Origin of the sequence: Thermoanaerobacter uzonensis DSM 18761, from assembly GCF_900129115.1 — a bacterium.
In the GTDB taxonomy this organism is placed as follows: Bacteria; Bacillota; Thermoanaerobacteria; order Thermoanaerobacterales; family Thermoanaerobacteraceae; genus Thermoanaerobacter; species Thermoanaerobacter uzonensis.
Map to the genome: position 1 here is coordinate 1 of NZ_FQUR01000008.1, position 57,671 is coordinate 57,671.

Below are 57,671 nucleotides of genomic sequence, written 5' to 3' on the forward strand. Positions count from 1 at the left end.
AGGTGCACAGCTGGGTAGCCAAGTTCGGAGTGGATAAACGCTGAAAGCATCTAAGCGTGAAGCCCGCCTCAAGATTAGGTTTCCCACCCGAAAGGGGTAAGACACCTCGAAGACCACGAGGTAGATAGGCCGGGGGTGTAAGAGTGGAAACACTTTTAGCTGACCGGTACTAATCAGTCGAGGACTTGACCTTTGGCTTTGTGCAGTTTTGAAGGTCTAGATTTCCGGTGGCGATAGCGGAGGGGAAACACCCGTTCCCATTCCGAACACGGAAGTTAAGCCCTCCAGCGCCGATGGTACTGCTTTCGCGGAAGAGTAGGTCGCTGCCGGTAAAATTTTATACATTATTTAAAAAGAGGTAGTCTGTTTTTAAAATGGACTATCTCTTTTCTGTTTTTTCATGCTATAATAAATTAAAAATTTCTTTGGAGGGTTTTGGCCGTGTTAAAAAGTAATAGAATTGAACTTGTTCCATTTGAGAGTAAATATTTTGAAAAATTTGTAGAGTTTCGGAATAGTGATGATAGTAGAAATTTAATGATGCCTGGTATACCATATCCTGTCACAGTAGAAACTGTTGCAGAAAGGTGGAAAACAAAAAAAGATCCAAAAGAAAATGGAGAATTTGCTATAATACTTAGGAGCACAGGTGAATATATAGGAAATGTTTCATATAATAATGTGGACTGGAAAAATAGAAATTGTGAGATTGCGATAATGATTGGGGAAGAAAAACACAGAAATAAAGGCTATGGGACGGAAGCTTTAAATTTACTACTGGATTTTATTTTTAATGAATTAAATTTACATCGAGTAGAGTTAAGGGTTTATGATTTTAATGAGAGGGCAATAAAAAGTTACGAAAAATGCGGTTTTAAAAAAGAAGGACTATTGAGAGAAGTAGTATATAAACATGGTAAGTACATAAATGAATATGTAATGGGAATTTTAAAAGAGGAGTTTATTAATACAAACAATTATTACCAGGGAAATAATAACAATAATAAGTGAACAAGGAGGATAACTGTGAGAGCTTTCGTTGGAATTGATATAGGCGAAAAAACTATAGAGCAGATAGTGAGATTTCAGGAAACATTAAAAAATTATACTGTAAAAGGGAGATGGACTTATAAAGATAACTTCCACATCACATTAAAATTCTTAGGGGAAATAGAAATAGAGGCTATTTCTAAAATAGAAGATGCGGTAAAAGTTGCAGTAGAAGGCATCAGCCCCTTTTACATACGACTTTCAGAAGTAGGATTTTTTAAAGGTAATAAGGAGATGAGAGTTCTGTGGATAGGAACAGAAGAAAGTGAATTTCTAAATAAATTGCATCACAATATAGATAAAGAATTATATAAAATAGGATTTGCAAAAGATGAAAGGAAATTTACTTCACACATTACTATTGCCAGAGACATACGTTTAAGCATTGACATAGAAGAAGTAAATAATATTTTTGAAAAACAAGAGAAAGAGGCTATTTTAGTAGATACAATTTTTTTATATGAGAGCGTTATACAAGAAAATAGAAGAAAATATATTCCTATATTTAGTGTGCCTTTAAAATAAGAAATAAGATGCCTAAAAAGTATTTCAGACTGTAGACAAACTTTCGTAAAGGAGATATTTTGCATAAGGAGCGACTTGTTACAAAGCGGTAACAAAACTTAGCAAGACCGAGGGTGGAGGCAGGGTCGAAGCCATGGATGGCGAAGACGGGCACCTGAGGCAAGGAGGCCGATTGTGCCCGGTACCCTGCCGGAGCCCGAAGGCCGAGCTTTAGTTTTGTCGCTTTGGAACATCGGAGCGACGATGCAAAATATCTCCTTTGAATATTTTTTAACTTTGTCAACAAACTGTAAGATGCCTAAAAAGCATCTTACTCTGGATTTACATAAAGGGTCTTTTGGTTTGTATATATTACAAAACCTGGTTTTGCGCCAGAAGGTTTTTTTACATATTTTTTTAAGGTATAATCAACAGGTACATTTGAAGAATTTTTCGCTTTGCTATATTTGGCGGCTAATTTTGCAGCTTCAATAAGAGTTGTTTCAGGCACAGATTTGTTATTTGTCTTTATTATGACGTGGGACCCTGGTATGTCTTTTGTGTGAAGCCATATATCGTTAGGATTTGCGAATTTTAACGTTAGATAATCGTTTTGAGTGTTGTTTTTTCCTATATATATGTCGAAACCGTCTGAAGATACTACATGCAATGGTTGAGAAAGAGTTTGCCGTGATATTTTTTTCTTTTGCTGCTTATGTATATACCCTTGTTCAGATAGTTCATTTTTTATTTCCTCTATTTCTGATGGTAATGTACAATTTTCCAAGTTCACTAGTTGACCTTCTAAATAAGTTATTTCCTCAAGAGTATCGGATATTTGTTTTTCTATTATTTTATTGGCATTTTTTAACTTGCTGTATTTTTTAAAGTATCTTTGGGCATTTTCTGAAGGGGAATATTTTTTGTCAATGGGTATTTCAATTTCTTCGCCAGTGTAATAGTTTATAGTTTTGAAGCTTTCCATTCCTTTTTTTAGAAGGTGCATATTTGCTGTTATAAGTTCACCGTAAAGTCTAAAAGTGTCAGCATTTTTTGCTTCGTTTAATTCTTGTTGAAGCTTATCTAGTTTGTTATAAAGTTTTTCTAAATTGTTGTTGATGATTTTTCTTAAATCCGAGGACCTTGCTTGCAAATTTATTATATTTGCTTTTTCACTGAAAAATTTACAAGCAGCTTGGTTTACTGTAGGGAAAAAAGTTTTTGTAATATATTGAGTCAAATCAATACAAGAAAAGTCAATTACTTCATTTTCCTGAAAAGCAATGCAGGGTTTTAAATTTAAGATTAAAACATCTTCATATATTTTTTTTATGTGTTGATATAGATTTTCAATTTGCTCATCTTCTATTGATTCTACAAATCTGTCAGATACATTACATCTAAAAGCAACTTCTCTTGCTAAAGTGGGGCTAAATCCTTGTAGAATATCTACTAGAGTTTTTTCAATTTTTTTTGATTTGTAGTTGTTAACAGCTTCTTTAAAAGAAGGTAGCGAGAGATTATTTATATTTAACTTTTCCTGCAGTGGTGGGTAGACATATTGCCTCCCAGGTAGTACTTCTCTTACTTTACTCATATCGGAATATACTCTTTTTATGCTATCTATTATCGTTTGAGTAGCTTTGTCAATTAATATGATATTGCTGTGTCTTCCCATTATTTCAATAATTAGAGTTTTAATTGTTTGATTTTCTAATTCGTCTTTTGTTTCTATATCGATTTTTATTATTCTGTCAAATTCTACTTGTTTTATATCTATTATCCTGCCGTTTTGAAGAAATTTTCTTAAAAGCATGCAAAACATTGGAGGCTCAGCAGGATTTTCTTTATTTTCTTCTGTAAGATATATTCTTGGATAATTTGCATTAGCAGACAATAACAGTTTATAGTTTTTACCTTTATTTCGTATTATAAAGATTAATTCTTCTTTTTCAGGTTGATATATTTTATCAATTCTTCCACCAATAATTTCTTCTTTTAATTCTTTTGTTATTGCATGTAAAGTTATGCCGTCCAAAGCCATAGTTATAACCTCCAGATTCTATTGTATATAAAAAGTATACCATGAAATCGAAGGGTTTAATAGTGAAAAATTGATTGTATTGATTTTAGTTGTAACATTTGTTACAATAAAACAAGATGTAAAAATAGGAATTAAAGTTTAATTGCCATAAGTAGAAAATTGAAAAGCAAGAGAAAGAGATAGAGGAGGTGAAAAATTGAAGTGGTTACTTTTTGTGTATAAGGTCCCGAGTGATTCTTCTACAGCTAGAGTTACTATATGGAGAAGAATAAAAAAAATCGGTGCTTTGTATTTACAACAGTCTGTATGTATTGTACCTTACGTGGAAAGGTTTTTAAAAGAAATAGAGAAGCTAAAGGATGAAATTAAAGGCTTTGGAGGAGATTTTAAAGCCTTTGAAGTAGTGGCCCTTGATGAAGAAATAGAGAAAGATGTGATAGAACAATTTAATCATCAAAGGAGGGAAGAATATAGTGAAATAAAGGAACAATGTGAAGAGTTTTTTAAAGAGATTGAAAAAGAGATAGCAAGAAAAAATTTTACTTTTGCAGAATTAGAGGAAAATGAAGATGAGTTGAATAAGTTATATAAGTGGTTTGAAAAAGTAGCCCAAAGAGATGTGTTTGAGTGTGAAATAAAAAAAGAGGTTGAGAAATTATTAGAAAAAGCCAGTCGAGACTTTGAATATTTTGCTTCATTGGTTTATGAAAATAATAAAGAGTGAAGGGAGGCATTTTAATTGTTAAATGTAATTATTTTGGGGTTGACAAGTCTTCTTACAGATATATCTACTGAAATGGTATATCCTCTGATTCCACTTTTTCTCACTTCTCAACTTGGGGCAAGTCCGGCAATAGTAGGGATTATTGAAGGGTTTGCAGAAAGTCTAGCTAGTATACTTAAGGTTTTTTCAGGGTACATATCTGATAAAGTAGGTAAAAGAAAACCTTTAGCTATAGCTGGATATTCTTTTTCTACTATAGGAAAAATGTTTTTGTATTTTGCTACTTCATGGGGATGGGTTTTTTTAGGTAGAACCAGTGACAGATTTGGAAAAGGAATACGAACAGCTCCAAGAGATGCTTTGATTGCTGAAGCTGTAGATAAAGAAAACATTGGGAGAGCATATGGACTTCATAGGGCATTGGATACTTTAGGCGCAACGATTGGAATTACTTTAGCGTATTATTTTTTGACTTCTTATAAAGGGGATTATAAAGCAGTTTTTATGTATTCTCTGATACCAGCTTTTTTAGGAGTTATTGTGCTGTTTTTTGCTAAGGAAAGCACGGTAAAACATGAACTTTCAAAAAAACTTTCATTTTCTTGGAAAAGTCTTGATAGACGTCTTCAAATGTTTTTAATAGTTATTTTAATTTTTGCCTTAGGCAATTCTTCTAATCAATTTTTACTTTTGAGAGCAAAAAATGTGGGCTTTAGCGATTCGGATGTTATACTTTTGTACTTGGTGTATAATATTGTTTACATGATATTTTCATATCCAATGGGAAGATTATCTGATAAGATAGGGAGAAAAAAGCTTCTCATTATGGGTTATTTCTTTTATGGAATAGTGTATTTAGGATTTGCAATTTTGGGTTTTAAAACTGCTATGTGGGTGTTATTCTCTGTCTATGGTTTATACATCGCTTTGACTGAGGGTGTTGAAAAAGCTTTAGTTGCGGAAATTTCTCCACCTCATTTAAAAGGTACAGTTATAGGGCTTCATGCTACTTTTACAGGCATTGGCCTTTTACCGGCTTCTTTTATAGCAGGGGTACTTTGGGATACATTGGGAGTAACTGCACCTTTTTATTTTGGTGGAATTATGGGAGTTTTGGCTGCTATTGGCCTTATGATCGTTTTATGATTGTTTTCCTCACATTTTCTTAAAATATCTAACCAAATTAGCCTTTTTTGTGTTATAATATCCTTGAAGATTAGAAAATGGAGTGATATGGGTGAAATTTACTAAAATGCATGGATTGGGAAATGACTTTATAGTAATTGAGGCTCTAGAAAATGTAGATTATAGTGAATTAGCTATTAAACTTTGTGATAGGCATTTTGGTATAGGTGCGGATGGTCTTTTAGTTGTTGAGCCTTCAGGAATTGCAGATATTAGGATGAGGATTTTTAATGCAGATGGTAGCGAAGCAGAAATGTGCGGTAATGGTTCTAGATGTTTTGCAAAATATATTTATGAAAGAGGGATAGTAAAAAAAGAGAAAATGGCAGTGGAAACCTTAGCGGGAGTGATTATGCCAGAAGTTTTTGAAGAAAATGGGAAAGTAGAAAGTGTAAAAGTTTATATGGGCAATCCCATTTTTGAAGCTAGCAAAATACCTGTAAAAAGTGACAAGCAAAAATTTATAAATGAGCCAGTAAAAATAGAGGGGAAAGTTTATAAATTAACTTCTCTAAGGGTAGGAGTGCCTCATACTATTGTTTTTGTAGAATCATTAGATGAAAATATGATTAAAGAATTAGGTCCTAAAATTGAAAAATCTTCCCTTTTCCCTCAAGGCACAAATGTAGATTTTGTAAAAGTAGAAGATAAAGAAAATATTTCTGTGAGGACTTGGGAAAGAGGTGTGGGGCTTACTCTTGCTTGTGGAAGCGGCGCCTGTGCGTCTGCGGTAGCTTCAGCAATTTTAGGTAAGACGGAGCGAAATGTCAATGTCCATTTTAAAGCTGGAAAGCTTTTGGTAGAATGGTTGGAGGACAATAGTATTTATTTATCAGGAAGTGTGGAAGAAGTCTTTAGAGGTGAGATAGACTTTAGTTTAATACAGAGAGAATTTGACTATAATAAGAAAAAGGTGATATGATGATAAAAAGCATGACCGGTTATGGAAGAGGTGAGATTAAGGAGAAAGGCTATTATATAACTGTGGAAATTAAATCTTTAAACCACAGATTTTTAGATATAAATTGCAGAATGAATAAACTTTTAAGTGGACTTGAAGAAAAAGTGAGAGAATTTGTTTCAAAGCAGATTGCGAGAGGGAGAATAGAATTAAATATTGGCTTTGAAGTATATGAAAGAAGCATTAATGTTATAGAAATTGATGAGAGTCTTTTGTCAGAGTATCTTAGAGTTTTTACTGATATAAAGTCTAAATTTGAATTAGAAGGATTTATAAAGGTAAGTGATTTGGTGTATTTGCCAGAGGTTATCAAAGTAAAGAATGATGATTTGGATTTAGAAGAAATATGGAAGCTATTAAAACTGCCATTGAGTGAAGCTATTAATAACCTCATTGACATGAGAAACAAAGAAGGTATAAAATTATACGATGATGTAGTTAATAGGATAGACAAAATTTCAAATATAGTAAAAGAGATTGAAGATTTGAGTTTTGTAATGGTAGAAGATTATAGAAAAAGATTGGAACAGCGTATAAAAGAATTGGGGGTAGATATAGATCATAATAGGATGGCAATGGAAATAGCAATTATTGCTGACAAGTCATGTATTGCTGAAGAAATAACAAGGCTTAAAAGTCACATTATCCAATTTAAAGATTCTTTAGAAGAAGAAGGGTCTATAGGTAAAAAATTAGACTTTATAGTTCAAGAGATGAATCGTGAAGCTAATACCATTGCTTCAAAGTCGATAGACTATAGAATTTCTAGTAAAGTCATTGACTTGAAAAATGAAATTGAAAAAATTAGAGAACAAGTTCAAAATATTGAGTAGGGAGGAAAAAGTATGTCGATTAAATTAATAAATATTGGTTTTGGCAATATAATTTCGGCTAATAGATTGGTGGCAATAGTTAGTCCAGAATCTGCACCTATAAAAAGAATAATTCAAGAGGCAAAAAATAGAGGTATGCTTATCGATGCTACATATGGTAGAAGAACAAGAGCCGTTATAATTACTGATAGTGACCACATAATACTTTCTGCTGTTCAACCAGAGACCGTAGCTAATCGTCTCAATTCTAACAAGGAGATATTAGAAGATACTTTAGAAGAAGAGGAAGAAGAGGGAGAGTAGGGGGAATTTGTGTTGTCGAAAAAGAAAAAAGGGTTACTTATTGTACTTTCTGGGCCGTCAGGTGCAGGGAAAGGGACGATATGCAAAGCTTTGATGGAAAAAGAGAAAGATTTAAAATTGAGTATATCTGCCACTACCCGTCAGCCAAGAAGCGGAGAAATAGAAGGGAAAAACTATTTTTTCAAATCGGAAGAAGAATTTGAGAAAATGATAGAAAATGATTCTTTTTTAGAATGGGCAAAGGTATACGACCACTACTATGGAACACCAAAGGATTTCGTATTAAAAAATTTAGAAGAAGGAAATGATGTGGTTTTAGAGATAGATATTCAAGGAGCTTTAAAGATAAAAGAGAAGTTTCCAGAAGGAGTGTTTATTTTCATATTGCCTCCTTCAATGGAAGAATTAAAAAATAGGATTAAAAAACGGGGGACAGAGACAGAAGAGGAGATAATAAAAAGATTTAAAAGTGCTTATGAAGAATTAAATTATGTTTCCAAGTACAATTATGTAGTTATAAATGATAGTGTAGAAGAAGCGGTTGAAAAAATTAGAGCTATAATTATTGCAGAAAAATGCAGAGTTGATAGAAATAAGGATTTGTACTTAGAAATCAAGGAGGGATTGACATGATTTTATATCCATCAATTGTAGATTTAATGGAAAAAGTGGATAGCAAATATACTTTGTGTTCTTTAGTTGCAAAAAGAGCAAGACAGCTTATTGCTGGTGACACTAAATTATTAGACATAGATTCTGATAAACCTGTAACAATTGCTACAGAAGAAGTAAATAAAGGACTTATTACTTATCAAAGACCGCAAAAATATGGAATAAAATAGAGGGTGTTGAAATGAATACAAGCAAAAAAAATGTAGTATTAGGGGTTACAGGGGGTATAGCAGCTTATAAAGCTGCTGACCTTACATCTCGATTAGTAAAAAAAGACATAAATGTGGATGTCATAATGACAAAGGAAGCTACAAATTTCATAAGCCCTCTCACTTTTGAGGCTTTAACTAACAATAAAGTAGTTGTTGATATGTTTGCAGATAGGAAATATTGGGAGATTGAACATATTTCTTTAGCAAAAAAAGCAGATGTATTTGCAATAGTTCCAGCAACTGCAAATATTATTGCTAAAATTGCTCATGGGATTGCAGACGATATGTTAACTACTACTATTCTTGCTACAAAGAGTCCTGTATTAATTGCTCCCGCCATGAATACAAACATGTATACCAATCCTGTAACTCAAAAGAATATTAAAATTCTAAAAGAATATGGTTTTTTATTTGTGGAGCCAGCTGCCGGAAGGCTTGCTTGTGGGACTTATGGCGCAGGAAGATTGGCTGATGTAGAGGAGATTGAAAAAGCTATTTTAGAGTTATTGGACAATGAGAAGAAAAGAGACTTTGAAGGGAAAAAGGTATTAGTAACAGCAGGGCCTACTCGAGAGCCTCTTGACCCTGTAAGATACATTACAAATCGCTCTTCGGGTAAAATGGGCTATGAGATTGCAAAAGCTTTAGTAGAAAGAGGGGCACAAGTGATTTTAATTTCTGGCCCTACTTATATAGAGGTACCTAAAGATGTGACTTTTATTCCTGTAGAAACAGCGGTAGATATGTACAATGCTGTCATGATGCACCTTAATGAAGTAGACATTGTCATAGGGGCTGCAGCTGTTTCTGACTACAAACCTAAAGAGATAAAAAAAGAAAAGATAAAAAAAGATGATGAGAAATTAACTATTGAATTGGTTAAAAATCCAGACATAATGTATGAAGTAGGACAGAAAAAAGGAAACAAGATTTTGATAGGCTTTGCTGCTGAAACTACTAATTTAGTAGAATATGCACAAAGAAAGTTAAAGGAGAAAAATATGGATTTAATAGTTGCAAATGACGTAACTCAAAAAGGAGCAGGTTTTGAAGTGGACACTAATATAATAAAAATCATAGATAGAAATTTAAACGTAAAAGAATATCCATTGATGACAAAGATTGAAGCTTCTCATGTGATATTAGATGAAATAGCTAAATTGTTGTAGGGCCTTTTGGCTTTTTTTATTTGGTAAATATTTAACAGGCGGAGGTTGCCATGTTTGCCGAGGTCATTGTAGATATTAAATCTTCTAATACGGACAGGGTATACACTTATCGTATTCCTGAAGGAATGGATATAAAAGTTGGTATGAGGGTATCTGTTCCTTTTAATAATAGGTTTATAGATGGTTATGTAATAAGTATTACTGACAAGGCGTCTTATTCAGTGAATAAAATAAAGGATATCCATAGGATTTTAGACAGCTATAGCATATTTGATGAAAAAATGATTGAATTGGCTAAGTGGATAAAGGAATATTATAAATGTTATTTTTCCGAAGCTCTCCAGACTATAATGCCTGTAGGGATAAAGCAAGGGGAAAAGAAAGTAAAGGTTGTGAAAACAAATATTGATGAGATACCTTTCCAACTTTCTAAAAGAGCCCCTAAGCAATATGAGATTTTACAATATTTAAAAAATAGAAGTCCTATTAGGCTTTCTGAGCTTGTCAAGGTACTCAATATAGACTATGGAGTTATAAGAAGTTTACAAAATAAAGGGTATATAGAAATTTATGAGGAAGAAGTATTGAGATTTAGTGTAAAAGATATTGAAAGAACCAAGCCTCTATTATTGACAGAAGAACAACAAAGAGCTGTAGAAGAGGTTAAAAGTTCTATCTTGACAGGCACTTTTGATAAATATTTGCTTTTTGGTGTAACAGGAAGTGGCAAAACTGAAGTTTATCTTCAATTAATAGATGAAGCTATAAAAATAGGCAAAAGCGCTATAGTTTTAGTACCAGAAATCTCATTGACGCCTCAGACTATTGAAAGATTTGTGAGTCGATTTGGCAATAGAGTGGCTGTAATTCACAGTGGCCTTTCACCGGGAGAGCGTTTTGATGAATGGCGAAAAGTAAAAAATGGTTTAGTGGACGTAGTAGTTGGTGTGAGAAATGCAGTTTTTGCCCCTTTTAATAATCTTGGCCTTATTATAATTGACGAGGAACATGAGACTACCTACAAACAATCAGACTTAAGACCTAAATATAATGCTAAAGAAGTGGCAGAAAAGCGGTGTGAAATAGAAAAAGCAGTTCTGGTTATGGCCAGTGCTACTCCTTCTTTAGAGACCTATTATAAAGCTAATAAAGGAGAATATAAACTTATAAGACTTACAAAAAGGATTAATGTTTCTATGCCGCAGATAGAAGTTGTCAATATGAGTGAGGAATTGGCAAGCGGAAATACTTCAATATTCAGTCGTAAATTATTTTCCTATATAAAAGAAAATCTTAAAAGGAAAGAGCAAACTATTCTTTTTTTAAACAGAAGAGGATACTCTTCATTTGTTTCCTGCAGAGATTGCGGTTATGTGCCTAAATGTCCTAATTGTGATATTTCTTTAACTTATCATTTTGAAGATAAAAAATTGGTTTGCCATTATTGCGGTTATGAGGAGACTATGAAAGATACATGTCCTAAATGTGGAAGTAAAAGGATTAGGTATTTAGGTATAGGGACCGAAAGAGTAGAAAACGACATAAAAAAGTTTTTTCCTAATGCAAGAGTTTTGAGGATGGATGTAGATACCACAAGAAAAAAAGGGTCTCATGAGAAAATTTTTTATGACTTTAGAAATGGTAAGGCAGACATTCTAATCGGTACGCAAATGATATCTAAAGGCTTTGACATTCCAAATGTTACGTTGGTGGGAGTAATACTTGCAGATATAACTTTAAATCTTCCTGATTTTAGGTCCAGTGAGAGGACTTTTCAGCTACTTACTCAGGTAGCTGGAAGGGCAGGAAGAGGTGAAAAGCCTGGAAGAGTAGTAATACAGACCTATGAAGATGACCACTATAGTATAGTTACTGCAAAACAGCAAAATTATGTGAAGTTTTACAACGAAGAGATAAAATACAGAGAAATTTTTATATATCCTCCCTTTTCACATCTAATGAATATAGTGATATCAGGAGAAGAGGAAGAAGAGGTTAAAAACACTGCTGCAAACACTTATTTAACTTGTCAAAAGCTTATTAACAAACTTCAAAATAAGAGTTATAATAAAATACTAGGACCTGCTCCAGCTCCTATAAGTAAAATAAACAACCGATATAGATGGCAGGTCATTTTAAAAAGTGAAGATAGAAATATCTTGACAGAGATAGCAGAAGAAATTCAAAAGATGAAATATCCTAAGGATATAAGGATAGCTGTAGACATTGACCCTTTGAATATCATGTAAATTTAAGGAGGTATTTATTTTGGCAATAAGGTATATTAGAAAAAATGGAGATGAGGTCTTAAGGAAAAAAGCAAAACCTGTTACAGAGATAAATCCTCATATTCTCACTATATTAGAGGATATGGCACAAACTATGTATCTCAATGATGGAGTTGGATTAGCTGCTAATCAAATAGGAGTTTTGAGAAGGTTAGTTGTCATAGATGTGGGGGAAGGACTTTTAGAGCTTATAAACCCTGAGATTGTGTATGAAGAAGGAGAACAGGTGGGGGCCGAAGGCTGTTTAAGTATTCCTGGAGTAGTAGGAGAAGTTAAAAGGCCTAAAAAAGTAAAAGTAAAATATTTGGATAGAGAAGGTAAAGAGAGGGAAATTGAAGGAGAGGATTTACTGGCAAGAGCTTTATGCCATGAAATAGATCATTTAAACGGGGTTCTGTTTATAGATAAGGCTATAAGATTTTTAGATGAAGAAGAAAAAGAAAATGTCAAGGAGGTATGACTTGTTGAAAATTGTCTTTATGGGGACGCCTGACTTTGCCGTCCCCTCTTTGCAAAAACTTTTTGAAGAAGGGTATGATGTGGCTGCAGTGGTTACGCAGCCAGATAAACAGAAAGGAAGAGGAATGAAACTTAGTTTTTCTCCTGTCAAAGAAGTGGCATTGCAAAAAGGAGTAGAAATTTTACAGCCGGAGAAAATAAAAAACAATCCAGAGTTTTTAAACAGGTTAAAAGAGATAAATCCCGATGTCATAGTTGTTGCAGCTTATGGAAAGATTTTGCCTGAAGAGGTTTTGACACTGCCCAAATACGGCTGCATAAATGTCCATGCTTCTCTTTTGCCCAAATACAGAGGAGCTGCTCCGATTAATTGGGCTATAATCAATGGTGAAAGAGAAACGGGTATTACTACAATGCTTATGGATAAGGGATTGGATACAGGAGATATGCTTATCAAAAAATCTATTCCTATTTTAGAGGAAGATGATGCGGGAACACTTCATGATAAGCTTTCTCGATTAGGAGCAGAGGTTTTGATAGAAACCTTAAAGGCGTTAGAAAAAGGTACTTTGATTCCTGTGAAACAGCGGGAAGAGGAGGCTTCTTATTCACCAATACTTACTAAAGAAATGGGACATATAGATTGGAATAAAACGGCAGAAGAAATACGAAATTTGATAAGGGGAATGAAGCCTTGGCCTGGTTGTTATACTTTTTATGGGGATAAAATGCTAAAAATTTGGAAAGGCGAGATAGTTGAATACAATGGGAATGAAGAAAATGGAACAGTTTTAAAGTCAAAAGGGGATTTAATCGTGAAATGCGGTAAAGATGCCTTAAAGATAGTAGAAATTCAACAAGAAGGTTCTAAAAAAATGGGTATTAGGGAATATTTAATAGGTCACAATATACCTGAAGGGACAATCTTTAGATAATTTAAAAAGGAGAATTACTTTTGAAGGGGAAAAAAAGAGTTTTTTTGGGGATATTGGCAGTTACCTTTTTGGTTTTGAATTTAATTGTTTTGGGAATTTTATACGTAATAAATAGAGGTAGAATTGAACTTTATAAATATCTACTTATGACGTTAATGATTTTTGTTCTTTTTTTGATGGCTTTAATTGTAGCTGTTATTGGAGCAACTTTTTACGTGGTGGTCAGTAAAAAATCTAACAAATTTTTAAGTTCTTTCATAGCAAATTTTTTAGACCTTTTTTATCCTCTAGTGGTGTTTGTAGCAAGAGTTTTGGATTTAAAGATTGAAAAGGTAGAGCAGTCTTACATTGAAATAAAGAATTTTTTGTTTAATAAAAATATAAAGAGATATGCTTCACAAGACATATTGATATTGGCACCTCATTGCATACAATACAGCGGATGTAAATTTAAAGTGACTTATGATATAGATAATTGTAGACGATGTGGAAAGTGCCAAATCAATGATTTGGTAAACTTTAAAGAAAAATATGGTGTAAATGTGGCAGTTGCTACTGGAGGTACTCTTGCAAGAAAAGTAGTAAGGGATACAAAGCCAAAGGTAATAATAGCAATTGCTTGTGAAAGAGATTTGACAAGTGGCATGCAAGACGTGAAGCAAATCCCTGTTTATGGTATAATAAATGAGAGACCTAATGGCCCTTGCTTTAACACTCGGGTAGATGTGCAAAAAATTGAAGAGACTATAAAAAAATTGTTAAACGGAGGGTGAATAGTATGTTTTGGGATACTACAATAATACTTTTAATACCTGCTTTAATATTTGCTATGTATGCACAAGCTAAGGTGCAGAGCACTTTTAGCAAGTATGCTCGCGTCAGAAATAGATATGGATATACCTCCGAGGAAGTAGCGAGAAAGATATTGGATAGTATGGGGCTTTATGATGTTAGAATTGAAAGGATACCGGGCAATTTGACTGACCATTATGATCCAAGAACAAAAGTTTTAAGACTTTCTGAATCTGTTTATGGGAGTGAATCTATAGCTGCAATAGGAGTAGCTGCCCATGAAGCAGGGCATGCGATACAACACGCAAAAGGCTATGTGCCTTTGACTGTAAGAAACAGTCTTGTTCCTGTAGCTAATTTAGGGGCTAATTTAGCTTGGCCGTTAGTAATTTTGGGATTTTTCATGGGTGCTCCTGGATTACATTTGATAAATATAGGTATACTTCTTTTTAGTGCAGCAGTGCTTTTTCAAGTTATTACTTTGCCTGTAGAATTTGATGCAAGCAATAGGGCAATAGCGCTTCTTCAATCAAATGCGCTTTTTACAAGAGAAGATATTGAACCCGCTCGGAAGGTTTTACAAGCTGCTGCTTTGACTTATGTAGCTGCAGCATTAGTTTCTATTATGCAACTATTGAGATTGATTATTATAAGAAATAGCAGAGAGTAAAGGAGAAAAATACAATAAATGAAACCAAGAGAAATAGCGTATAAAATACTTCAAGAAGTGTTGTCAAAAGAAGCTTATGCGAATATTACCTTTAATAAGTATTTAAAAGGACAAGAATTAAAAGAAATAGATAGAGGTTTTACTAAAGAGTTGGTATTTGGTGTTATTGAAAGAAAGTACACATTAGATTTTATACTTTCTTTTTTTGTAAAGAAGGCTCCGGATTTAAAAACCATGATTTTTCTTGAAATGGGATTATACCAGCTTTTGTACATGGACAAAGTTCCTTCTTATGCAGCTATAAATGAGACAGTTAATATAGCTAAAAAAGTATTAGGGACAAAGAGAGCAAATTTTATAAATGCAGTTTTAAGAAACTATGAGAGAGAAAAAGAAAGAGTAATTTTCCCTGATAAAGAGAGGGATTTAAAGCAATATTTGAAGGTAACATATTCTTATCCTGAGTGGATTGTGGAAAGATTACTAAATAATTATGATGAAGAGAAAGCAGAGGAGCTTTTAAAAAGTTTAAATGAAAGGCCTGAAATTTGCTACAGGGTTAATACTCTAAAGATTGATATTGAAGATTTCAAAAGGCTATTAGATTCTTACGGTATAGCTTATAAAAAAGGCTATTATCTAGAAGAAGCATTGTATATAGATATTAAAAATCCTGAAAGTCATCAATTGTACAAAGAAGGGCTTATTTACATTCAGGATGAGGCTTCTATGTTGGTTTCTAAAACTTTAAATCCTAAAGAAGGAGATACAGTGATAGATGTATGTGCTGCTCCTGGTGGTAAAACGACTCATATAGCACAATTGATGAAAAATAGTGGTGAAGTTATCGCTTTTGATTTGCATCCTCATAGATTAGAGTTGATAAAAGAAAATTGTAAAAGATTAGGAATTACAAACGTAAAAACCGAGGTCTTTGACTCTACTTTTGTTAATGAAAAGTATCTGGAAAAGGCTGATAAAGTCTTAGCGGATGTTCCTTGTACGGGTATCGGTATAATCAGAAAAAAACCCGATATTAAGTTAAAGAATTATACGAGAAAAGAAATTTCAGAATTAATTGAAACTCAATATAAAATATTAGATTCCAGTTCAAAATATGTAAAAAAAGGTGGATTTTTAGTGTATAGTACCTGCACTATAGGAAAAGAAGAAAATCAAAATATAATAATGAAATTTTTAAAAGAACACCCTAATTTTAAATTGGTTGATATAAAAGTTGAGATGCCAAGTGGATTAAGCATTGAAACTGATTCTAGATATGTGCAAACTACGCCATTAGAACATGAAATTGATGGTTTTTTTATAAGTAAGTTAAGAAGGATAAAATAGGGGAGTTAGCTTGTGCAGAATGTCAGCTAAATAAGTTACCTATTGATCCTTGACAGGGACAAATTTTAATCTTAAATGAACACGGAGGTAATTTGAGTTGTACAATTTAAAGGATATGACCTTGGAAGAAATGGAAGAATTCTTTGTAAATATTGGAGAGAGTAGATATAGAGCTAAGCAGATTTACAAGTGGATTTACGATAAAAAAATTACAGATTTTGACGAAATGACAGATATCTCTAAGAATTTGCGCTCAAAATTAAAAGAAATCGCTTATATTTCACAACTAAAAATTGAAGCGAGAAGGGTTTCTGAAGTAGATGATACGGTAAAATACCTTTTTTTGTTGGAAGACAACAATATTATTGAAGGAGTTGCTATAAGATACAGGTTTGGAAATACTGCTTGTGTTTCTACTCAAGTAGGGTGCAATATGAGATGTAGCTTTTGTGCTTCTGCTATTGGAGGTAAAGTTAGAGATTTAAAAGCCTCAGAGATGGTGGACCAAGTTATGGCTATAGATAGCGACTATGGCAAGATTTCTAATATTGTTTTGATGGGAAGTGGGGAACCTTTTGATAATTATGATGAAGTGATGAAATTTATAAAAATAGTGAATAACCCCTATGGTTTAGGAATAGGCGGCAGGCATATAACTATATCTACTTGTGGAATAGTTCCTAAAATTTATCAATTTGCAGATGAAAAACTACAGGTTAATTTATCTATTTCATTACATGCTCCTAATGATGAATTGAGAACTCAACTAATGCCAATAAATAAGGCTTATCCATTAGAGGAATTGATGAAAGCTTGTAAGTATTATGTAGAAAAAACAAGGCGCAGGATAACTTTTGAGTATTCTTTAATTGAAGGAGTAAATGATAAAAAAGAACATGCGTATCAATTGGTTGATTTATTAAAAGGGATGTTGTGCCATGTCAATTTGATACCTATTAATTATGTAAAAGAAATAGGCTTTAAAAAGGCAAACAATGAAAAAGTTATGATGTTTAAAAAAATTATTGAAGATGCAGGGATATCTTGCACGGTGAGAAGGGAATTGGGAAGCGATATTGAAGCTGCCTGTGGACAGCTGAGGAGAAAGTATTTAAAGGAAAGGTAGGGTTTTTATGATTGTAGCTGTCCTAACTGATATTGGAAATGTGAGAGAAAAAAATGAAGATTATTATTATGCCTCAGAGGAAAAAGATTTGCCACTGTTTATTGTAGCAGATGGAATGGGAGGCCATAATGGGGGTGAAGTTGCAAGTAAGTCTGCAGTTGAGGCCATTGTTGATTATTTTAAAAAGAATTATTTTAAACTACAGGATAAAGAAATTTTTTCTATAGAAGGTTTTATAGAGAAATCAATTAAATATGCTAATAAAGTGGTTTATTCTCAAGCCTGTTCAGAATGTGAATTGACAGGGATGGGTACTACCCTTACTTTGTTATTTTTTGAAAAAAATCATTTTTTTATAGGACATATTGGAGATAGTAGGGCTTATTTAATAAGAGATAACCATATAAAACAAATTACAGAAGACCATTCATTTGTAGAAGAACTTGTAAAAATGGGTAAAATAACTCATGAAGAAGCCCGAGTGCATCCTCAAAAAAATATAATAACCAGGGCTTTGGGAGTTGATGAGGATGTAAAAGTAGATATATTTCATGACACTGTTATGCCAGAAGATATTTTGCTTTTATGCACAGATGGACTTACTAATTTGGTGACAGACCAACAAATTTTAGATGAATTTACTAAGAATGAAGATATAAATACCTCTTGTGCTAATTTGGTAAATCTTGCAAAGGCTAACGGTGGATATGATAACATAACTCTTATTGCTGTTAAGGAGGTGACATCATGATTGGACGTATATTAGGTAACCGCTATGAAATATTAGAGAAAATTGGCGAAGGCGGAATGGCTAAGGTTTACAAAGCAAAGTGTCATCTCCTTAACAGAATAGTGGCAATCAAGATTTTGAGGCCTGAATTTGCAGCAGATGAGGATTTTGTAAAAAAATTTAGAAGAGAATCTCAGGCAGCGGCAAGTCTTTCTCACCCTAATATAGTGAGTATATACGATGTTGGGCAAGAAGGGGATATTTACTACATTGTGATGGAATATGTAAAGGGACGTACTTTAAAAAAGCTTATAAGTGAAAATGGTGGGCCATTAGAGGTAGGTAGAGCGATAGAAATAGCACGACAAGTTTGCAAGGCATTGGACCATGCCCATAGGAATCGCATTATTCACAGAGATATAAAACCTCAAAATATTCTTGTTACTGATGACGATGTGGTGAAAGTTACTGATTTTGGAATTGCACGAGCTGCTAATGGTTCTACTATAACTTACACTGGAGATGTAGTAGGTACTGCTTATTATTTTTCGCCTGAACAGGCAAGGGGTGGAATAGTAGATGAAAGGACGGATATTTACTCTTTAGGAATCGTCCTTTATGAAATGTTAACGGGAAAAGTGCCTTTTGAGGGCGATAGTCCTATTTCTGTTGCTTTAAAACACATTCAAGAAGATATAATCCCCCCTTCAAAGCTAAATGACAAAGTGCCGAAAGAATTAGATCAAATAGTTTTAAAAGCTACCCAAAAGGATGTAAATCTAAGGTATCAAACTGCAGCAGATTTTCTTAAGGACTTAGACACTTTTTTGCGAAACCCTAAAGAACTAAATTTCAAAGAAGAAGAAATCACAAAAACACGAGTGATTCCTTCTAAAGATGTAGAGGAGTTAAAGAGAGCGGCCCAAAGGAAGGAAAAAGAAAAGAAAAGGAGAAATGTCATAAAAAGAATAACAACTGTTTTATTAATTCTCTTGCTACTGGCTTCTTTAGCTTATGGTACGATGTATGTCTTCAATAACTTTTTCAAAGTAAGCGATGTGGTAGTTCCAAATGTGGTAGGTTCGCCATTAAATCAGGCAAGTAAAATTTTGTCAGACCATAATTTAAAGATGGAGATAAGTGAAGAGCGGTATAGCGATAAACCTGAAAATACTGTTTTATCTCAAGACCCTTCACAAGGGAGTGTAGTAAAAACAGGAAGTACGGTCTACGTGGTGATTAGTAAAGGTAAGCAGGTTGTTGTGGTGCCTAATGTGATAAATAAAGATTATTTAGAGGCTAAAAATATTCTTGAGAATATGGGCCTCAAAGCAAATATTATAGAACAATATAATGACCAGTTTCCTAAAGAGTATGTTTTTGACCAAAATCCAAGACAAGGAGTACAGGTAGAATATAACACAGTAATTGACCTGTATGTTAGCAAAGGTCCACAGCCTGCAATAATGCCTAACGTAGTTAATATGACATTGGAGGAAGCGACAACTGCCTTAGAAAATGCTGGTTTAAAATTAGGTAAAGTCATTTATAAAGAGACAACTGATGCACCAGAAAACATTGTGTTAGAGCAAAGTGTTCCTCCAAATAGTGAAGTCCAAAAGGGAAGTCCGATAGATTTAATTGTTAGCAAGATGCCTCAAGATTCTTTACAACAACAAACTAAAAATGTTATTATTAAATTGCCTGACAAACCAGGTACTATGAAAGTGGATGTGTATGTAATACAAAACGGACAAAAGAATCTAGTATATTCTGCCGAGCACACTTATCAAGACAGCCCTCTTACTGTTCCTGTAACGGCATATAAAGGAAAAGCTACAATTGAGGTGGATATAGATGGACAGGTATATAGTACAGTGGAGGCGAGATTTTAATTGACAAGGATTGAAGGAAGAATTGTACGAGGAATAGCTGGATTTTATTATGTAGCTACAGAGCACGGCATTATAGAATGCCGTGCTCGTGGAAAGTTTAGAAAAGATAATATTACTCCCTTAGTAGGTGACATTGTAGAAATTCAAATAATAAACGATAGTGAGGGGTATATTTTAAACATTTTACCCCGAAAAAATGAACTTACAAGGCCTCCAGTAGCTAACGTAGACCAGGCGATAATAGTATTTGCTATTGTCAGGCCAGAGCTTAACAGAGTTTTATTAGATAAAATGATTGTATTGGCAGAGAGCAATGATATTGAGCCTGTGATTTGTATCAATAAGGTGGATTTAAAAGAGGATAGAGAAGCTTTTGATTTGGTGACTATTTATCAGAAAATAGGATATAAAGCAGTGGTTACTTCTACAGTTACAAAAGAAGGAATTGAGAAATTAAAATCTTATTTAAAGGACAAGGTTTCATTTTTTGCAGGCCCTTCTGGAGTTGGGAAATCCTCTTTGATTAATTCTATTCAGTCAAATATAAAACTACAGACAGGGGAGGTAAGTGAAAAGCTTCTAAGAGGTAGACACACAACAAGAAGTGTAGAACTTTTATCTCTTGATTTTGGAGGATATGTTTTAGATACGCCGGGTTTTACTGCTTTGACGTTGGATATTGATAAACAAGACCTTCGATACTATTTTAAAGAATTTTTAGAGTTTCAAAAGGGATGCAAGTTTTCTTCTTGTCTTCATGTAAATGAGCCAGATTGTAATGTTATAAAGGCTGTGGAAGAAGGATTAATAGATAAAAACAGATATTTGAGTTATCTTTCTCTGCTAAAAGAATTAAAGGAAAAAGAGAAGAGGAGGTACTAAAAATTGAAAATAGCTCCTTCAATATTATCCGCAAATTTTGCGAATTTATTAGAAGATGTAAAAAAGATAGAAAAAGATGCTGACCTTTTGCATATTGATGTAATGGATGGCCATTTTGTTCCAAATATCACCATTGGACCAGTAGTTGTAAAGTCCCTTAGAAAATTTTTTTCTCTTCCTTTTGATGTCCATTTGATGATTGAAAATCCGGATTTGTACATAGAGGAGTTTGCAAATTCAGGAGCGGATATTATAACTGTCCACCAAGAGGCTTGTATACACTTACATAGGACAATACAAAAAATAAAAGGCTACGGCAAAAAAGCTGGGGTTTCTTTAAATCCAGCTACACCTTTAGAAACTTTAAAATATATATTACAGGATGTTGACATGATTTTGATTATGACAGTAAATCCTGGATTTGGAGGACAAAAGTTTATAGATTCAATGCTTAAAAAGATTGAAGAATTAAAGAAAATGAGAGAAGATTTAGGCTTAAACTTTGAAATTGAGGTAGACGGTGGAATTAACCTTTATAATGTAAAGGAAGTGGTTGAGGCAGGAGCTGATATAATTGTAGCTGGTTCTGCAATTTTTGATTCTTCAAATCCTGCTCAAACTATAAAAGAATTTAGAGAGGCAATAGAAAAATGAAGGTCTTAATTATTTCTAATGGAGATATAAAAGATTATAATTTTTATGAAAAGCTATTAAAGGATGCAGATATGGTTATATGTGCAGATGGTGGAGCAAATCATGCTTACCGAATGAAACTAAAACCTCATTTAATAGTGGGAGATTTAGATTCAATAGAAGAAGAAGTTTTAGAATTTTATGAAAAAGAGGGGGTAAGGATAGAAAAATATCCACCCATGAAGGATGAGACAGATACACAACTGGCAATGTTAAAAGCGATAGAATTAGGTGCAACAGACGTTACTTTTATAGGAGTGATTGGAGAAAGATTTGACCATTCTTATGCAAATCTTTCACTTTTACTCTATCTACTAAATCGCAATATTAAGGGTAAAATTGTAAATGAAATGAATGAAATATATTTGATAAATAAATTTATAGAGGTTGAAGGTAAAAAAGGAGAACTTTTATCTTTACTGCCTTATTCAAAGGAAGTAAAGGGAATATACACTAAAGGCTTGTTTTATGGTCTTTCAGGTCAAAGTATGGATTTAGAGATGCCTTACGGTATAAGCAATGTTTTTACAGAGGATAAAGCCACTATAGAAATAGAAGAAGGACTTTTATTAGTGATAAAGCCAAGAGAATAGTTTCAAAATCCCCTTCCAATGAATAGTATATAGTAACTAAAGAGGGAAGGGGTGTTTTTATGGATAAATTTTTTTATAAGCTGAAGCGATTAAATAGGCAATTGAATTATTCGCTGGGATATATATTGATGGCTTTGGGTGTATTGATATTTGTTATTTATATTCCTGCCTGGTTGTGGATGATTTTTCTAGGAATTTTTCTTGTAATAGCCGGTTATTATGTAAACATATATTTTAAGTGAAAAAATAAAAAAGCGTGCAAAAATGCACGTCTTTCTTTATAATGCTCTTTGTACTTTTCCTGCTTTTAAGCATTTTGTACATACATGGAGTCTAACAGGAGTACCATCTACTATAGCTCTTACTTTTTTTATGTTAGGTTTCCACTTTCTTATAGATTTTCTGTGGGAGTGGCTATATTGATAGCCTGCTAAAGGCCCTTTTCCACAAATATCGCATTTAAGCATAGTTGCACCTCCTTTGAAAGACAATAATATTTTATCAAAAAATAGTTACCTCCACAATAGAGAAATTAACACAACGATATTATTTTATCATCATCTTTTGTAAATGTAAATACCTTTACAATAAAGCAGGTGTAAAATTTTAATAGGTGAGTAATATAGCAGACATCGCAGGCTAGTTGATGTTATTGAAATATTCAGGTAAAATATAAATTAAGATTGATTTGGAGGGATATTAATGATTCAAATAAAAAACAAATATGGAGTAATAAATATCTCAAATGATGCAATTGCTGCTATAACCAGTAGAGCAGTAGCGGAGTGTTATGGGATAGTAGGCTTGGGGAGGAGAGGAGCAAATGGATTAATAGAGATATTTAAAACAGAAAATTCAGGGAGAGGAGTCAAAGTTTTAGCTACAGAAGATGGTGTAACACTGGAAGTTTATATAGTTGTCCTATACGGTGTAAATATAAAAACTGTTTCAGCGAATGCTATTGAAAAAGTGAAATATGCTGTCGAGAAATTTGTAGGAGTAAAAGTGGAAAATGTAATAATAAATGTTCAGGGAATTAAAGTTGATAATTGAGGAGGAAGTTATGTTGAAGTACTTAGATGGGAAAACTTTAAAGAACATGATGATTGCAAGCTCGAATTATCTTTTTAACAATAAAGGAGAAGTTGATAAACTTAATGTTTTTCCTGTTCCGGATGGTGACACTGGCTCTAATATGGCGTATACAATGCAATACGCCGCCAAAGAGTTAGAAAAATCACAAGATACGATAAAAGACGTTTTAGATGCTATTTCTAAAGGCACATTGATGGGGGCAAAAGGTAATTCTGGAGTTATTTTATCCCAGATTTTTAGAGGCTTTTCTAAACGACTTAGAGATACAAAAAAGATAACTCCTTGCGATTTTGCAGAAGGCTTGAAAGCTGGTGTAGAGGTAGCTTATAAAGCAGTTATGAGACCTGTAGAAGGTACTATTCTCACAGTATGTAGGGAAACTGCAGAAGAGGCTGAAAAAATATGTAAACAAGTTGAAAATTTTGAAGAATTCTTCACGAAGATTATTGAAGCTGCAGAAAAGTCCTTAGAAAACACTCCCAATCTCTTACCAGTTTTAAAAGAGGCTGGAGTAGTTGATTCTGGTGGAATGGGATTTGTGTATGTATTAAAAGGGATGTTTGAAGGGTATAAAGGAAACAAAATTGAGCCGATAGAAGTTTTAGAAGGGATAGTAACAAATAAACAAGTTGTGGAGGATTTAAGATTTTTATATTGTACAGAAATATTAGTCAAAACAAAAAAGACTTATGCAGAAGCTATTTTAAAGGAGAAATTTAGAAGATTTGGAGATAGCCTGGTATTGGTTTCAGATGATGGCATTTTAAAAGTCCATGTGCATACCAACAATCCTGGATTAGTATTAGAAGAAGGGCTTAAAATAGGTGAACTTATAAAAGTAAAAATTGACAATATGAGAATACAACATGAGAGTTTAGTAAGTGAAGAGAGGAAGCCTGAGAAAAAATATGGAGTTTTAGTTGTAGCTAATGGAGAAGGAATTAAAAATCTTTTTTCAGAGCTGGGCTGTGATGTTATTATAAATGGTGGGCAAACGATGAATCCTAGTACAAATGACATTTTAGATGGTATAAAAAAGATAAATGCGGAAAATATTTTAGTTTTTCCTAATAATAAAAATATAATAATGGCTTGCGAACAAGCAAAAGCCTTATCAAATAAGAAAGTAGAGATAATCCCAACCAATAATTTTAATGAAGCTATAACTGCCATTGTAAATATTGATACTGAAAAAAGTTTAGAGGAAAATGTAGCTAGAATAAAAGAAATATTAAGTAATATAAAGACAATTGAAGTGACTTATTCAATAAGAGACACACAAATAAATGGTTTTGAAATCAAAAAAGGAGATGTGTTAGGTTTTATAAATGACAGTCTGGAATCAGTAGGAAAAGATTATAATAAAGTAGCACAAGAATTGATTTATAAAGCTTTAGATGAGGATTCTTCATTAGTCAGCATATATTATGGGGAAGAAGTTACAAAAGAAAAAGCGGAGGAATTGAAAAATTCTCTTTCCGTAGAGGCAGATGTGGAAATTTATTTTGGAGGTCAGCCGCTTTACTATTATGTTATATCAATAGAGTAAAGGTGAAATGAAATGCCTTTAAATCTGGATATTCAGTACGTAAAAGGAGTTGGACCTAAAAGGGCAAAACTTCTTAAAAAATTGGGAATAAACACGGTAGAGGACTTATTATTCTATTTTCCCAAAGATTATGAGAATAGAAGCGATATTTTAAAGATTGAGGACCTAAAAGTTGGGGAAAAACAAACTTTTAGAGGTTATATTGCAGGTAGTCCCCGAGAAATAAAGACTTCAAAAGTCATCATAACTAAAGTGCCTGTAAAAGATGGGACAGGTGCAGTAGAATTAGTGTGGTATAATCAACCCTATATAAAGAATAATTTTAAAATTGGTGAAGAATATATAATAAACGGTAAATTACAATTTAAATATGGACAGTTAATAGTAGAAAATCCTGTTTTAGAGAAAAGTGAAGATTTTAGATTAAACACTGGAAGGATAGTTCCTATTTATGGGCTTACAGAAGGATTGACGCAAAATGCTATCAGGAAGATAATGTTTAATGCCCTTAAGGATTATGTACAGGAAGTAGAAGAGTTTTTTGATGAGGAATTTCTATTTGAAAAAGGTTTAATGGACATAAAAAATGCACTAATTAATATAAATTTTCCACAAAATGAAGCATATTTAGAGCAGGCAAAATACAGATTTAAATATCAAGAACTTTTTTTGCTGCAAATGGCCCTATTTTTAGTGAAAAGGTCTGTTAAAGGGAAAAAGGGGATAAAATTTGAAAGAGTGGAGTTAAAGCCTTTTCTCGTGGGATTACCATTTAAATTGACTTCGGCGCAGATAAAAGTTTTAAAAGAAATAATTGCAGATATGAATTCTCACAAAGTGATGAATCGTTTGGTGCAGGGAGATGTGGGTTCTGGTAAAACAGTTGTTGCAGCTTGCAGCATGTACATTGCTGTCAAAAATGGCTATCAAGTGGCAATGATGGCTCCAACGGAGATATTGGCAAAACAGCATTATTATACGTTAAAAGAGCTTTTTAGAAATACTGATATAAAAATTGGGCTTTTATCCGGCAGCATTTCACCTTCTAATAAAAAAGAAGTACTAGAAAAAATTAAAAATGGAGATTATGATATTGTAGTAGGGACACATGCACTAATAGAGGATGATGTGATTTTTAACAATTTAGGACTTTGTATAACTGATGAACAACACCGATTTGGTGTGAGACAAAGGGCACTTTTGACAAAAAAAGGTGAAAATCCCGATGTTTTGGTTATGACAGCTACACCAATTCCTCGTACATTGGCTCTCATTCTATATGGAGATTTGGATATATCAATAATTGACCAATTACCTCCCGGGAGAAAAAAAGTTAAAACCTACGTTATTTCTTCTTCTGTGAGAAAGAAAGCCTACGAGTTTGCAATGAAGGAAGTAAAAAAGGGAAGGCAAGTTTATGTAGTTTGTCCCTTAATTGAAGAATCGGATAAAATAAATGCGATGTCTGCCGAAATAGTATATAGAGAAATTTATAAAGATGCTTTTAAGGAAGCTAAAGTAGGACTTTTACACGGTAAAATGAATGACAGCGATAAAGAAAAGGTTATGGAAGAGTTTGTAAATGGCAAAATCGATATTTTAGTTTCGACTACAGTAATAGAGGTGGGAGTAAATGTACCTAATGCAACAGTGATGATTGTAGAAAATGCAGAAAGGTTTGGACTTGCACAGCTTCATCAACTTAGAGGTAGAGTCGGTAGGTCAGAATTTCAGTCTTATTGTATTTTGATTAGTTATTCTAATTCTGACATAGCTAAAAAAAGACTGGGAGTTTTGGCTCAAACTTCTGATGGATTTAAAATTGCAGAAAAAGATTTAGAAATAAGAGGGCCAGGTGAATTTCTAGGATTAAGACAGCATGGACTTCCTGAATTTAAAATTGCTAACATTTTTGAAGACATAGATATTATAAAGACAGTGCAAAAAGATGTAGAAGAGTTACTGGAAAAAGACCCTAAACTTGAAAACCATCCAAATCTAAAAAGTATTTTACTTAATCAATTTTATCAAAAATTAGAAGGAATAATATTAAATTAGAGAAGGAGAATAGTAGTATGGAAAAGATAGCAATTGTTACAGATAGCTTGTCTGACATACCTGAGGATTTAGTGAAAACTTATAGGATATTTATAGTTCCTCTAACTATCAATATTGATGGTGCAAGTTATAAAGATGGGGTAGATATAACAAAAGAAGAATTCTATGGGCTTTTAAAAGAAGGGAAAATGCCAACAACTACTCAAGCTTCACCAGTAGAATTTATGGAAGTTTTTAAAGATTTGTTAAAAAGTTATGATTACATAATTGCCATAATTTTATCTTCAAAATTAAGTGGTACTTATCAATCGGCTGTGATTGCAAGAGATATGGTGGACTCAAAAAGAATTGAGGTTATCGATTCAAGACATTATTCTTTAGGAAATGGTATGTTAGTTCTTCAAGCTGCTAAAATGGCAGTTGCAGGAGCTTCTAAGGAGGAAATTGTTAAAAAAGTGTATGATTTAATTCCTAAAATTAGGTATATAATGGCTTTTGATTCTTTAGACTATCTGTACAGAGGAGGGCGTCTACCTAAATCACAGGCTTTTATAGGAAATATTTTGAATATAAAGCCTATTTTAATGAATGATGATGGGGAATTAAAAATAGTAGATAAGGTTAGAGGTCAAAAAAAGGTTATTCGCTGGATGATTGATTATATGAAAAATACAGGAGTAGATTTTACAGATAGAGAAGTTGGATTAATTCATACGGATAAAGAAGAATTTTTAAATGAAATAGAAGCTGCTTTAAGAAGTGAGTTAGGGATAACTAAGTTTTTAAGGTCAAGAGCTGGCTGCGGAATAGGCACCCATGCAGGTCCTGATGCGGCAGGAGTGTTTTTTGAGGAAAAATAAATTTTTATTATTTGCCATTTCAATCACTTTTATACATTTTTGAAAACAAATTTATAGTTTATAAAAAAGCAATTTGGTTAAATTAATAATACAAACACAAATGGAGGTGATTGAAATGGCAGCAGGATCAGAAACCAAAAATCCTCTTGTGGTAAAAGAGGCAAAACAGGTTATGAGCCAATGGAAATATGAAATAGCAAGAGAATTAGGAATAACTCCTCCAGCTGATGGCTACTGGGGCAACCTTACATCAAGAGATTGTGGTGCTGTAGGTGGCCATATGGTAAAGAAAATGATACAAATGGCAGAAAGCCAGATGGCCAGCAAAGGAACTTGGAAATAAATCATATTATTAAATATAAAAAAAGGATATCCCTTTGGGATATCCTTTTTAATATCAAAAGGTATATATAGCAATTGTTTACAGGTATATAACCTAAATAGCGGGTTAAATTAATAATGGAACATGATTTAGGAGGTGATTAAAATGGCTGTAGGATCAGAAACTAAGAATCCTCTTGTGGTAAGAGAAGCAAAACAGGTTATGAGCCAATGGAAGTATGAGATAGCTAATGAATTAGGAATAACTCCTCCAGCTGATGGTTACTGGGGCAACCTCACATCAAGAGATTGTGGTGCTGTAGGTGGCCATATGGTGAGGAAAATGATACAAATGGCAGAAAGCCAGATGGCCAGCAAAGGAACTTGGAAATAAAATAATTTATAATAAAAAAGGGCAGTCCTTGTGATTGCCCTTTTAAAATTTTAATCCAGGTAGTTGCCTACCTGGACTGGGAGAGGAGAAATTGAAGGAAGAATTTTGGGGAAATTTCTGATCCCATAAATATTATTTGCCATTTTGAAAAAATTTTATACATACTTTTTGTGATATTTTTAAAAAATATGCTAAAATAATTGTTGAAGTGGGGGGTAATGTCTTTGAGAGTGATAGCAGGTAAGTTAAAGGGAAGAAAGGTAAAATCTTTAGATGGTAGTGAAGTGCGGCCAACTGCTGATAGAGTTAAAGAATCGCTGTTTAATATATTGATGAATAAAATAGAAGGAAGTATTTTTTTGGATTTATTTGCGGGTACAGGAAATATAGGCATCGAAGCATTAAGCAGAGGGGCCCAGTTTTGCTATTTTGTAGATAAAAGTTTAAAAAGCATAAAATGCATAAGGGAGAATGTAGCTGAATTAAATTTAATACCTTTTGCTAAAATACTCCATCGAGATGTGTTGAAAGTTATTGAAATATTAGACAAAAATAGCACAAAGTTTGATATAATATTTTTAGATCCCCCTTATTATCAAAACCTTGCCGAAAAAACTCTTATAAAGCTTGGAGAGGCTAAAGTTTTAAAGGAAGACGGTATTATCATAGCAGAACACCATAAAAATGATAAAGTAAGAGAAAGGTATGAAAATTTAGTAAAGATAAGAGAAAATAAATATGGGGAGACAATATTATCATTTTATAAGGAGGAAATATGAAAACTGCAATTTATCCAGGGAGTTTTGATCCAGTTACCTATGGACACATTGATATTATAAAAAGAGGAGCAAATTTGTTTGATAGGCTTATTGTAGCTGTGCTTTTAAACCCGTCGAAAAAGCCTTTATTTTCAGTGGAAGAAAGGGTAGAGCTTTTAAAAGCGGTAACTTATGATATTTCTAATGTAGAGATTGATTATTTTGATGGTTTGTTGGTGGATTATGCTAAAAAAGTCAATGCTAATGCTATAATAAAAGGCTTAAGAATGGTATCGGATTTTGAATATGAATTCCAAATGGCGCTAATCAATAAAAAATTAAACCCTTCTGTTGAAACTATTTTTTTAATGACTAATGCAAAGTATGGATATTTAAGTTCCAGTGTAGTAAAAGAAATTGCACAATTTGGTGGTTGCCTTTCTGAGTTTGTGCCTGACATTGTGACTCAAAAATTAAAAGAAAAATTTTTAAGATAATTAAAGGGGGTTTTATTTTTGTCAAATTTTGATGGTTTAGAGGTTCTTAATCTTTTAGAAGAATTAGAAAACATTATAGAAAACAGTTCTTCTATTCCTCTTTCTAACAAAGTTTTGATAAACAAAGAAGAAGTTTTGGACTTAATAAAACAAATCCGAATAAAATTGCCAGATGAATTTAAAAGGGCGGAATGGATCAAACAAGAAAGGCAAAGAATTCTTTTAGAGGCACAACAGGAAGCAGAAATGATAACAAAAGAAGCCGAACAAAAGATTAAGGAAATGGTGAGTGAAAGTGAGATAGTTAAAAAGGCGGAAAAGACGGCAGCAGAAATAATCTCTACTGCCCAAGCTAATGCAAAGGAAATAAGGTTAGGAAGTAGAGAATATGCTGATGAATTGCTCGCTAAAATTGAATCACAGGTGTCTGAAATATTGGAAACTATTAGGAGAAATAGAGAAGAATTAAAAGGCAATAAATAGTTAATGCTGTTGTAGATATTGTTTTATAGCTATTGCAAAAAGTAGGATAGTCAAGGTGATAATTATAAAAATTACTAAAGAAAATTGAAATAGGTCCCAGGAATTTTTGTAAGTATATGGGTTGAAAACGTGGGAAACTGCATTTTCTTGTTGAATTTTTACTATAGAGAGTAACCAATAGGAGTATAAAGCGGCAAGAAAAAATTGGATTGTTTTTGCAATGAAATAAGGAAGATATTTTATTTTTGTTTTTGCTATTACTCCTAACACTTGTCCATGTATCGATATTCCGCCCCATGCTATTATAGCGCTTACTAATACTACTTTTTGTTCTAAAGGTGCAGAAACTTGGCTTATTAAGTTTGAACCTACTGTTATTTCTAAGAAGCCACTTAAGAAAGCAGGTATTAGACTTTTGTCAAAACCTAATAATAAGAATAAAGGAGATATGAAGTAAGAAAGAAAATCCAAAATTTTATACAGTTTTAAAAATTCTATTACCACTGAAAAAAGTATAACATAACCTCCTATCATGATAATAGTATTTGTTGATTTAAAGACAGCTTCTGACAGGATAGTACTTAAGCTTTTTTTGTTCTGCTCTCTTGTATAATACATTTTTTTGATGGCAGCGTTTAAAAGGTTTTTTGTTGAGGGAAGCTTTTTATAAGAATTTTTCTTGTAGAGACGAAAGAGAAGTCCAGTGGTTATAGCTGCTAAGTAATTAGAAGCCATAATTATGTATCCGGCTTTTGAACTACCGAACATGCCAATTGCGACGGCCCCTAACATAAAAAGCGGGCCTGAATTATTGCAAAAGGACATGAGTCTTTCTGCTTCTTCTGTTGTGCATAAATTTTCTTCCCAAAGTCTTGATATCACTTGAGCCCCCACGGGATAACCGGAAGTGTATCCTATTGCCATTGCAAAAGAGCCACTTCCAGGCACGTTAAATAAAGGTCTCATTATAGGTTCTAAAAAAGTGCCTAAAAAATGCACTACTCCTAATTGCAAAAGAAGCTCTGAACCTATGAAAAAAGGAAGTAGAGAAGGAGTAATAGTAAAAAGCCAAAGGTTTATACCGCCTCTGGCGGCTTCTAATGCTTCTTTAGGGAAAAGTATTAAAGATAGTACCATTAAAATTAAAAAAGAAATAAAGATATTTAAAAAGGTGTTTTTCAAGATTTATCCCCACCTTGTTTTGGTATCATTACTATATTATTTAGAAAGTCCTTTAAAAATGAATGGTGGGGAATTTAAAGTTTTATTAAAGGATGTATGAAGTCTAAACCAGCGATAGAGGAGTTTTTATAAGCTAGAGTATAGACATCAGTAGCAAATAAATCTTTTTCAAACATTTTAGTATTAGATAGTTTGATTTTATATTGTGATACTTTTGTGATTATAGGAAGGGTAGATTTTTTCTTTATTTCTCTTAGCATTTCTTTGCCCTTTTCATTAAAACCCAAAACCCTTATATAATTAGGGCCATCAAATTCTTTAAAAATTTGTTTATCTATATTAAGCAATAAATGAATGAGTATATGTCTTATTCTGCTTTCTGTGTATCGCTTTGATTTTACAAGTTTTATAAGTTCTTCAACATTATTAGTTTTATAAGAAGCTTTGTAAATTTTATTTTCTAAGCCTTCAGAGACATCAAATATGTGATTGAGAGGAATGTGATTTCTCAACAGATAAATTAAAATATTAGAAAATTCCTCTAAAGATATGGGCCCTTGTTTTTTTTCAAAAGAATTTTGCAAAATTTCTTTTGTAAAGTCCGGTATATATTTTTCTAAGCCTTCTAGTCCATTTTCAAAAATATGCTTTCTTATAGAAGAAGCACTAGCAAATTCTTCTTTTAGTTCTAACGAAGTATATAAAGAGCCTCTTCGCTTTATAGTAAAAGGTATAATAGAACTGCCTATTTTCTTTAGAGCTTTAAGGTATTCTATTGCCAATATGTTATTGGATGTTTGTAAAATCTTTTCTATTTCATTATTATTTATAACTTTTTGTAATGCTAATTCACGGGCCTTTGCAAAAGTGATGCCGATTTTTAAATATTCTTTTAATGCTTTTCTGTAATAAATTGGCTCTTCTAAAAGCATTTCAGCAATTTTTGTGAGTTCATTTAAATCGCCTTTTTCACTCCCAAAAGAGATGCAATCTACTATTTTTAAAGAATCTAATAATTTCACTGCTCCATAAGCAAAATTTTCTGCAGTGGAAGTAGCGTATACTACTGGTAATTCAATGACTAAATCTATGCCTGCTCTTAACGCTATCTCAGTTCGTTTCCACTTATCAACAATAGCTGGTTCTCCTCTTTGTACAAAGTTTCCACTCATTACTGCTATAGTATAATCGCATTTGGTTAATTTTTTTGAAGTTTGAAGATGATAAAGGTGGCCGTTGTGAAAAGGATTATATTCGACAATAATTCCTAAAATCCCCATATAACTTCTTACCCTTTCAAAAAATTTTTTAAGATATACTTATTATTTTACATAAAATATGATAAAATGTAAAAGGGAGATCGTGTATACAATATTATAGTGATAAAATTGAAAAAGGAAGGGAGATTTTAAATGGCAGTAATGGATAGTATCATACAAAAAGCTAAAGCTAATAAAAAAAGAATTGTGCTTCCTGAGGGAAGTGAAGCGCGGACTTTAAAAGCTGCCGAAAGAGTTATCAAAGAAGGTATTGCCGATGTGGTTTTATTAGGGAAGGAAGAAGAGATAAAAGAAAAAGCAAAGGGATTGGATATCGCGAAAGCAGAAATTATAGACCCTGAAAAGTCGCCTCTTTTGCAAAAATATGCTGAAGAATATTATAATTTGAGAAAAAACAAAGGAGTTACAGAAGAACAGGCATATCAAATTATGAAAGACCCTATGTACTATGGGTGCATGATGGTCAAATTAGACGATGTTGATGGTATGGTATCTGGGGCAATTCACGCTACTGCTGATGTTTTCAGACCGGCTTTTCAAATTGTAAAGACGGCTCCTAATGTGAAAGTAGTATCCAGTGCTTTTATTATGGAAGTGCCTAATTGTACTTATGGGAGTAATGGGGTATTTATTTTTGCTGATTGTGCGATAAACCCTAATCCTAATGAAGAGGAATTAGCAGCAATTGCCATTGCTTCTGCCCATACTGCAAAAGTCCTTGCTGGAATTGAGCCTAGAATTGCTATGCTGTCATTTTCTACTAAAGGAAGTGCAAACCATGAATTAGTAGATAAGGTGAAAAATGCGACAAAAATCGCAAAAGAATTGGCGCCTGATTTGCTAATTGATGGTGAGCTTCAATTAGATGCTGCGATTGTCAAAGAAGTAGGGGAGTTAAAGGCTCCAGGAAGTCCTGTAGCAGGAAATGCAAATGTGCTTATTTTCCCAGACTTGCAAGCTGGAAACATTGGATATAAGCTAGTGCAAAGACTTGCTAAAGCTAATGCTATCGGCCCAATTTCTCAAGGTCTTGCAAAACCTATCAATGACTTGTCAAGAGGTTGTAGTGTAGAAGATATTGTTAATGTTATAGCAATAACTTGTGTACAAGCTCAAGGGGTGCAAAAATAACTTTGAGGAGGCAGCGATTATGAAAATTTTAGTCATGAACTGTGGAAGTTCGTCATTAAAGTATCAATTATTGGATATGGATAATGGAAAAGTGTTAGCGAAAGGATTGGCGGAAAGAATAGGTATCAATGATTCTCTTTTAACTCATCAAGTAGAGGGCAAAGATAAAATAAAGATACAAAAAGATATGAAAAATCACAAAGAAGCTATACAAATTGTTTTAGAGGCTTTAGTAGATAAAGAAATCGGAATATTAAAGGATATGAAAGAAATAGATGCAGTAGGACATAGAGTCGTTCATGGTGGAGAGTTTTTTACTGATTCTGTATTGATTGACGATGAGGTGATTAAAAAATTAGAAGCATGTATTGACCTTGCACCTTTGCACAATCCTGCTAATATTGAGGGAATAAAAGCTTGTCAGCAGATAATGCCAGGGGTGCCAATGGTAGCAGTTTTTGATACGGCTTTCCATCAAACAATGCCAGATTATGCGTATATTTATCCCATTCCTTATGAATACTACGAGAAATACAGAATAAGAAGATATGGATTCCATGGGACATCCCATAAATATGTATCTTTAAGAGCTGCTGAAATATTAAATAGGCCTATTGAAGAGTTAAAAATTATTACTTGCCATTTAGGGAATGGGTCTAGTATCGCTGCGGTTAAAGGCGGTAAGTCGATAGATACAAGTATGGGATTTACTCCATTAGAAGGGCTGGCTATGGGTACAAGGTCTGGAAATGTTGATCCTTCAATTATAACTTTCTTAATGGAAAAAGAAGGCTTGACTGCAGAACAGGTTATAGATATACTTAATAAGAAATCAGGTGTGTACGGAATTTCAGGAATAAGTAATGACTTTAGAGATATAGAAAATGCAGCTTTTAAAGAAGGGCATAAAAGAGCTATGTTGGCATTAAAAGTTTTCGCTTATAGGGTGAAAAAGACAATAGGTTCTTATACAGCTGCTATGGGTGGTGTTGATGTAATTGTGTTTACTGCTGGAGTTGGAGAAAATGGACCAGAAATGAGAGAGTTTATTTTAGAGGATCTAGAGTTTTTAGGTTTTAAACTGGACAAAGAGAAGAATAAGGTAAGAGGAAAAGAGGAAATTATATCTACAGAAGATTCAAAAGTTAAAGTTATGGTTATTCCTACAAATGAAGAATATATGATTGCTAAGGATACTGAAAAATTGGTAAAAGGTTTAAAGTAGATAATCTTGACAACGGATTGTGGGGTTAGTATAATAGGTGATGTCAATTATTTTAAGGTGTGTGAAGAAAAATGAAAATCGATCTATTAAAAATCAAAGGACAGCTTGGCCGCAGCGTAAATATAGACTATGTAGAGGACATAGAGAGCATTGAATTTAAAGGGGAAGAACACAAAGTTGTAACTCCTCTACATGTAAAAGGTACTATTACCGCACAAAAAGAAGGGCTTTTGGCAGAACTTGATATGACAGGTAGTATAAATGCCGTCTGCGACAGGTGTTTGGATGAATTTGTTTATAATTTAGACCTTAAATTACGGGAATATGTAGAGGAGTCAGTAGACGAAGAAGTAGATGATAGTTTTTATGAAAATTTTGATTTAACTACTTTTGTAGTTCATTTTGTGATATTGTCATTGCCAATGAAATTTTTGTGCAAAGAAGATTGCAAAGGCCTGTGCCCTGTTTGCGGCACTAATTTAAACCACCAAACCTGTAGCTGCAAGCGGGAAAATATTGATCCGCGGCTTACCGTCCTTTCTAAACTACTGCAATAGATGTAGGAGGTGTTAAAGATGCCAGTTCCAAAGAGGAGGACATCAAAGGCGAGAAGAGATACTAGAAGGAATAATAGTTATAAAATAGCTGCACCGGCTTACGTGTTGTGTCCAAGATGTCATGAGCCTAAACTACCTCATAGAGTATGTCCAAACTGCGGCTATTACAAAGATAGAGAGGTAATAAAAGTAGAAGAGTAACACAAAAAGTAGTAATAGGAAAAGACCTATTACTACTTTTTTTAGTTGATTTTACAAAAAAAATAATTTATAATTTTGGGTAGGTCATAAAAACAACTAATATCTGGAGCTGGTAATATGGCTGTGCGAATGAGTAAAGTAGAAAGACAAAGACTTTTAAAAGAAAAAATAAATACTAACCCCTTTTATACTGATGACGAGTTAGCAGAAATGTTTGGAGTAAGTGTACAAACTATAAGACTTGACAGGATGGAATTAGGAATCCCTGAAGTTAGAGAGCGTATAAAAAGTGTTGCAGAAGAAAATTATCAAAAAGTGAGAACTATTACAGGTACTGAAGTAGTTGGAGAATTAATAGACTTAGAATTAGGAAAAAAGGGTATTTCGATTTTTGAGCCTACAGAGGATATGGTTTTTGTCAAGACAAAAATTGTGAAAGGGCAATACATTTATTCTCAAGCTGAGTCTTTAGCTATGTCTGTTATTGATGCCTCTGCTGCTTTAATTGGAGTTGCAAACATAAAGTACAAGTTTCCCGTTAAAGTAGGAGATAGACTTGTGGCGAAAGCCGAAGTGATACGTCAAAGAGGAAACAAATATTTTGTCTGGGTTAAGATAAAAGTTAAAGATAAGGAAGTATTCAGAGGTAAGTTCATTTTAGTAGCCATTGATGAGGATTTTCTAAAAAAAAGGAGTGACACTGTTGAGATTAGCAATTGATGCTATGGGTGGTGACCATGCTCCAGAGGAGATAATTAAAGGCAGCTTAGAGGCACTAAATTATTTCCGAGATATGGAAATTGTCCTTGTTGGAAGAGAAGAAGTTTTACGTGGCCTCCAAGGAAAAGAGGAAAGGCTTAAGCTTGTTTATGCTTCAGAAGTTATTGAAAATGATGAAGCACCTGTTACGGCTGTTAGAAGGAAAAAGGATTCTTCAATGATAGTAGGTTTAGAACTTCTTAAAAAGGAAGAAGTGGATGCTTTTTTGTCAGCTGGCAATACAGGAGCTCTCATGGCAGGAGCATTGCTTAATTTAGGACGCATTAAAGGAATTGAGCGACCGGCTTTGGCTCCAATACTTCCTACTTTAAATGGGGCTACTGTGTTATTAGATGCAGGTTCTAATACTAATTGTGATGCTCAAAATTTGGTGCAATTTGCTGTCATGGGACATGTTTATGCACAAAAAATGTTTGGGATAGAAAGGCCAAAAGTAGGGCTTTTTAATATAGGAGTAGAAGAGGAAAAAGGTAATGAAGTAGTAAAAAAGGCTTTTGAAGAACTTAAAAAATCAAAACTAAATTTTATTGGGAATGTAGAAGGAAGAGATATTCCTTACGGCGTCTGTGAAGTTGTAGTCTGCGATGGGTTTGTGGGAAATGCGATATTAAAGTCTATGGAAGGAATTGCCTCTGTAATTTCTCAACTTTTAAAGGAAGAGTTGACACGAAATATTTTTACTAAACTGGGTGCTCTTTTGATAATGGGGGGACTAAAAAGAATAACTAAAAAAATGGATTACACCGAATACGGAGGAGCTCCTCTTTTAGGAATTAAAAAGCCAGTTATAAAAGCCCATGGCAACTCAAAAGCAAAAGCTATTTTTAATGCGATAAAACAAACTAAAAATTTTGTAGATAATGATGTTTTAAATCATATAAAAGAAGAAATTGAATCAATGGGGGATGAGTTAAGTGTGTGAAAAGATTGCTGCAGGAATTTTAGGTACAGGAAGTCATGTTCCCGAAAAAGTTCTTACTAATTTTGATTTAGAAAAAATGGTAGATACCTCTGATGAATGGATTACTACAAGGACAGGAATTAAAGAAAGGCGCATTGCAGATCCTTCACAAGCTACTTCTGACTTGGCTACTGAAGCCGCAAAGAAGGCTTTGGAAGATGCTAAAGTTGACCCTTCAGAAATTGACATGATCATTGTCGCAACTGTTACACCTGATATGAATTTCCCATCTACTGCTTGCATAGTTCAAGCTAATTTGGGTGCAGCCAACGCAGCCGCTTTTGATATCTCTGTCGGATGTTCAGGCTTTATATACGGACTTGCTATTGCTCAACAATTTGTAGAGACTGGTATGTATAACAAAGTATTAGTTATTGGAGCAGAAACTTTGTCTAAGATTACTAATTGGAAAGACAGGAACACTTGTGTTCTCTTTGGAGATGGAGCAGGAGCAGCTGTGGTAGGAAGAGTAGAAAATGGATATGGAATATTAAGTGCTTATTTAGGAGCTGATGGAGATGGAGGAAAATACTTGTACATGCCAGCAGGAGGTTCAAGAATGCCTGCTAGTGAAGAGACTGTAAAAAAGAATTTACATACTATTTTTATGGAGGGACAAGAAGTATTTAAATTTGCAGTAAAAGTAATGGATAGTGCTACTATTGAGGCTTTAAACAGATGTGGTTTAAAACCAGAAGACATAGATATGCTTATACCTCACCAAGCAAACACAAGAATAATTGAAGCGGCGAGGAAGAGGTTAAAACTCAGCAATGATAAAGTTTATATAAACCTTGATAAATACGGGAATACTTCTGCAGCCTCTGTTGCTATAGCTTTAGATGAAGCCTATAGAAAAGGACTGATAAAAAAAGGCGATGTCATACTAACTGTCGCTTTTGGTGCAGGTTTGACTTGGGCATCAAGTGTTATAAGATGGAGCAAGTAAGGGGTGAAAAATATGTTTAAAACGAAAATAGTAGAAATGCTCAATATAAAATATCCAATATTTCAGGGTGGAATGGCATGGGTCGCAACTGCAGAACTAGCTGCTGCAGTCTCAAATGCAGGAGGTTTAGGAATAATAGGAGCAGGTAATGCACCTGCCAGTTTTGTAAGGGAACAGATACGGAAGGCAAGAGAACTTACTGATAAACCTTTTGGCGTCAATGTAATGCTTTTGTCTCCTTTTGTTGATGAAGTTATGGAGGTTATTTTAGAAGAAAAAGTAGAAGTTATTACTACTGGAGCAGGGAATCCAGGTAAGTACATACAAAGACTTAAAGAACGGGGTATTAAAGTTATTCCTGTTGTGCCTTCAGTAGCATTAGCAAAAAGAATGGAGGACATTGGGGTAGATGCTGTTATTGCTGAAGGAACAGAATCGGGAGGTCATATTGGAGAATTGACGACTTTGGCGTTGGTACCTCAAGTAGTAGATGCTGTTAAAATTCCAGTCATTGCTGCAGGAGGAATTGCTGACGGACGGGGTTTTGCTGCGGCATTTTGCTTAGGTGCTTCGGGAGTTCAAATGGGAACTCGGTTTGTATGCTCTACTGAATGTACTGCGCATCCTCGTTATAAAGAATATATTGTAAAAGCAAAAGACAGAGATGCCGTTGTTACAGGGAGAAGCACAGGTCATCCAGTCAGGTCATTAAAAAACAAACTGACGAGAGAATTTGAAAAGTTAGAACAAATGGGTACTCCTAAGGAACAATTAGAAAAATTAGGGGAAGGAAAATTAAGAGCAGCAGTAGTAGACGGTGATGTAGAATACGGGTCTGTTATGGCAGGGCAAATTGCGGGACTTATAAATGATATTAAACCTGTTAAAGAAATAATAGAGGACATAATAAAACAAGCCGAGGAAGTAATTGACAATTTGAATAAAATGAGGTGAAAAAATGAAAGTAGCTTTTATTTACCCCGGGCAAGGTGCCCAATATGCTGGAATGGGCAAAGAAATATACCAAAAATACCAAGAGGCAAGAGAAATTTTTGAAAGAGCAGATGAAGCTTTGGGGTTTAGCATATCTGAACTTTGTTTTGAAGGACCAGAAGAAGAACTTATGAAAACAGAAAATACTCAGCCGGCCATTTTAACGGTTTCTGTTGCTTTAACAAAGGTTTTGCAAAATAGAGGGATAAATGCTGAGGTTACTGCAGGATTGAGTTTAGGAGAGTATTCCTCTTTAGTATTGGCTGAAGCTTTGGATTTTGAAGATGCAGTTAGAGTTGTGAAAAATAGAGGGAAATATATGCAGGAAGTGGTACCCCAAGGAGTGGGTACTATGGCAGCAATACTGGGACTTGAAAATGAAGTAGTAGAAGAGATTTGCCGTATTTCGTCACAAGTTGGAATAGTAGAACCTGCTAATTATAATTGCCCTGGACAATTAGTTATATCTGGAGAAGTAAAAGCTGTGGAAAAAGCTGTCGAGCTAGCAAAAGAAAAAGGTGCAAAAAGAGCAGTAGTATTGGCAGTAAGTGCTCCTTTCCACTGCAGCATGTTAAAAAAAGCAGGAGAACTTTTGAAAAAGGATTTAGAAAAAATAGAAATAAAAGAGTTAAAAGTTCCTGTAATATCAAATGTAACAGCTAACTATGTTACAAAGGAAGAAGTTAAAGATTTGCTCATAAAACAGGTGAGTCATCCTGTGCGATGGGAACAATCTGTAAAAAGAATGATTGAAGATGGAGTAGATACTTTCGTTGAAATAGGCCCAGGAAAGACTCTTACAGGTTTTGTTAAAAAGATTGATAGAACTAAAGATGCTTATAATTTTGAAGATGAGGAGTCCCTTTTAAAGACTCTCTCTACTTTGGGGGTATAAGTATGGAAACTGAAAGAAAAACTGCTTTTATAACAGGTGGGTCAAGAGGAATAGGACGAGCAATTGCTTTACGTTTAGCAAAAGATGGTTTTAATATTGTCGTCAACTATTCAAAAAGTGATAAAAGTGCTGAAGAGGTTGTAAAAGAAGCAAAAGAGTATGGAGTAGAGGCAATGGCTGTCAAATGTGACGTCTCTAAATATGATGAAGTGGAAAAAGCAATAGATAAAATTGTAGAAGAATTTGGTAGTATAGATGTTGTAGTAAATAATGCGGGAATTACAAAGGATAATTTAATTTTGAGAATGGATGAAAATGAGTGGGACCAGGTAATAGATGTAAATTTAAAAGGTACATTTAATGTAATAAAATTTGCATCAAAGTATATGATAAAAAAGAGACAAGGGAAAATAATAAATATTACATCAGTTGTTGGAATAATGGGAAATGCAGGTCAAGCTAATTATGCTGCTTCTAAAGCAGGAGTGATAGGACTTACTAAATCTGTTGCAAAAGAGTTAGCGAGTCGGGGAATAACAGTAAATGCTGTAGCTCCTGGCTTCATTGAAACAGAGATGACAAGTGTGTTAAAAGATGAAATAAAAGAAAATATGTTAAATAGTATTCCTTTGAAAAGAGCTGGAAAACCGGAGGATGTAGCTGAATTAGTTGCTTTTTTAGCTAGTCCCGCTTCAGATTACATTACTGGGCAAGTAATAAATGTTGACGGAGGAATGGTTATGTAATATTATCATAATGTATAATTTTTGAGAGGAGGTGAAGAAGGTATGATTTTTGAAAAAGTAAGGGACATAATAGCCGAGCAACTTGGCATTGATCCAGAGGAAATAACGATGGAGTCATCTTTTATAGATGATTTAGGAGCAGACTCTTTGGACATAGTAGAGCTCATAATGGCTCTGGAAGAAGAGTTTGATATTGAAATTCCTGATGAAGATGCTGAAAAGATTAAGACAGTAGGTGATGTAGTAGAATATTTAAGCAATCTTGAATAATTGAGGTCCCGCGTTGCGGGACTTTATGCAATATAAAATTTTACTCTATTTTGGGGGTTTTAACTGATGAACAGAGTAGTTGTAACGGGAGTAGGAGTTATTACACCAATAGGTAATACTGTAGAAAAATTTTGGAATTCTTTAATAAGCGGTGAGTCTGGAATAGATACTGTTACTAAGTTTGATGTGGCGGAGTTTCCTACTAAGGTAGCAGCGGAAGTAAAAGATTTCGAACCCACTTTATATATAGATAAAAAAGAAGCAAGAAGAATGGATAGGTTTATCCAGTTTGCTGTTGCCAGTGCGAAATTGGCATTAGAGGATTCGCAAATTGACCTTTCTAAAGTTGATTTAAACAGGTTTGGGGTCATTTACGGTACAGGAATAGGAGGAATTGAAACTTTTGAAAACCAGTTGAAAATTATGTATGAAAAAGGTCCCGGAAAAGTAAGTCCATTCTTCATCCCTATGATGATAGCAAATATGGCAGCCGGTCAAATTGCAATAACTTTTGGGTTAAAAGGGATAAACGAGACTATAGTAAATGCCTGTGCTTCCAGTACTAATGCTATAGGAGAAGCTTTTAAAGCTATTCAAAGAGGAGATGCAGACCTTATAGTTACAGGTGGTACTGAAGCAGCTATAACTCCTATGTCTTTCGCAGGTTTTTGTGCAATGAAAGCTATGTCCACAAATGAGGACCCTAAAAAAGCCTCTCGTCCTTTTGATTTGAATAGAGATGGTTTTGTAATGGGAGAAGGGTCTGCAAGCTTAATTTTAGAATCTTTAGAACATGCGCAAAAAAGAGGAGCTAAAATTTATGCAGAGATAATAGGTTATGGTGCTACAGATGATGCTTACCACATAACTGCTCCTGCGCCAGAAGGAGAAGGAGCTGCTCGTGCAATGGAAGCAGCTTTAAAGGACGGAAAAGTAAGTTTTGACATAATAGATTATATCAATGCTCATGGAACTTCCACTGAATATAACGACAAATTTGAAACAATGGCTATAAAGAAAGTCTTTAAAGACCATGCGTATAAACTCTATGTAAGTTCTATCAAGTCTATGATAGGGCATTTATTAGGAGCAGCAGGGGCAATAGAGGCTGTTGCTACTGTTTTGACTATAAAAAATGGCATTATACCTCCTACTATTAATTACGAAACTCCTGATCCAGAATGTGATTTGAACTATGTGCCTAACAAGGCTATAGAAAAAGAAGTAAATTATGCGATTTCTAATTCCTTTGGCTTTGGGGGACATAATGGGACATTACTTTTTAAAAAATTTTAAAAGAGGTATGGAAGTGAAAAGAGGAAATTTGTCTGAATTAGAAAAGAGGATAAACTATAGTTTTAAAGATAAAAATTTGCTTATAGAAGCTTTAACTCACAGTTCATGGGCTCACGAAGGTAAAAATAGCAAGATTAGCAATGAAAGATTGGAGTTTTTAGGAGATTCTGTCCTAAGTCTTGTAATAAGTGAGTATTTGTACAAGAATAGAAAAGATTTAGAAGAAGGTTCTCTTTCTAAATATAGAGCTGAAATAGTTTGTGAGCCCTCCCTTGCCAGATGTGCAAGAGAAATAGAATTAGGCAACTTTTTGCGCATTGGCAAAGGAGAAGAACTGACTGGAGGAAGAGAAAGAGATTCTATTCTTGCAGATGCTATGGAAGCGATACTGGCTGCTGTATATCTGGATGGAGGATTAGAAGCCGCTCGCAATGTAATTTTAGAATTGTTCAAAGATATCATTGAAGAAGTTTTGGAAGGGCTTATTTATCGCGACTATAAAACAAAGCTGCAAGAAGTTGTTCAAAGCATGGAAATAGGGAAAATTATCTATGAGTTAATAGAGGAAATAGGTCCTGACCATAATAAAACTTTTGTAACTCAAGTGCGGATTGGTGATGTAATATTAGGAAAGGGTTATGGTAAAAGTAAAAAAGAAGCCGAGCAAACTGCGGCTATGGAAGCATTAATCAAATTGGGGATATTAAAATGAAAAAAAAGATGTATATAATACCGCTTTTTATACCCCATTTAGGTTGCCCTTTTAAGTGTGTTTTTTGCAATCAAAATTCAATAACAGGCCAACAGCAGGAGATAACAGAAGAATACGTAAGGCAAACTATAGAAACCCATTTAAAAACTCTTCCAAGGGATGCAGAAATAGAGGTATCATTTTTTGGGGGTAGTTTTACTGGAATACCACAGGATATGCAAAATCTCTACTTGGGAATTGCGAAAGAATATTTGGACAAAGGCAAAATAGATGCTATTCGTTTGTCTACTCGTCCTGATTATATAGACACTGAGATTTTACAAAATCTTAAGAGATACGAAGTTTCAATAATAGAACTTGGAGTACAGTCAATGGATGAAGAAGTGCTTTTAAAAAGTAGAAGAGGTCATACAAGTGAGGATGTCGTAAAAGCTGTGAATCTAATTCGACAGTATGACTTTAAATTAGGATTGCAAATAATGATAGGACTACCTGGAGATAACTTAGAGAAATCTTTAAATACTGCTTATAAGATTGTGGAGTTGAAACCTGATTTTGTGAGGATTTATCCTACTTTGGTGATTAAAAATACTTATCTTGAAAGAATGTATAAAAAAGGAAGATTCTTTCCTCTGACCTTGCAAGAGGCTGTTGAAATTTCAAAGAAAATGTATATAATTTTTATTAAGAATAATATTGATGTCATTCGTATTGGACTTCAAACGACAGAAAATATTAATTATAATAAAGATATTGTAGCAGGTCCTTTTCATCCTGCGATGGGGCAATTAGTTGAGTCCAGTGTTATTCTTGATATTCTCCTAAAAGTATTTGAGGATAAAAATATAAGGGACACAAATGTTACAATTTTTTCTAATGAAAGACGAATTTCAACAATTATAGGGCAAAAAAAATTCAACAAGTTGTTTTTAGAAAAAAAATACAATGTAAAAATGGAATTTACAATATTAAATAGTCTGACTGACGACAAAGTAGTTGTTTGCATTGATAAAAAGATTATGCGTATTTCTATAACCGATTTTATAAAAAATAATTTTTAAAAAAATTTTATAAAAAAGAAGGAAATATTGGTTTTTTATCGAATATATAAATATATATCAAATGTATTCATTTTCACAATAATGTATGAAGGAGGTTATTTTACAGTGGAGGTTCTAAAAGTATCAGCTAAATCTAAACCTAAGTCTGTAGCAGGTGCATTAGCAGCCGTCTTAAGAGAAAAATCTTCAGCAGAAATTCAGGCGGTGGGGGCAGGTGCAGTAAATCAGGCGGTTAAGGCTATTGCAATAGCGAGGGGGTTTGTGGCGCCAAATGGCATAGACTTAATTGCGATTCCTGCCTTTTCAGAGATTGAGATAGACGGCGAAATGAGGACAGCGATAAAATTTATTGTAGAACCAAGATAATCTAAACCTGCTTTTTTAGCAGGTTTTATTTTTATATAGAGGTGATTTTAATGGAAGGCTTTGTTAAAATTTTAGTGTTGGAAAATGAAATAGAAGCGAAATTGATAGAAGGCATTTTAAAAGAAAAGGGGATACCACATTTTATAAGAAGTTATCATGATACGGCTTATGATGGATTGTTTCAAATGGTAACAGGATGGGGAGAAATATTGGCACCTTCTTCTTATAAGGAAGAAATAGAGGAGATTGTAGAAGAAATACGAAAAAATGAAGATGAAATTTAAATGTAGATGTGGTAAAATGGAAGGTGCATAAGGAGTGGTGGTATGTACCTTAAGAAACTTGAACTTCAAGGCTTTAAATCTTTTGCAGATAAAGTAACTCTTAATTTTGAAAAAGGTGTAACAGCAATTGTAGGTCCAAATGGAAGTGGCAAAAGTAATATTTCTGACGCTATTAGATTAGTTCTAGGAGAACAAAGTATCAAAAGTTTAAGAGGTTCTAAGTTAGAGGATGTAATTTTTGCAGGTAGCGAGAATAGAAAACCTTTAGGTTTTTGTGAAATAAATCTCACCCTTGATAATTCCGATGGTTATCTTCCTTTTGATTATACAGAAGTAGTTATTACCAGAAAAATTTTTAGATCTGGCGAAAGTGAGTTTTTTATAAATAAAACTCCTTGCCGTCTTAAGGACATATACGAGCTTTTTTTAGATACAGGAGTAGGAAAAGAAGGCTACTCAATAATAGGACAAGGGAGAATAGACGAAATCCTATCTGCAAGACCAGACGATAGAAGGCAAATTTTTGAGGAAGCAATAGGTATTTCAAAGTACAGATATAAAAAAGAAGAAGCAGAAAGGAAACTCACAGCAGCTGATGATAATCTACTTCGTTTAAACGATATAGTTGTAGAACTAGAGAAGCAGCTTACCACTTTGGAAACACAAAAAAGCAAGGCCGAAGAGTTTTTAAAACTCCACAAGGAAAAAAGAAAAGCAGATATAAGTTTATATATTCAATTAGCAAAGAGGTCTATGAATCAGTACGATGCTTTAAAAGGAAAATATGAGAACTTAAAAAGTCAATTAGATGTAAAAAAAATACATAAAATCAATCAAGAGGAGAATTTGTTATATAAAGAAAAAGAAATTCATGACTTAAAACAGCAATTGGACAGTAAAAAAGAGGAATATCACAATAAGTTAAGAGAGATAGAGATAGTTTCAGGAAAAAGGGAATTAATAATAGAGAAGCTTAGAAATTTGGAAGAAACCACGGAGCTTTACAGAGATGAGTTAGAAAAAGCTGCAAAACGGGAAGAAGTTTTAAAGGAAGAACTTAAAAGGATAGAGTCTAATGTAGCCCTTTTACATGCAAACAAGGAAGAATTGGAAGAAAAGTTAAGACAATTTCAAGAAGAATATGTAAGTTTGCAAAAGAAACAAAAGAATGAGATAGAAGAAGTTGAAAAAGCTAAGGAAGATATAATTGAAATTTTAAATAGCATAGCAGATGTGAAAGGAAAATTGTCTTTGAACAATTCTCTAAAGGAAGAGGCAATAAGTAGGCAGCAAAATTTAAAAAAGCATATAGAGGAAATTCAAAATCGAATAGAAATTTTGGGTAAAGAAAAAAATAAAATTGTTGAGGAATTACAAATTTTACAAAAAGAACTAGATAAAAAGAATCAGCAAAAGTTTATTAAACAGAAAGCTTTACAAAAAATTAATAATGAGTTGATTTTGAGGGAAGATACTTTAAAAGTTATTAAAGAAGAAATAGAACGAAAAAGGTCACGACTTTCTATTTTAGAGGAGATGGATAAAAATTACGAAGGCTATAGTGGAACTGTGCGGAACTTGTTAAAACTTTCTGAAAATATTCCTTCTTTTAGAGAAAACATAATAGGAGTAGTGGGGGAACTTTTAGAGGTTGAAAATACGTATAGCACGGCAATTGAGGTAGCCTTAGGCTCAAGTATACAAAATATAGTTATAAAATCTTCTGAGGGAGTAGCGGAAATAATTGAAAAGTTAAAACAAAAAGATTTAGGAAGAGCTACTTTTTTGCCTCTTGATTTAATTCGTGGGAGGGGGCTTTCTCAACAGGAAAGCAATATTTTGATTGAGAAAGGCGTAATTGGAGTTGCTTCTAAGCTAATAAAGTATAACGATAATTTAGAAGAAATTTTTAATTTTTTGCTAGGCCGTGTTATTATAGTAGATACCATTGAAAATGCAGTGAGGTTATCTAAAAAATATAATCAAGCTTATAAAATTGTAACATTAGAAGGAGAAGTTATAAATCCAGGGGGTGCAATAACCGGTGGCAGTTTAAAACCTAAACTTCAAAGCATCTTTAAAAGGAAAGAAGAGATAACTAAACTGAAAAAAGAAATTGATAGTTTAAAAAATCAACAAGAAATATTAGGGGAAGAAATCGGTCAAAAAATAAATGATAAAATTCATGAAGAGGAGCAAATAGAATTATTGAACAAAGAAATTTCTGATATTAGCTACAATATAACTTCTAATGATCAAAGGAAGATTTCTTTAGAAAAAGAAATAGGAAATCTATTAAATCAACTAGAAAATTATACTTTAGAAATTGATGAATTAAAGGAAAATGTTAGAAATTATCAACAAGAAATTGGCCGGTTTTTAAAAGAGTTAGAAAGCTTAGAAAAAGAAAAAGAACGATTGGATGCTTTGATCAATGGCTTTAAAGAAAAAAACAATAAAGGAGAGGAAAATTTAGCAATTTTAGATAAAGAAATCACTGCTTTGAAAATTGAAATAGCTAAAATCGAACAAAAGCTCCAGAATGAACTTCATAACTTAAAAGATAAACGGCAAGAGTTTGATAGAGAAAAAAACAATATAGTAGAGAAGGAAAAGAATATTAAAGAAATAGAAAGCTTAAAAGTCAATTTGAGTTCAGATAGGGAAAAGTTACAGGGAGAAATATATAAATTACAGCAAGAAGTAGAAAAAATTCAAAAAGATATTTCTTCTTTAGAAGATAATATTTTCCAAGAAGAAGAGGATTTAAAAAAGCGTAAAGGAAAATTTTCGATTTTACAACAAGAATTTACTAATATAAATGAAGAATTTCATAAGGTAGAAATGGAAATGCAAAGATTTCAGATGGAGATTGACAATATCAAAAATAGGCTTTGGGAAGAATATGAATTGACCTTAGACAGAGCTTTTGAAGAAGCTGAAGAAGGCGAGATTTCAAAATTACGACAAAGAGTAGATCATTTGGCAAAGGCTATAAAAGAATTAGGCAATGTGAATATGGATGCTATTGAAGAATATCAAGAAGTAAAGGAAAGGTATGATTTTTTAAAATCTCAGATTGAAGATATTATAAAGGCAAAGGAATCTTTGATTTCTGTAATCGAAGAAGCAAATAAAATTATCAAAACAAAATTTAAAGATGGTTTTGAAATCCTACAGATTCAATTTAAGGAGACGTTTAGGCGACTTTTTGGAGGGGGTAATGCAGAGTTAATACTTACTGATGAGGATAATCTTTTAGAAACAGGCATAGAAATTAAAGCACAGCCTCCAGGGAAGAAATTGCAAACCCTTTCTCTTCTTTCAGGAGGAGAAAAGGCATTAGTTGCTATTTCCCTTTTATTTGCAATGCTAAGTATAAAACCTACTCCTTTTTGTATATTGGATGAGATAGATGCAGCATTAGATGATGCAAATGTAGAAAGATTTGCTGAGTTTCTGAAAGAATTGTCAAAAGATACCCAGTTTATAGTTGTAAGCCACAGAAAAGGTACAATGATGGTAGCAGATGCGATATACGGTGTAACAATGCAAGAAAAAGGAGTTTCCAAATTGTTATCCCTTAAACTAAATACTGACGACAAAATAGGAGGCTTGGTAAAACATGCTTAATTTTTTTGACAAATCTAAAAAAGAATCAGAAACTGCTGAAGAAAAAAAAGGTTTTTTTCAAAGGATTAAAGAAGGACTTTTAAAAACAAGAGAAAATTTGACTTCTAAAATAGATAGTATTGTTACAATAGGTAGAAAAATTGACGAAGAACTTTTGGAAGAATTAGAAGAGATTTTAATTTTAGCTGATATAGGTATTAGTACTACTTCTAAGATTATAGAAGGAATACGTCAAAAGGCAAAAGAAAGAAAGAATTATGATGCGTCTCAAATAAAAGAACTTTTAGCTGAAGAAGTTTATGAAATTTTGCAGAAGGATGTAGAACCTTTTACCTTGACTTCTCCTATGGTGATATTGGTAGTAGGAGTAAATGGAGTAGGAAAGACTACTACAATTGGAAAATTAGCTTATTTGTACAAAAAAGAAGGCAGAAAAGTTATGCTAGCAGCAGGTGATACTTTTAGAGCTGCAGCTATTGACCAGTTAGAAATATGGGCAGAGAGAGTTAACTGTCCAATTATCAAACACCAAGAAGGCTCAGATCCAGCTTCTGTTATTTTTGATGGCATTCAAGCCTCAAAAGCCAGGGGGATAGATATACTTATTTGTGATACTGCAGGCAGACTTCACAATAAAAAGAATCTGATGGAGGAATTGAGGAAAATTCGCAGAGTTATAGATAGGGAATATCCTGAAGCGAGAGTAGAAACCTTTTTAGTTTTAGATGCTACAACCGGTCAAAATGCTCTTCAACAGGCGAAAATATTTAAAGAAGTTTCTGATATAACCGGGATTGTACTTACCAAATTAGATGGAACGGCAAAGGGTGGAATTGTGGTAGCTATAAAATCAGAATTAAATGTACCCATAAGATATATAGGAATTGGGGAAGGAATAGAGGATTTGCAAGCTTTTGATGCAAAATCTTTCGTTTCTGCTATTTTTCAGTAAATTAAATCACAAAAAAATGAAAAAACACAGCTTGACAAAAAGCAGCCCTTCATATAAAATCTTAATGTAAAGGTTAGGACCTTAACGGGTGGGATTTTTGTGGATGATGATTTTTTATTTATGACTCTTTTGTATGATTTTTATGGTGCTTTGCTTACAGATAAGCAAAGAGAAATTTTTGAGATGTACTATTTAAATGATTATTCTCTTGGAGAAATTTCCGAACTTTTGGATATTTCACGACAGGGTGTTTATGACACTTTAAAAAGAGCAGAAAGCTCGTTAGAGTTTTTTGAGGAAAAATTAGGGTTAGTAAAAAGACATCAAGAAATAATGAATAGACTGGATAAGATAAAAAAGGGCATTGAAATAATACGGCAAAGAGAAAGAAACCCAGAAATTGTAAAAATTATTGAGGAGATAGCTCATGAAATAGAGGAGCTAAATCTGTAGGAGGTAAATTTTAATGGCTTTTGAAAGCCTATCTGAAAGGCTGCAGGAAATCTTTAAAAAGTTAAGAGGAAAAGGAAAACTCACAGAAAAAGATGTAAAAGAAGCTATGAGGGAAGTAAAAGTTGCACTTTTAGAAGCAGATGTCAACTTTAAGGTAGTAAAAGACTTTATAAACTCTGTTACAGAAAAAGCTTTGGGGCAAGAAGTGATGGAAAGCCTGACCCCGGGACAACAGGTGATAAAGATAGTCAATGATGAGCTTATAGCTCTTATGGGGTCTACACAAAGCCGGTTAAATATAGGGAATAAAATTCCTGCAGTTATAATGATGGTTGGACTTCAAGGCTCTGGAAAGACAACTGCTTGTGGAAAATTGGCAAACTTATTAAAGAAACAGGGGAAAAATCCCCTGCTAGTAGCTTGTGACGTCGTCAGACCAGCTGCCATAAAGCAGTTACAGGTTGTAGGAGCTAATGTAAATGTACCAGTTTTTACAATGGGGGATAAAGCAAACCCTGTTGATATTGCAAAAGCTTCTATTGATTATGCAAGGTCTCATAACTCTGACGTAATTATCATAGATACTGCGGGTAGACTTCACATAGATGAAGAATTGATGGAGGAACTTGTAAATATAAAAAAGGCAGTACAACCAGATGAAATTTTGTTAGTAGTAGATGCTATGACAGGTCAAGACGCAGTAAACGTAGCGTCTTCCTTTAATGAAAGGTTAGATATAACAGGAGTTATATTGACAAAATTGGATGGAGATACGAGAGGTGGAGCAGCCCTTTCTATTAAGGCTGTTACACAAAAACCTATAAAATATGTGGGCACAGGGGAAAAGCTGACAGATTTAGAGCCTTTTTATCCTGATAGAATGGCCTCTCGTATTTTGGGAATGGGAGATGTTTTGACTTTAATTGAAAAGGCCCAAGCAGCAATTGATGAGAAAAAGGCACAAGAGTTAGGGCAAAAGCTTTTAACAAAACAGTTTACACTGGAAGATTTCTTAGAACAATTGCAGAGTCTTAAAAATATGGGTCCTTTAGACCAACTTCTTAGTATGATTCCTGGAATGAACAAAAACCTGTTTAAAAATGTAGACATTTCAGAAAAAGACTTAAAGAGGATAGAAGCAATTATTCAATCTATGACTAAAGAAGAAAGACAAAACCCTTCTATTATAAATGGCAGTAGAAAGAAAAGAATAGCTAAAGGCAGCGGTACCACCATCCAACAGGTAAATAGCCTCTTAAAACAGTTTGAAGAAACTAAAAAGATGATGAAGAAATTTGCTGATATTGACAAAGACCTAAAGAAAGGTAAAATGAGGCTGCCTTTCTTTAGATGATATCGGAAGGTGGGCAACTTTTGAAGGAGGTGAGAAAGTGGCAGTCAGAATAAGATTAAAAAGGTTTGGGGCTAAGAAAAGACCTTTTTACAGGATAGTAGTAGCAGATTCAAAGTCACCAAGAGATGGAAGATTTATTGATGAGATAGGATATTACAATCCTATAGCCCAGCCTGCTGAAATAAAAATAGATGTTGAAAAGGCTAAAAAGTGGCTTGGTGTTGGTGCCCAACCTTCAGATACTGTAAAGTCACTGTTTAAAAAAGAAGGTATAATTGGCAATAGTGCATCTCAATAATCCTCTCTTGTGAGGAGGTGTAATAATGGGAGAATTGGTTAAAACTATAGCCAAGGCGTTAGTTGACAATCCTGATGCAGTAGAAGTTAATGAAATTGAAGGACAGCAATCTGTTATTATAGAGCTTAAAGTTGCTCCCGAAGATATGGGAAAGATAATTGGGAAACAGGGAAGGATTGCTCAAGCAATTCGTACATTGGTTAAAGCTGCTGCCTTAAAAGAAAAGAAACGTGTGATTGTTGAGATAATCTAGGTGGTGGTATGGCTGATTATTATAATGTAGGAAAAGTTACTTCTGCCCATGGCATTAAGGGCGAAGTTAAAGTATATCCTCTTACCAATGTTCCCGAAAGGTTTTATGACCTTGAGTATGTATGGATTTTTGATGACCAACAAAGGTCCCACAAATATGACATTGAATATGTAAAGATTATATCTAAAGGAGTTTGTGTAAAATTAAAAGGAATTGATACTAGAGGCGATGCAGAAAAATTAAAAGGGGCCTTTTTAAAAGTTGACTCTCAAAATGCTTTGGAGTTAGAAGAAAATGAATACTTCATCAAAGATTTACTCGGGATGAAGGTGTATACAGAAGAAGGAAGTTTTCTGGGTACATTGGTAGAGGTACTTAAGACAGGTGCAAATGATGTGTATGTAATAAAAACTGAGAAGAGGGAAATACTAATTCCTGCTATAAAAGAAGTGGTCAAAAAAGTTGATGTTGACAATAAAGTAATGGTGGTCCACCTTCTGGAGGGGCTATGATGATTTTTGATGTTTTAACCCTATTTCCTGAAATGTTTGATAGTGTTTTATCCTATAGTATATTGAAAAGGGCTATTGAAAAAGGAAAAATAAAAGTTAATTTGATAAATATAAGAGATTTTTCAAAGGATAAACACAAAAGAGTAGATGATTATCCTTATGGAGGCGGGCCAGGAATGGTAATGATGCCTCAGCCTCTCTTTGACGCAATTGAATTTGTAAAAAGTCTAGGAAATATCCCTGTATATTACCTTGGCCCTAAAGGTAAAATTTTTAATCAGGAAATGGCGGTTAAGATGTCTAAGTTAGAAAGAATAGCCTTTTTGTGTGGCCACTATGAAGGAATAGATGAAAGAGTCTATTCTGCCATCGATGAAGAAATTTCTTTAGGAGATTTTATATTGACAGGCGGAGAGATAGCCGCCATGGCTATCATTGACGCGGTAACAAGACTTATTGAAGGAGTACTTTCACACCCTCAAAGCGCTATAGAAGAATCCTTTGCTAATAATTTATTGGAGTATCCACAGTATACAAGGCCAGAATTTTTTAGAGGTATGAAGGTGCCAGAAATTTTGCTAAGTGGTAATCATGCCGAAATAGCTAAATGGCGAAGGCAAAAGTCTTTAGAGATAACTCTTTTAAAACGGCCTGATTTGCTTAAAAAGGCTGTGTTGACTGAAGAAGATAAAAAGTTTTTAAGAGAAAAAGGGTTTGACATTTAGAAGGTGGAAGGAGGGAAAATAATGGACCTAATAAAAGCAGTTGAAAGTCAGCAGATGAGAAAAGACTTAACTCCTTTTAATGTAGGAGATACTATAAGGGTACATTATAAGGTTATTGAAGGGGATAGGGAAAGAATTCAGCCTTTTGAAGGGATAGTAATTAAAAAGAGTGGATCAGGTTTAAAAGAGACTTTCACTGTAAGACGTGTATCTTATGGCGTTGGAGTTGAAAGGACTTTTCCACTTCACTCTCCAAGAATTGAAAAGATAGAGGTTATAAGGAGAGGTAAAGTCAGAAGAGCAAAATTGTATTATTTGAGAAAGAGAGTAGGAAAAGCTGCTACAAAGATAAAGGAATTAATTTAAAAAAGGGGTTAACCCCCTTTTTTAAATATGTGGAGGAATTGGACATGATACAGTGGTATCCTGGCCATATGGCAAAATCTAAAAAGGAGATAGTTTCTAACATTAAGTTAGTGGATGTAGTATATGAAATAGTAGATGCGAGAATACCTAAAAGCAGCAGAAACCCAGATATTGATGACATTGTAAAAAATAAAAAAAGGATCATTCTTCTCAATAAAGCCGATTTGGCTGATGATATAATTACGGATTTATGGATAGAATATTTTAAGGAGAGAGAAATAGAAGCGGTAAAAGTTAATTCAATTACAGGATTTGGCCTTAAAGAGATAAATGAAGTAACTAACAAAGTTTGTCAAGATATTTTGAAGAAAAAAAAGCAAAAAGGAATGATTCCAAGGTTGAGAGGAATAATTGTAGGTGTTCCAAATGTCGGTAAATCTACTTTTATTAATAAATTAATTGGCAATAAAAGGGCGAAGACTGGCGATAAGCCGGGGGTGACAAAGGCTTTGCATTGGATAAAAACTCCTTATTTCGACCTTTTGGACACTCCTGGCATACTCTGGCCAAAATTTGACGATAAAAAAGTAGGAATTATGTTAGCAATTACTGGAGCTATAAAAGATGAAGTATTGGACATAGAAGAAATAGCATTAAACTTAGTAGCAATCTTAAAAAAGTATTATCCTAATTATTTGATGTCCCGCTATAAAATTGATAAAATAGTAGATAAGGATTTTGAACTTTTAAAAGAAATAGGTAAAAAAAGAGGTTGTTTACTTGCAGGGGGAGAAGTAGATACATTAAAAACTTCTCATATTTTGCTAGAGGATTTTCGAAAAGGGAAATTGGGGAGGATTTCTCTGGAAAGACCATAAGGGGGATTCTTATGCTTTCGAAAGTAAAAAGTATGGCAGTCTTGGGGATAAATGCCTATGTTGTAGAGGTGGAGGTAGATTTATCAACTGGAATTCCTTCTTTTGATATTGTGGGCTTGGGCGATACAGAAGTTAAGGAAGCAAGAGACAGAGTAAGGTCTGCTATTAAAAACAGTGGTTTTGAATTTCCCCTCAAAAAAATTACTGTAAATTTGGCACCAGCTGATACTAAAAAAGAGGGTACTGCTTTTGATTTGCCTTTGGCAATAGGAATTTTAAAATGCACAGAGGAGATAAAAGAGGAAAAGAAAGATATAGCCTTTGTAGGTGAACTTTCTTTGGACGGAAGCTTAAGAGGTGTAAATGGTATACTGCCAATGGTAATAGGGGCAAAGGAAAAAGGTATATCCTCTATTGTTGTTCCTTATGAAAATGCCCATGAGGCAGCAGTTGTTGAGGGGATAAAAGTATATCCCATGGAAAATTTAAAAGAAGTGATTGAATTTTTAAATGGAGATAGGGAAATAGAATCATTTACTTTAGATATTAATAGTTTTTTTGATAATGTAGAATACGATATAGATTTTGCTGAAGTAAAGGGACAAGAAAATGCGAAAAGGGTACTTGAGATTGCCGCTGCCGGAGGCCACAATGTGTTAATGATTGGCCCTCCTGGAGCGGGTAAAACTATGCTGGCAAGGCGTTTTCCTACTATTCTTCCTCAGTTAAGTTTTGAAGAGGCTTTAGAAGTAACCAAGATATACAGTATAGCAGGATTGCTTCCCAAAGGTACACCTCTTATCACTATTCGACCTTTTAGAGCTCCTCATCATACTATCTCTACAGTTGCTTTAGTTGGGGGAGGAAAATATCCTAAGCCTGGGGAAGTATCCCTTGCCCACTATGGAGTGTTATTTTTAGATGAGATTCCTGAATTTAAAAAAGATGCAATAGAAGTTTTAAGGCAGCCGTTAGAAGATGAAGTGGTTACAATTACCCGTGTAAATGGTAGCTTTAGTTATCCAAGTAAATTTATTTTAATTTTATCCATGAATCCTTGCCCTTGTGGCTATTATGGCGATGATACTCATGAGTGCCATTGTAGTGTAAATGAAATAAGAAGATACCAAAATAAAATTTCAGGACCTTTGTTAGATAGAATTGATTTACATGTGGAGGTAAAACCTCTTAAAAAAGATAAATATTTCGAAGAAGAAACGCCATCGGAAAGTTCTAAGGAAATTCGCAAACGAGTTATAAAAGCGCGAGAAATGCAACTTAAAAGGTATAAAGGTACTGGTATATACTTTAATTCACAATTAAAAGGGAATATGTTAAAAAAATATTGCAAACTTGATGAAGATACAAAAAAATTTTTAAATGAGGCTTTCGAGAAGTTTTATTTAAGTGCAAGAGGATATAATAAAATTTTAAAAGTTGCTCGTACAATTGCTGATTTAGAAGGTGCAGAAAATATTAAGTTTGAGCATGTAGCAGAAGCATTACAGTATAGAATAGTTGATAGCAAATATTGGTATAAATAAAAATTACAATAAAAATTTTATGTAAAGTAATTAAGTTTCAATTGTGATAAGAAGGTGTTAGCTTTGGAGATAACAAGTCTTTTTAATAGGGAAAGTATAAAAAATATTTTCTTTATTCTTATAGGGACTCTACTATCTTCCATTGGTATTAACATGTTTATTGTTCATGCTAAACTTTTAAGTGGAGGAGTCTCTGGTATTGCACTTATTATACAGTATTTAACCAAGTTTCCTGCAGGATACACTATATTTTTGCTAAACATCCCACTTTTAATTTTGAGCTATAAAAAAGTAAATTTAAGGTTTACAATTTTTACTATTATAGGTACTGTATCACTTTCTTTGTTTTTGGTACTTACTTATGCGATAAAGAATATATTACATATAAATGATCCATTACTTTTGAGTTTATACGGCGGAGTGTTAAATGGTTTAGGTATGGGAATAGTTTTTAGCAATCACGGGTCAACTGGCGGTTTAGATATAATTTCTGTAATTGTAAAAAAGAAATATGATAATTTTGAAATTGGGCATATTTCTTTTATTGTTAACTTTTTTATCGTAGCCATTGGAGCTATATTTTTTGGTTTGACTAGTGCTCTTTACACTCTTGTCTCAATGTACATTACTTCCTACATGGTGGATAAAACTATAAAAGGTTTTAATAGACAAAAAATGGTGCTGGTGGTTACTGATAAAGTAGAAGAAGTGAGCAAAGAAATAATGACTACATTAAAAAGAGGGGTTACTTTGCTTCATGGAGAGGGTGCTTATACCAAAGAGAACAAAAAGGTTTTATATTCCATTGTGTCTTTAACACAGCTTCCACAGCTCAAACTTATTGTACACCAAATAGATGAAAATGCTTTCATCTCTATATTAGATGTAGCCGAAGTTCATGGAAAAGGATTTATGAGGGAATTATTTTAAATTTCATTGCAAATTCTGAAATTTTCTCTTATAATTTTTTCTAAACGACATAAAATACTCAATTGAAAAGGAGCTGATAGATTGAAAAGAGTTTTTTCAGGAGTACAACCCTCTGGAGACATTCACATAGGTAATTACTTGGGAGCAATGAGGCAATTTGTTGCGCTACAAGATGATTATGAATGCTTTTTTTGTGCCGTTGATTTACATGCTTTAACAGTTCCTCAAGACCCTAAAGTTTTAAAGGAAAAAACTATTGAATTGGCAGCACTTTACCTTGCAATAGGTTTAAATCCTAAAAAAGTTACCATTTTTATTCAGTCTCACGTTCCTGCCCATTCAGAATTGGCATGGTTGCTACAATGTATAACCTATTTTGGTGAATTGAGCAGGATGACACAATTTAAGGATAAAAGCAAAGGAAAGGAATCTATTTCAGTTGGACTTTTTACATACCCTGATTTAATGGCAGCAGATATACTTTTATATAATACCCATTATGTTCCTGTAGGAGAAGACCAAAAGCAGCACTTAGAACTGACAAGGGACATTGCGCAGCGCTTTAATAACAGATTTGGTGAAACTTTTGTTGTGCCCGAGCCTATGATATTAAAATTTGGTGCGAGGATAATGAGTCTTACTGACCCTACTAAAAAGATGAGTAAAAGTGACAGTGACCCAAATAACAGAATCAATCTTTTGGATGAGCCTTCTGTAATCAAAAAGAAAATAATGAGAGCCGTGACTGATTCTGAGACTGAAATAAGGCTTGATTGGGAAAACAAACCGGGTGTTAGCA

At 33.6% G+C, this 57,671-nt stretch carries 65 protein-coding genes and 2 rRNA genes (1 of these 67 running past the window's edge); 63 read left to right on the forward strand and 4 right to left on the reverse strand.

What is annotated here, in order from left to right:
- The 4 genes from BUB32_RS03180 to thpR form a co-directional block, all read left to right on the forward strand.
- A 23S ribosomal RNA gene (locus tag BUB32_RS03180) occupies positions 1 to 193 on the forward strand; the annotation flags it as partial.
- A 30-nt stretch (positions 194 to 223) separates the two neighbouring features.
- Positions 224 to 332: ribosomal RNA gene (rrf, locus tag BUB32_RS03185) — 5S ribosomal RNA — on the forward strand.
- 109 nt (positions 333 to 441) lie between these two features.
- Positions 442 to 1,011 carry a GNAT family N-acetyltransferase gene (locus tag BUB32_RS03190; RefSeq protein ID WP_072967433.1) on the forward strand — a complete coding sequence of 190 codons (570 nt, stop codon included), beginning with the start codon at positions 442 to 444 and terminating at the stop codon, positions 1,009 to 1,011.
- A gap of 15 nt (positions 1,012 to 1,026) precedes the next feature.
- Entirely contained in the window at positions 1,027 to 1,575 is a 549-nt protein-coding gene (gene thpR / locus BUB32_RS03195; protein ID WP_072967436.1) for an RNA 2',3'-cyclic phosphodiesterase, read from the forward strand.
- 310 nt (positions 1,576 to 1,885) lie between these two features.
- Here thpR and BUB32_RS03200 read toward each other — a convergent pair whose 3' ends face one another.
- Positions 1,886 to 3,598 (reverse strand): Rqc2 family fibronectin-binding protein, encoded by a 1,713-nt coding sequence (locus tag BUB32_RS03200; RefSeq protein WP_072967443.1) that lies wholly within the window; start codon positions 3,596 to 3,598, stop codon positions 1,886 to 1,888.
- 196 nt (positions 3,599 to 3,794) lie between these two features.
- On the opposite strand from BUB32_RS03200, the gene BUB32_RS03205 reads away from it, so the two are divergent.
- The 21 genes from BUB32_RS03205 (at position 3,795) to BUB32_RS03305 (ending at position 22,312) form a co-directional block, all read left to right on the forward strand.
- Positions 3,795 to 4,322 carry a Chromate resistance protein ChrB gene (locus tag BUB32_RS03205; RefSeq protein ID WP_072967445.1) on the forward strand — a complete coding sequence of 176 codons (528 nt, stop codon included), beginning with the start codon at positions 3,795 to 3,797 and terminating at the stop codon, positions 4,320 to 4,322.
- Between the two features lie 15 nt (positions 4,323 to 4,337).
- Positions 4,338 to 5,468, forward strand: a complete 1,131-nt coding sequence (locus BUB32_RS03210) for an MFS transporter (protein ID WP_072967446.1) — start codon at positions 4,338 to 4,340, stop codon at positions 5,466 to 5,468.
- Between the two features lie 91 nt (positions 5,469 to 5,559).
- Positions 5,560 to 6,429, forward strand: a complete 870-nt coding sequence (dapF, locus tag BUB32_RS03215; protein ID WP_072967448.1) for a diaminopimelate epimerase — start codon at positions 5,560 to 5,562, stop codon at positions 6,427 to 6,429.
- On the forward strand, positions 6,429 to 7,301 hold the full coding sequence (locus BUB32_RS03220; protein ID WP_072967450.1) for a YicC/YloC family endoribonuclease: 873 nt from the start codon (positions 6,429 to 6,431) through the stop codon (positions 7,299 to 7,301). Before dapF ends, BUB32_RS03220 begins: the two co-directional genes overlap by 1 nt.
- A 12-nt stretch (positions 7,302 to 7,313) precedes the next feature.
- Entirely contained in the window at positions 7,314 to 7,604 is a 291-nt protein-coding gene (gene remA, locus BUB32_RS03225) for an extracellular matrix/biofilm regulator RemA (RefSeq protein ID WP_072967452.1), read from the forward strand.
- Between the two features lie 9 nt (positions 7,605 to 7,613).
- Positions 7,614 to 8,237: a guanylate kinase gene (gene gmk / locus BUB32_RS03230; RefSeq protein WP_072967454.1), complete on the forward strand. Its 624-nt coding sequence runs from the start codon at positions 7,614 to 7,616 to the stop codon at positions 8,235 to 8,237.
- Positions 8,234 to 8,446: a DNA-directed RNA polymerase subunit omega gene (rpoZ, locus tag BUB32_RS03235; RefSeq protein WP_029687577.1), complete on the forward strand. Its 213-nt coding sequence runs from the start codon at positions 8,234 to 8,236 to the stop codon at positions 8,444 to 8,446. The genes gmk and rpoZ overlap by 4 nt, the downstream gene beginning before the upstream one ends.
- Before the next feature lie 11 nt (positions 8,447 to 8,457).
- Positions 8,458 to 9,657, forward strand: a complete 1,200-nt coding sequence (coaBC, locus tag BUB32_RS03240; RefSeq protein ID WP_072967456.1) for a bifunctional phosphopantothenoylcysteine decarboxylase/phosphopantothenate--cysteine ligase CoaBC — start codon at positions 8,458 to 8,460, stop codon at positions 9,655 to 9,657.
- Positions 9,658 to 9,707: 50 nt separating this feature from the next.
- Entirely contained in the window at positions 9,708 to 11,906 is a 2,199-nt protein-coding gene (gene priA / locus BUB32_RS03245; RefSeq protein ID WP_072967457.1) for a primosomal protein N', read from the forward strand.
- 19 nt (positions 11,907 to 11,925) lie between these two features.
- Complete coding sequence (gene def, locus BUB32_RS03250) at positions 11,926 to 12,405, forward strand: peptide deformylase (RefSeq protein ID WP_003869225.1); 480 nt, start codon at positions 11,926 to 11,928, stop codon at positions 12,403 to 12,405.
- A gap of 4 nt (positions 12,406 to 12,409) precedes the next feature.
- The gene (gene fmt / locus BUB32_RS03255; protein ID WP_072967876.1) at positions 12,410 to 13,339 is read left to right on the forward strand and encodes a methionyl-tRNA formyltransferase; all 930 of its coding nucleotides are present in this window, start codon (positions 12,410 to 12,412) and stop codon (positions 13,337 to 13,339) included.
- 20 nt (positions 13,340 to 13,359) lie between these two features.
- Complete coding sequence (locus tag BUB32_RS03260; RefSeq protein ID WP_072967459.1) at positions 13,360 to 14,112, forward strand: DUF116 domain-containing protein; 753 nt, start codon at positions 13,360 to 13,362, stop codon at positions 14,110 to 14,112.
- 5 nt (positions 14,113 to 14,117) lie between these two features.
- Positions 14,118 to 14,801: a zinc metallopeptidase gene (locus tag BUB32_RS03265; RefSeq protein WP_072967461.1), complete on the forward strand. Its 684-nt coding sequence runs from the start codon at positions 14,118 to 14,120 to the stop codon at positions 14,799 to 14,801.
- Between the two features lie 18 nt (positions 14,802 to 14,819).
- Positions 14,820 to 16,151 carry a 16S rRNA (cytosine(967)-C(5))-methyltransferase RsmB gene (gene rsmB, locus BUB32_RS03270; protein WP_072967463.1) on the forward strand — a complete coding sequence of 444 codons (1,332 nt, stop codon included), beginning with the start codon at positions 14,820 to 14,822 and terminating at the stop codon, positions 16,149 to 16,151.
- A 97-nt stretch (positions 16,152 to 16,248) separates the two neighbouring features.
- Positions 16,249 to 17,277, forward strand: a complete 1,029-nt coding sequence (rlmN, locus tag BUB32_RS03275) for a dual-specificity RNA methyltransferase RlmN (RefSeq protein ID WP_072967465.1) — start codon at positions 16,249 to 16,251, stop codon at positions 17,275 to 17,277.
- 7 nt (positions 17,278 to 17,284) lie between these two features.
- Positions 17,285 to 18,028, forward strand: a complete 744-nt coding sequence (locus BUB32_RS03280) for a Stp1/IreP family PP2C-type Ser/Thr phosphatase (protein WP_072967467.1) — start codon at positions 17,285 to 17,287, stop codon at positions 18,026 to 18,028.
- Positions 18,025 to 19,902 carry a Stk1 family PASTA domain-containing Ser/Thr kinase gene (pknB, locus tag BUB32_RS03285; RefSeq protein WP_072967469.1) on the forward strand — a complete coding sequence of 626 codons (1,878 nt, stop codon included), beginning with the start codon at positions 18,025 to 18,027 and terminating at the stop codon, positions 19,900 to 19,902. Before BUB32_RS03280 ends, pknB begins: the two co-directional genes overlap by 4 nt.
- Positions 19,903 to 20,784, forward strand: coding sequence for a ribosome small subunit-dependent GTPase A (gene rsgA, locus BUB32_RS03290; protein ID WP_072967471.1), 882 nt, complete (start codon positions 19,903 to 19,905; stop codon positions 20,782 to 20,784).
- Positions 20,785 to 20,787: 3 nt separating this feature from the next.
- On the forward strand, positions 20,788 to 21,438 hold the full coding sequence (gene rpe / locus BUB32_RS03295) for a ribulose-phosphate 3-epimerase (protein WP_003869216.1): 651 nt from the start codon (positions 20,788 to 20,790) through the stop codon (positions 21,436 to 21,438).
- Entirely contained in the window at positions 21,435 to 22,070 is a 636-nt protein-coding gene (locus BUB32_RS03300) for a thiamine diphosphokinase (RefSeq protein ID WP_072967473.1), read from the forward strand. The genes rpe and BUB32_RS03300 overlap by 4 nt, the downstream gene beginning before the upstream one ends.
- A gap of 59 nt (positions 22,071 to 22,129) precedes the next feature.
- Entirely contained in the window at positions 22,130 to 22,312 is a 183-nt protein-coding gene (locus BUB32_RS03305; protein ID WP_072967474.1) for a hypothetical protein, read from the forward strand.
- 36 nt (positions 22,313 to 22,348) lie between these two features.
- On the opposite strand, the gene rpmB is transcribed toward BUB32_RS03305, so the two are convergent.
- Positions 22,349 to 22,537 carry a 50S ribosomal protein L28 gene (gene rpmB / locus BUB32_RS03310; RefSeq protein ID WP_003868220.1) on the reverse strand — a complete coding sequence of 63 codons (189 nt, stop codon included), beginning with the start codon at positions 22,535 to 22,537 and terminating at the stop codon, positions 22,349 to 22,351.
- A gap of 235 nt (positions 22,538 to 22,772) precedes the next feature.
- Between rpmB and BUB32_RS03315 the strand changes: the two genes are divergently transcribed.
- The 9 genes from BUB32_RS03315 (at position 22,773) to BUB32_RS03355 (ending at position 30,085) form a co-directional block, all read left to right on the forward strand.
- A complete protein-coding gene (locus BUB32_RS03315; RefSeq protein ID WP_003868221.1) occupies positions 22,773 to 23,123 on the forward strand; it encodes an Asp23/Gls24 family envelope stress response protein in 351 nt (116 codons plus the stop codon).
- Between the two features lie 10 nt (positions 23,124 to 23,133).
- Positions 23,134 to 24,714, forward strand: a complete 1,581-nt coding sequence (locus tag BUB32_RS03320) for a DAK2 domain-containing protein (protein ID WP_072967476.1) — start codon at positions 23,134 to 23,136, stop codon at positions 24,712 to 24,714.
- A 12-nt stretch (positions 24,715 to 24,726) separates the two neighbouring features.
- Positions 24,727 to 26,772 carry an ATP-dependent DNA helicase RecG gene (recG, locus tag BUB32_RS03325; protein WP_072967477.1) on the forward strand — a complete coding sequence of 682 codons (2,046 nt, stop codon included), beginning with the start codon at positions 24,727 to 24,729 and terminating at the stop codon, positions 26,770 to 26,772.
- Positions 26,773 to 26,789: 17 nt separating this feature from the next.
- A complete protein-coding gene (locus tag BUB32_RS03330; RefSeq protein ID WP_072967479.1) occupies positions 26,790 to 27,632 on the forward strand; it encodes a DegV family protein in 843 nt (280 codons plus the stop codon).
- A gap of 115 nt (positions 27,633 to 27,747) precedes the next feature.
- Positions 27,748 to 27,975 carry an alpha/beta-type small acid-soluble spore protein gene (locus tag BUB32_RS03335; RefSeq protein WP_042833138.1) on the forward strand — a complete coding sequence of 76 codons (228 nt, stop codon included), beginning with the start codon at positions 27,748 to 27,750 and terminating at the stop codon, positions 27,973 to 27,975.
- Positions 27,976 to 28,119: 144 nt separating this feature from the next.
- Entirely contained in the window at positions 28,120 to 28,347 is a 228-nt protein-coding gene (locus tag BUB32_RS03340; protein ID WP_003869209.1) for an alpha/beta-type small acid-soluble spore protein, read from the forward strand.
- Between the two features lie 224 nt (positions 28,348 to 28,571).
- Positions 28,572 to 29,126 carry a 16S rRNA (guanine(966)-N(2))-methyltransferase RsmD gene (gene rsmD, locus BUB32_RS03345; protein ID WP_072967481.1) on the forward strand — a complete coding sequence of 185 codons (555 nt, stop codon included), beginning with the start codon at positions 28,572 to 28,574 and terminating at the stop codon, positions 29,124 to 29,126.
- The gene (gene coaD / locus BUB32_RS03350; protein WP_072967483.1) at positions 29,123 to 29,602 is read left to right on the forward strand and encodes a pantetheine-phosphate adenylyltransferase; all 480 of its coding nucleotides are present in this window, start codon (positions 29,123 to 29,125) and stop codon (positions 29,600 to 29,602) included. Before rsmD ends, coaD begins: the two co-directional genes overlap by 4 nt.
- 18 nt (positions 29,603 to 29,620) lie before the next feature.
- Positions 29,621 to 30,085, forward strand: a complete 465-nt coding sequence (locus BUB32_RS03355; RefSeq protein ID WP_072967485.1) for an ATPase — start codon at positions 29,621 to 29,623, stop codon at positions 30,083 to 30,085.
- Here BUB32_RS03355 and ylbJ read toward each other — a convergent pair whose 3' ends face one another.
- Together ylbJ and BUB32_RS03365 are read right to left on the reverse strand one after the other, a co-directional pair.
- Positions 30,086 to 31,267, reverse strand: coding sequence for a sporulation integral membrane protein YlbJ (gene ylbJ, locus BUB32_RS03360; protein ID WP_072967487.1), 1,182 nt, complete (start codon positions 31,265 to 31,267; stop codon positions 30,086 to 30,088).
- A gap of 74 nt (positions 31,268 to 31,341) precedes the next feature.
- On the reverse strand, positions 31,342 to 32,547 hold the full coding sequence (locus BUB32_RS03365) for a nucleotidyltransferase (RefSeq protein ID WP_072967489.1): 1,206 nt from the start codon (positions 32,545 to 32,547) through the stop codon (positions 31,342 to 31,344).
- A 132-nt stretch (positions 32,548 to 32,679) separates the two neighbouring features.
- Here BUB32_RS03365 and pta point away from each other — a divergent pair, with 132 nt between their 5' ends.
- The 29 genes from pta to trpS form a co-directional block, all read left to right on the forward strand.
- On the forward strand, positions 32,680 to 33,678 hold the full coding sequence (pta, locus tag BUB32_RS03370) for a phosphate acetyltransferase (RefSeq protein ID WP_072967491.1): 999 nt from the start codon (positions 32,680 to 32,682) through the stop codon (positions 33,676 to 33,678).
- A 19-nt stretch (positions 33,679 to 33,697) separates the two neighbouring features.
- A complete protein-coding gene (locus tag BUB32_RS03375; protein ID WP_072967493.1) occupies positions 33,698 to 34,903 on the forward strand; it encodes an acetate kinase in 1,206 nt (401 codons plus the stop codon).
- A gap of 71 nt (positions 34,904 to 34,974) precedes the next feature.
- Positions 34,975 to 35,460 carry a YceD family protein gene (locus BUB32_RS03380; RefSeq protein WP_072967495.1) on the forward strand — a complete coding sequence of 162 codons (486 nt, stop codon included), beginning with the start codon at positions 34,975 to 34,977 and terminating at the stop codon, positions 35,458 to 35,460.
- Between the two features lie 18 nt (positions 35,461 to 35,478).
- Positions 35,479 to 35,661, forward strand: coding sequence for a 50S ribosomal protein L32 (gene rpmF, locus BUB32_RS03385; protein ID WP_003868236.1), 183 nt, complete (start codon positions 35,479 to 35,481; stop codon positions 35,659 to 35,661).
- 117 nt (positions 35,662 to 35,778) lie between these two features.
- The gene (gene fapR, locus BUB32_RS03390; protein WP_072967497.1) at positions 35,779 to 36,381 is read left to right on the forward strand and encodes a transcription factor FapR; all 603 of its coding nucleotides are present in this window, start codon (positions 35,779 to 35,781) and stop codon (positions 36,379 to 36,381) included.
- Entirely contained in the window at positions 36,365 to 37,363 is a 999-nt protein-coding gene (gene plsX, locus BUB32_RS03395; protein WP_072967498.1) for a phosphate acyltransferase PlsX, read from the forward strand. The genes fapR and plsX overlap by 17 nt, the downstream gene beginning before the upstream one ends.
- Positions 37,356 to 38,351, forward strand: a complete 996-nt coding sequence (locus tag BUB32_RS03400) for a beta-ketoacyl-ACP synthase III (RefSeq protein WP_072967499.1) — start codon at positions 37,356 to 37,358, stop codon at positions 38,349 to 38,351. Before plsX ends, BUB32_RS03400 begins: the two co-directional genes overlap by 8 nt.
- A gap of 12 nt (positions 38,352 to 38,363) precedes the next feature.
- The gene (gene fabK, locus BUB32_RS03405) at positions 38,364 to 39,305 is read left to right on the forward strand and encodes an enoyl-[acyl-carrier-protein] reductase FabK (RefSeq protein ID WP_072967500.1); all 942 of its coding nucleotides are present in this window, start codon (positions 38,364 to 38,366) and stop codon (positions 39,303 to 39,305) included.
- Between the two features lie 4 nt (positions 39,306 to 39,309).
- On the forward strand, positions 39,310 to 40,239 hold the full coding sequence (fabD, locus tag BUB32_RS03410) for an ACP S-malonyltransferase (RefSeq protein ID WP_072967501.1): 930 nt from the start codon (positions 39,310 to 39,312) through the stop codon (positions 40,237 to 40,239).
- Positions 40,240 to 40,241: 2 nt separating this feature from the next.
- Entirely contained in the window at positions 40,242 to 40,985 is a 744-nt protein-coding gene (fabG, locus tag BUB32_RS03415) for a 3-oxoacyl-[acyl-carrier-protein] reductase (protein WP_072967502.1), read from the forward strand.
- A gap of 42 nt (positions 40,986 to 41,027) precedes the next feature.
- Positions 41,028 to 41,255: an acyl carrier protein gene (gene acpP, locus BUB32_RS03420; RefSeq protein WP_003866668.1), complete on the forward strand. Its 228-nt coding sequence runs from the start codon at positions 41,028 to 41,030 to the stop codon at positions 41,253 to 41,255.
- A gap of 66 nt (positions 41,256 to 41,321) precedes the next feature.
- A complete protein-coding gene (gene fabF / locus BUB32_RS03425; protein WP_072967503.1) occupies positions 41,322 to 42,551 on the forward strand; it encodes a beta-ketoacyl-ACP synthase II in 1,230 nt (409 codons plus the stop codon).
- On the forward strand, positions 42,523 to 43,263 hold the full coding sequence (gene rnc / locus BUB32_RS03430) for a ribonuclease III (RefSeq protein ID WP_072967504.1): 741 nt from the start codon (positions 42,523 to 42,525) through the stop codon (positions 43,261 to 43,263). The genes fabF and rnc overlap by 29 nt, the downstream gene beginning before the upstream one ends.
- Positions 43,260 to 44,324, forward strand: a complete 1,065-nt coding sequence (locus tag BUB32_RS03435; RefSeq protein WP_072967505.1) for an elongator complex protein 3 — start codon at positions 43,260 to 43,262, stop codon at positions 44,322 to 44,324. The genes rnc and BUB32_RS03435 overlap by 4 nt, the downstream gene beginning before the upstream one ends.
- Before the next feature lie 105 nt (positions 44,325 to 44,429).
- The gene (locus BUB32_RS03440; protein WP_003869192.1) at positions 44,430 to 44,690 is read left to right on the forward strand and encodes a stage V sporulation protein S; all 261 of its coding nucleotides are present in this window, start codon (positions 44,430 to 44,432) and stop codon (positions 44,688 to 44,690) included.
- 50 nt (positions 44,691 to 44,740) lie between these two features.
- Complete coding sequence (locus BUB32_RS03445; protein ID WP_042833120.1) at positions 44,741 to 44,974, forward strand: putative signal transducing protein; 234 nt, start codon at positions 44,741 to 44,743, stop codon at positions 44,972 to 44,974.
- A gap of 42 nt (positions 44,975 to 45,016) precedes the next feature.
- Complete coding sequence (smc, locus tag BUB32_RS03450) at positions 45,017 to 48,607, forward strand: chromosome segregation protein SMC (protein WP_072967506.1); 3,591 nt, start codon at positions 45,017 to 45,019, stop codon at positions 48,605 to 48,607.
- Positions 48,600 to 49,559, forward strand: a complete 960-nt coding sequence (ftsY, locus tag BUB32_RS03455) for a signal recognition particle-docking protein FtsY (protein WP_072967508.1) — start codon at positions 48,600 to 48,602, stop codon at positions 49,557 to 49,559. The genes smc and ftsY overlap by 8 nt, the downstream gene beginning before the upstream one ends.
- 99 nt (positions 49,560 to 49,658) lie before the next feature.
- A complete protein-coding gene (locus tag BUB32_RS03460; RefSeq protein ID WP_072967510.1) occupies positions 49,659 to 50,012 on the forward strand; it encodes a putative DNA-binding protein in 354 nt (117 codons plus the stop codon).
- Positions 50,013 to 50,025: 13 nt separating this feature from the next.
- Positions 50,026 to 51,366, forward strand: coding sequence for a signal recognition particle protein (ffh, locus tag BUB32_RS03465; RefSeq protein WP_072967512.1), 1,341 nt, complete (start codon positions 50,026 to 50,028; stop codon positions 51,364 to 51,366).
- A gap of 37 nt (positions 51,367 to 51,403) precedes the next feature.
- Entirely contained in the window at positions 51,404 to 51,664 is a 261-nt protein-coding gene (gene rpsP / locus BUB32_RS03470; RefSeq protein ID WP_042833115.1) for a 30S ribosomal protein S16, read from the forward strand.
- 25 nt (positions 51,665 to 51,689) lie between these two features.
- The gene (locus BUB32_RS03475) at positions 51,690 to 51,917 is read left to right on the forward strand and encodes a KH domain-containing protein (protein WP_042833114.1); all 228 of its coding nucleotides are present in this window, start codon (positions 51,690 to 51,692) and stop codon (positions 51,915 to 51,917) included.
- A gap of 8 nt (positions 51,918 to 51,925) precedes the next feature.
- A complete protein-coding gene (gene rimM, locus BUB32_RS03480) occupies positions 51,926 to 52,429 on the forward strand; it encodes a ribosome maturation factor RimM (protein WP_072967514.1) in 504 nt (167 codons plus the stop codon).
- Positions 52,429 to 53,154 carry a tRNA (guanosine(37)-N1)-methyltransferase TrmD gene (gene trmD / locus BUB32_RS03485; protein WP_072967516.1) on the forward strand — a complete coding sequence of 242 codons (726 nt, stop codon included), beginning with the start codon at positions 52,429 to 52,431 and terminating at the stop codon, positions 53,152 to 53,154. The genes rimM and trmD overlap by 1 nt, the downstream gene beginning before the upstream one ends.
- Positions 53,155 to 53,175: 21 nt before the next feature.
- On the forward strand, positions 53,176 to 53,520 hold the full coding sequence (gene rplS / locus BUB32_RS03490; RefSeq protein ID WP_072967518.1) for a 50S ribosomal protein L19: 345 nt from the start codon (positions 53,176 to 53,178) through the stop codon (positions 53,518 to 53,520).
- Positions 53,521 to 53,564: 44 nt separating this feature from the next.
- Positions 53,565 to 54,398: a ribosome biogenesis GTPase YlqF gene (ylqF, locus tag BUB32_RS03495; RefSeq protein WP_072967520.1), complete on the forward strand. Its 834-nt coding sequence runs from the start codon at positions 53,565 to 53,567 to the stop codon at positions 54,396 to 54,398.
- Between the two features lie 11 nt (positions 54,399 to 54,409).
- The gene (locus BUB32_RS03500; RefSeq protein ID WP_072967522.1) at positions 54,410 to 55,942 is read left to right on the forward strand and encodes a YifB family Mg chelatase-like AAA ATPase; all 1,533 of its coding nucleotides are present in this window, start codon (positions 54,410 to 54,412) and stop codon (positions 55,940 to 55,942) included.
- A 63-nt stretch (positions 55,943 to 56,005) separates the two neighbouring features.
- Positions 56,006 to 56,872 carry a YitT family protein gene (locus BUB32_RS03505; protein WP_072967524.1) on the forward strand — a complete coding sequence of 289 codons (867 nt, stop codon included), beginning with the start codon at positions 56,006 to 56,008 and terminating at the stop codon, positions 56,870 to 56,872.
- Positions 56,873 to 56,953: 81 nt separating this feature from the next.
- On the forward strand, positions 56,954 to 57,671 hold the 5' portion of the coding sequence (gene trpS, locus BUB32_RS03510) for a tryptophan--tRNA ligase (RefSeq protein ID WP_072967526.1). 266 nt of this gene lie beyond the right edge of the window; only the first 718 of its 984 coding nucleotides appear in the window; its start codon is at positions 56,954 to 56,956; its stop codon lies beyond the right edge, outside the window.

Bases quoted from the DNA above. Each gene is read 5' to 3' on its own strand.
- BUB32_RS03200 (WP_072967443.1), bottom strand. From the start codon at position 3,598: ATGGCTTTGGACGGCATAACTTTACATGCAATAACAAAAGAATTAAAA.
- BUB32_RS03220 (WP_072967450.1), top strand. From the start codon at position 6,429: ATGATAAAAAGCATGACCGGTTATGGAAGAGGTGAGATTAAGGAGAAA.
- remA (WP_072967452.1), top strand. From the start codon at position 7,314: ATGTCGATTAAATTAATAAATATTGGTTTTGGCAATATAATTTCGGCT.
- rpoZ (WP_029687577.1), top strand. From the start codon at position 8,234: ATGATTTTATATCCATCAATTGTAGATTTAATGGAAAAAGTGGATAGC.
- coaBC (WP_072967456.1), top strand. From the start codon at position 8,458: ATGAATACAAGCAAAAAAAATGTAGTATTAGGGGTTACAGGGGGTATA.
- priA (WP_072967457.1), top strand. From the start codon at position 9,708: ATGTTTGCCGAGGTCATTGTAGATATTAAATCTTCTAATACGGACAGG.
- BUB32_RS03265 (WP_072967461.1), top strand. From the start codon at position 14,118: ATGTTTTGGGATACTACAATAATACTTTTAATACCTGCTTTAATATTT.
- rsmB (WP_072967463.1), top strand. From the start codon at position 14,820: ATGAAACCAAGAGAAATAGCGTATAAAATACTTCAAGAAGTGTTGTCA.
- BUB32_RS03280 (WP_072967467.1), top strand. From the start codon at position 17,285: ATGATTGTAGCTGTCCTAACTGATATTGGAAATGTGAGAGAAAAAAAT.
- pknB (WP_072967469.1), top strand. From the start codon at position 18,025: ATGATTGGACGTATATTAGGTAACCGCTATGAAATATTAGAGAAAATT.
- BUB32_RS03300 (WP_072967473.1), top strand. From the start codon at position 21,435: ATGAAGGTCTTAATTATTTCTAATGGAGATATAAAAGATTATAATTTT.
- BUB32_RS03305 (WP_072967474.1), top strand. From the start codon at position 22,130: ATGGATAAATTTTTTTATAAGCTGAAGCGATTAAATAGGCAATTGAAT.
- rpmB (WP_003868220.1), bottom strand. From the start codon at position 22,537: ATGCTTAAATGCGATATTTGTGGAAAAGGGCCTTTAGCAGGCTATCAA.
- BUB32_RS03315 (WP_003868221.1), top strand. From the start codon at position 22,773: ATGATTCAAATAAAAAACAAATATGGAGTAATAAATATCTCAAATGAT.
- BUB32_RS03320 (WP_072967476.1), top strand. From the start codon at position 23,134: ATGTTGAAGTACTTAGATGGGAAAACTTTAAAGAACATGATGATTGCA.
- recG (WP_072967477.1), top strand. From the start codon at position 24,727: ATGCCTTTAAATCTGGATATTCAGTACGTAAAAGGAGTTGGACCTAAA.
- BUB32_RS03330 (WP_072967479.1), top strand. From the start codon at position 26,790: ATGGAAAAGATAGCAATTGTTACAGATAGCTTGTCTGACATACCTGAG.
- BUB32_RS03335 (WP_042833138.1), top strand. From the start codon at position 27,748: ATGGCAGCAGGATCAGAAACCAAAAATCCTCTTGTGGTAAAAGAGGCA.
- BUB32_RS03340 (WP_003869209.1), top strand. From the start codon at position 28,120: ATGGCTGTAGGATCAGAAACTAAGAATCCTCTTGTGGTAAGAGAAGCA.
- coaD (WP_072967483.1), top strand. From the start codon at position 29,123: ATGAAAACTGCAATTTATCCAGGGAGTTTTGATCCAGTTACCTATGGA.
- BUB32_RS03365 (WP_072967489.1), bottom strand. From the start codon at position 32,547: ATGGGGATTTTAGGAATTATTGTCGAATATAATCCTTTTCACAACGGC.
- pta (WP_072967491.1), top strand. From the start codon at position 32,680: ATGGCAGTAATGGATAGTATCATACAAAAAGCTAAAGCTAATAAAAAA.
- BUB32_RS03375 (WP_072967493.1), top strand. From the start codon at position 33,698: ATGAAAATTTTAGTCATGAACTGTGGAAGTTCGTCATTAAAGTATCAA.
- BUB32_RS03380 (WP_072967495.1), top strand. From the start codon at position 34,975: ATGAAAATCGATCTATTAAAAATCAAAGGACAGCTTGGCCGCAGCGTA.
- rpmF (WP_003868236.1), top strand. From the start codon at position 35,479: ATGCCAGTTCCAAAGAGGAGGACATCAAAGGCGAGAAGAGATACTAGA.
- fapR (WP_072967497.1), top strand. From the start codon at position 35,779: ATGGCTGTGCGAATGAGTAAAGTAGAAAGACAAAGACTTTTAAAAGAA.
- fabK (WP_072967500.1), top strand. From the start codon at position 38,364: ATGTTTAAAACGAAAATAGTAGAAATGCTCAATATAAAATATCCAATA.
- fabD (WP_072967501.1), top strand. From the start codon at position 39,310: ATGAAAGTAGCTTTTATTTACCCCGGGCAAGGTGCCCAATATGCTGGA.
- fabG (WP_072967502.1), top strand. From the start codon at position 40,242: ATGGAAACTGAAAGAAAAACTGCTTTTATAACAGGTGGGTCAAGAGGA.
- acpP (WP_003866668.1), top strand. From the start codon at position 41,028: ATGATTTTTGAAAAAGTAAGGGACATAATAGCCGAGCAACTTGGCATT.
- fabF (WP_072967503.1), top strand. From the start codon at position 41,322: ATGAACAGAGTAGTTGTAACGGGAGTAGGAGTTATTACACCAATAGGT.
- rnc (WP_072967504.1), top strand. From the start codon at position 42,523: ATGGGACATTACTTTTTAAAAAATTTTAAAAGAGGTATGGAAGTGAAA.
- BUB32_RS03435 (WP_072967505.1), top strand. From the start codon at position 43,260: ATGAAAAAAAAGATGTATATAATACCGCTTTTTATACCCCATTTAGGT.
- BUB32_RS03445 (WP_042833120.1), top strand. From the start codon at position 44,741: ATGGAAGGCTTTGTTAAAATTTTAGTGTTGGAAAATGAAATAGAAGCG.
- smc (WP_072967506.1), top strand. From the start codon at position 45,017: ATGTACCTTAAGAAACTTGAACTTCAAGGCTTTAAATCTTTTGCAGAT.
- ftsY (WP_072967508.1), top strand. From the start codon at position 48,600: ATGCTTAATTTTTTTGACAAATCTAAAAAAGAATCAGAAACTGCTGAA.
- ffh (WP_072967512.1), top strand. From the start codon at position 50,026: ATGGCTTTTGAAAGCCTATCTGAAAGGCTGCAGGAAATCTTTAAAAAG.
- BUB32_RS03475 (WP_042833114.1), top strand. From the start codon at position 51,690: ATGGGAGAATTGGTTAAAACTATAGCCAAGGCGTTAGTTGACAATCCT.
- rimM (WP_072967514.1), top strand. From the start codon at position 51,926: ATGGCTGATTATTATAATGTAGGAAAAGTTACTTCTGCCCATGGCATT.
- trmD (WP_072967516.1), top strand. From the start codon at position 52,429: ATGATTTTTGATGTTTTAACCCTATTTCCTGAAATGTTTGATAGTGTT.
- rplS (WP_072967518.1), top strand. From the start codon at position 53,176: ATGGACCTAATAAAAGCAGTTGAAAGTCAGCAGATGAGAAAAGACTTA.
- ylqF (WP_072967520.1), top strand. From the start codon at position 53,565: ATGATACAGTGGTATCCTGGCCATATGGCAAAATCTAAAAAGGAGATA.
- BUB32_RS03500 (WP_072967522.1), top strand. From the start codon at position 54,410: ATGCTTTCGAAAGTAAAAAGTATGGCAGTCTTGGGGATAAATGCCTAT.